A 57,671-nucleotide genomic window follows, 5' to 3' on the forward strand; every position below is an offset into this window, starting at 1 on the left:
TGCATTAGCTGTAATTAAAGTTTAGACAATATCTTATTTACTGCAAGAATGAGTTCATGGATAAAAGTGACTGTCCTTGTAAAATTTAGGTATTAAAAAAGCGCCTTTGGGCGCTTTTTTTGTGGTTAAAGAATTTGATTCTCTTTCCAGACTTGTTCTTTTGCCATGCGCTTTTTACGCTTGTCACATGGGTCGTCGCAGTCGCAGGCTTTGTCGATACCAACAGCGCCTAGGCCACCACAACTACTGGCCATAGATTTCTTTTGCACAATCATTCCGACAGCCATCGCCGCCACAATTAAAATAAGTAGACCAAATGTAAGAAGAAAAAGTGACATTGCTTTGCCCCTATCGTCAGCAATTAAATCGAGCCCAACTAATTAGGCTGCATGTATTATATACCTAAACGACCTCAAGGTGCGAGTTTCAGTTAGAATTAAAAGCGATTTAGGCAAGGCATTGATTGCAAGCAATAGTGGTTCTATTGTTAAAATCAATAACGCGGTATAAATCGCTTTTAAACCAATCCTTTGGGCGCTTCACAGGCGCTTACTCTCATCGTTGTTAGTTCTGGGACTGCCATTGTTGCAAAGTAACGCCTTGATATTAAGCACCTGTGGAACGCTGAGTTCTGCATCTTGAGGCAGCTTGGTTATACACTGCTTCTTGCCCTGCTACAAATATGGTTTAAATGCAGGGCTTGAATAAGTTACTAAACCATTGTCTGACTTACCAATTAAATACACCGGCAAATCGTGCTCTTCGGCGTATTTCTGCGCCTTTTCCATGCCCATCACTGTAATTGCCGTCGCTAAGCCATCTGCAGTCATCGCTGATGGGTGTAAAACAGTAACTGATACCAAATCATGACGGCTCGGCATACCTGTTACAGGGTCAATTAAGTGGCTATAGGTAACACCATCCATTTCGTAAAAAATTCGGTAATCACCGGATGTCGCAATACCATTAGTACCCGGCTCAATTACTTTATGTACTTTACGCACGCCAGGCTCAGCATCAGGCTGCTCAATAGCTATTTTCCAAGTGATGTTGTTTGGCTTAATACCCGACACACGAAGCTCACCACCAATCTCAACCATATAATTAGTGAAACCATGGCTTTCAATCACTTGTGCTACTTTATCAATACCATAGCCTTTTGCTGTAGCAGAAAACGACAGCTCTAAACCATCAATCGTCTTCATAAGACCAGCATCTGTAAGTTCAAGCTTATCAACACCAATTTTGGCAACCATTGCGGCCAAGGCTTCATCGCTTGGGCGTTTAGTCGGCTTTTTATCTGGACCAAAGCCCCACAAGTCAATAAGTGGCCCCATGGTCACATCTAACGTTTTTGTTGATTCGCCAAGGCGAATTGATTCAGCTACCACGTTTCTAAAATCAGCGCTTATTGGCATTACCTGCCCTGCTGGTAACTGGTTGAACTGGTTAATTTCTGAATCAGGAATGTAAGTCGACATAGATTGATTTACATCTTTAAGCACTTGCTTAATTTCCGGGTGTAAATCAACACCTGCAACCTTTGAAGACTCTGCAAACACCTTAATGTGATAAGTGGTGCCCATTGTCTTACCTTCAAAATAAAGCTCTTCAGCCTTATCTGATTGACCGCAGCCAGCCATGAGTAAAGTCATAGTTAATAGGAAAAAGGCCATCAAGCCTTGGCGATAAAACACTCTATTCATAGCATTCACCTTGTAGATACCACGGAGTTCGGTATAGAAATAAAAAAGCCTCGTAACACTAAGTGCTACGAGGCCTGTATTCTAACCAAAACTAATTGTTTTGTGTATGGTGTTAGCCACCGAAGTCATCTAATAAGATGTTTTCGTCTTCTACACCAAGATCTTTAAGCATGTTGATAACAGCCGCGTTCATCATTGGAGGACCACACATGTAGAACTCACAATCTTCAGGCGCTTCATGATCTTTCAAGTAGTTTTCATAAAGTACATTATGGATGAAGCCTGTGTAACCTTCCCAGTTATCTTCTGGTTGTGGATCAGACAGTGCTGTGTGCCATACGAAGTTATCGTTTTCTGCTGCTAAGCCGTCGAAATCTTCTACGTAGAACATTTCACGCTTAGAACGCGCACCATACCAGAAGCTCATCTTACGCTTAGATTGTAAACGCTTAAGTTGGTCAAAGATATGTGAACGCATTGGTGCCATACCTGCACCACCACCTACGAATACCATTTCTGCATCAGTGTCTTTCGCGAAGAACTCACCGAATGGGCCAGAAATAGTCACTTTATCACCTTCTTTTAATGACCAAATGTACGAAGACATTTTACCACATGGAAGGCTTAGGTCTCTTGGCGGCGGCGTAGCGATACGCACGTTAAGCATGATGATGCCTTCTTCTTCTGGGTAGTTAGCCATTGAGTATGCACGAATTGTTTCGTCGTCTACTTTAGACTCCAGATCGAAGAAACCGAAGTGGTTCCAGTCGCCACGATACTCTTCTGGAATATCGAAATCAGCGTATTTAACGTGGTGAGCTGGTGCTTCAATTTGAATATAACCACCGGCACGGAAAGGTACTGACTCGCCATCAGGAATTTGTAACTTAAGTTCCTTGATGAACGTTGCCTTGTTATCGTTAGAGATAACAGTACATTCCCACTTCTTAACACCGAAAATTGACTCTTCAAGTTCAATTTCCATGTCGTTCTTAACATTTACCTGACACGCTAAACGGCAGCCTTCACGCGCTTCACCTTTAGAGATGTGATCAAGTTCTGTTGGTAAGATATCGCCGCCACCTTCTTTGATGTGTACACGACACTGACCACAAGAGCCACCGCCACCACATGCAGATGAAACGAAGATACCTGAATCAGCTAGCGCGCCTAATAGCTTGCTACCTGCAGATGTTTTAATAGCTTTTTCTGGGTCGCCATTAATTCCGATGATGATATCGCCGCTTGCTACTAATTTAGATTTAGCACCAATGATAACTAAAACTAAAATAACAACGATAGCGATGAAAACACCAACGCCTAAGAAAATCTCATTCATGATTTATCCTCGCTACCTATTAAAGTGAAATACCAGAGAATGACATAAAGCCAAGACCCATAAGACCAACAGTGATGAAAGTAATACCTAAACCACGTAAGCCATCAGGAACGTCTGAGTACTTCATTTTTTCACGGATACCAGCAAGTAAAGTAATTGCTAGTGCCCAGCCCACACCTGAACCGATACCATAAACAACAGACTCGCCGAAGTTATAGTTACGCTCAACCATGAAAGATACCGCACCGAAGATCGCACAGTTAACTGTGATCAGTGGTAAGAAGATACCTAACGCGTTGTAAAGTGCAGGGAAGAACTTATCTAATGCCATTTCAAGAATTTGTACAAGTGCTGCAATAACACCGATGAAAGTCAAGAAACGTAAGAAGCTAAGGTCTGCTTCTGGGTAGCCAAGCCACTCTAATGCACCTGGTGCAAGAACAGCGTGATAAACCAAGTTATTTACAGGTACTGAGATACCTAGTACCACGATAACTGCCACACCTAGGCCGATTGACGTTGTTACTTTCTTTGATACAGCAAGGAAAGTACACATACCTAGGAAGAAGGCTAAAGCTAAGTTTTCAATGAAAACCGCTTTTACAAATAAACTAATATAATGTTCCACTGCTCGCCCCTTACGCTTTTGCTTCTACTTGGTCTTTCTTGAAGGTACGAAGTACCCAGATGAATAAACCAATAATGAAGAATGCACTCGGTGGTAAAATCAATAGACCCATTGGTTGATACCAGCCACCATTTTGTACTAATGGGATAATATCAACACCGAATAGTGAACCTTTACCGAATAACTCACGGATGAAACCAACAGTTAGTAGTACTACTGAGTAGCCTAAACCGTTACCGATACCATCTAAGAAAGACATTAACGGTGGTGACTTCATTGCGTATGCTTCAGCACGACCCATTACGATACAGTTTGTAATGATTAGACCAACGAATACTGAAAGCTCTTTAGCAGTTGCATAAGAGAATGCTTGCAGTACTTGGTCAACAACGATTACAAGTGATGCGATGATCGTCATTTGCACGATGATACGTACAGATGATGGGATGTGGTTACGAATTGACGAAATAAACAAGCTAGAAAACGCAGTTACTAGTGTCAATGCGATTGACATGATTAGTGCATTTTTTAAGCTTGATGTTACCGCTAGCGCAGAACAAATACCTAGTACTTGTAATGCGATCGGGTTATTTGCGAATACCGGGCCAAATAGGACCGACTTCATTTCTTTAGTATCAGCCATTATTTCAACGCTCCTTCACGTACTTTCGCAAGGAATGGACCAAAGCCATGCTCGCCAGTCCAGAAGTCAACTGTGTGATCAACACCGTTTGAAGTTAATGTTGCACCAGAAAGACCATCGATTTGATGTTCGTTCTTCGCACCGCTCTTCATGATATTGATTGGTAACTCTTTACCTTGCCATTTAGCAGTCCATTGTGGATTTTGGATTTCACCACCTAGACCTGGCGTTTCGTTGTGCTTGAAGAAGTTGATGTTTTTAACTGTTTCACCATCGCTTTCAAGCGCTAAGAAGCCGTACATTACACCCCAAAGGCCATAACCTTGGATTGGTAGAATGATTGCGTCTGTAGAACCATCAGGTTTCTTCGAAATATATACAGGTGAATTTTTTGTCATACGCTGAATACCAGCGATGTCTTTAATTCCTTCTGCTTTCAACGCAAAGCTACGAGCTTGGTCGAATTTTGTTTTCTCGAAGTCAAATGAGTTAGGATCAGCACCTTCAACAAACTCACCTGTGTTCATGTCTACAACACGTGCTTCAATTTTTGAGTTAAAGGTATCTGACACAGTACCTGATACTTCAATGCCTGCAGCCGCTAAGATATTACGTTGGATATCTTGTGTTTTGTTAGCTTGCTGTAAAGGACGAAGCTGAACTGAAGCAAACGATACGATGATTGCACACACTAAACATAGTGCAACAACAACGGTTAGCGTTTTGCCGATTGATTCGTTATTACTAGACATTACGTGCCAACCTCCGCTTGATATTAGCTTGCACTACAAAGTGATCGAATAATGGTGCAAATAAGTTAGCAAATAAGATTGCTAGCATCATACCTTCTGGGAATGCCGGGTTAACAACACGGATCATTACAACCATAAAGCCGATTAACGCACCGTAAGCGAACTTACCTTTGTCTGTGAATGATGCAGATACAGGGTCTGTTGCCATGAAGAACATACCAAATGCAAAACCACCAAGAACTAAATGCCAGTGCCAAGGCATTGCAAATACAGCATTGGTTTCTGAACCAATTGTATTTAGTAAGAATGCCGTTGCAACCATACCTAGGAATACACCTAGTACGATACGCCATGAAGCGATACGCACGTAAATTAGGAATAAACCACCGATTAATAGTGCTAGTGTTGACGTTTCACCTACAGAACCTTGAATGAAACCGTAGAACGCATTCCACCATAACTCCATGTTGCTGTAATCAAGTGAACCAACAACAGCTTGGCCAAGCATAGTTGCACCAGAGAATGAATCTACTGCTGTCCATACTGTGTCACCTGAAATTTGCGCTGGGTATGCGAAGAATAAGAACGCACGACCGGCAAGAGCAGGGTTAAGGAAGTTACGACCTGTACCACCAAAGATTTCTTTCGCGATTACAACACCAAACGTAATACCTAGTGCAACTTGCCATAAAGGAATCGTTGCTGGCAGGATTAGTGCAAATAATACAGATGTTACGAAGAAACCTTCATTTACTTCGTGCTTACGCACTGAAGCAAATAGCACTTCCCAGAAACCACCCACAGCAAATGTTACTGCGTATATTGGTAGGAAGAAGCAGGCACCGTAAAACATTTTCGCGCCCCAACCAGAATCAGCAGTTAATTCACCACCGAATAATTGGAACAGACCAACTTGCCATGTGTTTGCTAGTTCAAAACCTTGTGCTAAAGCACCAGCGGCCTGATGACCGATGTTGAACATACCAAAGAACATGGCAGGGAACGTCGCCATCCACACTAAAATCATCATACGTTTTAGGTCGATGTTATCGCGAACGTGTGTTTTGCCTTTATTTACATAACCTGGCGTGTAGAAAATAGTCGCTGCAGCTTCGTAAAGCGCATACCATTTTTCGTGTTTACCACCCGGTTCAAAATGCGGCTCAATATCTTCTAGAAATTTCTTTAAACCCATCTCTCTAGCCTTCCTTCTCGATCGTAGTCAAGCAATCGCGTAGGATTGAACCGTACTCGTATTTACCTGGACAAACGAAGGTACATAATGCTAAATCTTCTTCATCAAGCTCTAGCGCACCTAACGAAATAGCACCATCAAGATCACGTGCGATTAAATCACGTAATAATAGTGTAGGTAGGATGTCTAAAGGCATAACACGCTCATAGCTACCAATTGGAACCATAGCACGCTTCGAACCACCTGTTGAAGTCGTCATGTTAAATAGACGGCTAGGAGCAAGGTGAGATAAGAAGGTACGTGTTACTGAGAACTTGTTAGCACCTGGTGCGATCCAACCGAATAGCTCTTTTTCGCGACCTTCAAGTAATACAGATACTTGAACATGGTAACGACCTAAGAACGCATGTGGACCTTGAGAGATAGCGCCTGATAATACAGAACCAGAAATTACACGGTTATCACCGTCTTCTAATTCACCAGCAACTAAATCATCTAAAGATGCACCTAGCTGAGTTTTCATTAAGCGTGGGTTTTTAACACGAGGACCAGCAAGCGAAACAACACGGTCTGTGAAGATTTCACCTGTTAGGAATAATTTACCAAACGCGATTACGTCTTGGTAACCTAAGTGCCAAACCTGCTTGCTTGCAGAAACTGGGTCTAAGTTATGAATGTGTGTACCAACAAGACCTGCCGGATGCTTGCCACCAAACTCATGTACTTCTACTTGAGGGATTGATGAACTAGGCACTTGGCTACCAGCTTGTTTACAAACAAATACTTTGCCGTCAGTTAAACGAGATACCACAGCTAAACCTGCTTCAAATGCTTGAGTGTTTTCAGCAATGATTACTGCAGGATCTGCAGCTAGCGGGTTAGTGTCGATAGCCGTTACAAAGATAGAGCTAGGATTTGCATCCAAAGCAGCTACTCTGCTGAATGGGCGAGCACGTAGTGCTGTCCATTGACCTGACTGAACTAGTACTTCTTTAACTTTTTCACGGTCTAAGCCCGAAAGCTCGTCGGCCTTGAAAGAGTCAAAGGTGATTTGCTCACTGCCATTAACTTCAATAACAACAGATTGCAGCACACGTTTAGCACCACGATTGATTTCTTTAACTACCCCAGAAGCTGGTGCAGTAAATAAGACGCCTGGGTTCTTTTTGTCTTCAAAAAGTACCTGGCCTTTTTTGACTTGGTCATCCACGCGAACATGCATGGTTGGACGCATACCAATATATTCTTCACCTAGCACAGCTACACGTTTGACGGCAGAACCATCGTGAATAACTTGCTGAGGTGCGCCCTCTATCGGTAAATCCAGACCTTTTTTTATGTTGATCATACGCACTTGCATTACATTAACGGAAAGAAACTGAAAAATCGTACCAACCACGTCGCCATTTGATATGCTCAAGTTAAACTCTAAGTATCAAAGAATAGCCTGTTTAACACCCCAAACAAGCAACGCAGTAAACTCCTCACATATATTGCCCGAATTTTAACATCAATCAGGGTGACTATGCGAGAGCAAATATGAAATTTATACGACAGATACGGTTATTTAGACTACAAAAACCTTTTGAATAAAATTCAATATAGACCAAAGTGCTATTGATGATGTTTTATTTTCATCCAGAAACAAAAAAGTCGCTTAAAAAAGCGACTTTACAAAATCAAGTTTGTTCAGCGATTAATCAATCAGCTGTGAAATCGCAACATCAGGATTCACATCTTGCTCGTAATCTACACTGTCGATACCAAAACCGAATAAACGTAAAAACTCATTATGGTAACCCACGTAATCCGTTAATTCGTCAATTGTATTTGTATCTACTGTATCCCAAACATGTTGTACACGAGCTTGAACATCATCTTCTAACTCTTTGTAGTTTTGGAATAAGTGACCACCTTCGTCAAAACGTGGTGTCTCGCCGTAAAGGTTTTCAGTAAATAACGCATGAATTTGCTCAATGGTACCTTCGTATGTACCGTCTGCTTTCATTACTTTGAATAAAGCAGAGATATATAAAGGCATAATTGGAATTGCCGAGCTTGCTTGTGTCACAACCGCATTTAATGAAGAAACATACGCTTCGCCATTTAAGTCTTTTGTAGACTCTTTGATTGCTTGCGTTGCACGGTCAAGGTCTTCTTTCGCTTTACCAATTGTCGCATGACCGTAAATTGGCCACGTTAACTCTTTACCGATATAGGTGTAAGCCGTTGTTTTGAAGTTATCAGCTAGTACATCCGCTTCTTTTAATGCGTCAATCCACATTTCCCAATCTTCACCGCCCATTACTTTAATTGTATTGTCGATGTCTTCTTGGCTTGCTGCTTCAACGGTTACTTCATCAATCACACGCTTTGAAGTGTTTAGGTTCTTCGTTGTGATATCTGAGCCAATAGGCTTAAGCGTAGATGAGTAAGTTTCACCTGTATTTGGATCAGTACGACGAGGTGAAGCAAGGCTGTATATAACTAAATCAATTTTACCTAGATCAGCTTTGATAGTATCAATTGCTTTTTGCTTAATTTCGTTAGAAAACGCGTCGCCATTGATATTTTTAGACCATAAACCAGCTTCTTCAGCGGCTGCTTGGAATGCTGCTGTGTTGTACCAACCTGCAGAACCCGTTTTGCGTTCGCTACCTTCTTTTTCAAAGAAAATACCTAACGTTTTAGCACCGCCACCAAATGCAGCCGTGATACGTGATGCTAGGCCGTAACCTGTAGACGCACCTATCACTAATACATTCTTAGGTGCATTGCTCAGTGGTCCTTGCGCTTTCACATAATTAATTTGTTCTTGTACGTGCTCAGCACACCCTACTGGATGCGCGTTAGTGCAGATAAATCCACGAATTTTCGGCTTAATGACCATTGATCATCCTATATCTATCACAATAAAAATTAGCGCTAGTTTAAAGGCTAATAGTTAAAATACAGGTCTGATCAGTAAAACTTTTCAGACCCACGTAAATTTTTCGAGCTTAAAACACCCAAGTAACCAGCAGTCTAGAGTGACTGTCCTTCTAACTTTGAGTGACTGTCCTGCTAATTTAGTCGAACTTTGAGCCGCCTAAGCACTTTGGTGATTCAGGTGCCTGTCCATGTTGTTCACTGAACTCTTCGGGAGTAAATGTGTGAATCGCTAATGCATGAATGTGATTTGCTAATTCATCTTTTAATAGCTCATTAATTTGACGGTGACGGGCAAGTAAACGTTTACCTGCAAATTCTTCACTCACAACCACCACTTTAAAATGCGACTCAGTTCCACGACTATGCATATGGCTTTCATTGACAACATTCAGGTGTTTACATTCGATACCCGCAGCAAGCTTTTGCTCAATTTGTTGTTGCATTGACATGTGTCATAGACCTTTCATAAGAAAATAATTGCCAGCTACTATATCAAGGGCATGGCTCAATTTGCCAATGATTTTATATGATTGAACGAAAGGTAAGGTTAATTCGAGGGTGTTTGAGTCTTTGCTGCTTCGGCAAACTATGCTGGTAATCGCGCTGGCTAAAACCATTCATGATTAAACAGCTACCACTTTGCAGCACAATGCTATATTGTTCATTTTTATATTTATGCTTTATTTTAAATACACGTTCGGCCCCTAGTGATACAGACGCGATTGTTGGTTGCTCACCAAGTTCTTTCTCATCGTCACTATGCCAGCCCATACAATCATGACCATCTCGATACAAGTTAACTAAAAGCGCATTAAATGGTATCTGCAAAGTTCTTGATAAGCGTACACGCATAGCATCAAGCACCTCTGGCCAAGGCTCAACGATTAATTTTGAACCCGAGTAACCATAATTTACGTTCTGATCAGCAATAAAGCATTGCAAACGCGGGATCACATGGCTTTTTCCGTACACTTTTATAGCCGGTTGCTGCCAATTGAGCTGCTGCTGAAGAAAGTAAAATAATTCGAGGCTTTTTTGCGCACTCAATGTATTGGCTTGGTAAGAAAACCCATCAGGTAGATGATTAGGGTTGGCGTTTGGCTGTTGCATGTTAGAATTTACCTATACATTAATACTTTCGTAAAATCATGATGACCACCCAAGCACAGCTCGGTGATAACACCTATACCCTAGAACGCTTTCCGTTAGATCAAAAAAATCGCAGTCTTCAAGCATGGGACTCTGGCGATGAATATCTTGTCAATTATGTACAAGAGCACTACCCATATGCAAATTCAATCCTGATACTCAATGACAGTTTTGGCGCCTTATCCTGTGCCTTTAATACGTTAACAGTTTATTCAGTTAACGACTCGTATATTGGTCATCAAGCTACCCGCTATAATTTACAAACCAATGAGTTATCAACAGATTCTTTAACGCAACTGGACTCATTAGCAGCATTACCTAATCAGGTTGATTTAGTGATATTAAAAGTGCCACGCAATTTAGGCTATCTTCAGCATCAACTTGCCGCAATCAGTGCAGCTTTACCTGCTGACATTGATGTTATTGCAGCTGGAAAAACGAAAGACATTCATAACTCAACTATAAAGGCTTTTAGTCAGTATATCGGTGAAACATCAACCAGCTTAGCGGTTAAAAAGTCCCGCTTAATTATCAGTAAAACCAGTGGTCTTAATAAAGTAGCCCCCTTTCCTGTTAACTGGCCACTTGAAGGCAGTGAATTTGAAATTCAAAATCATGCCAATGTATTTTCTCGGGACTCATTAGATATCGGCGCGCGCTTTTTCTTTAACTATTTGCCACAAACAAGTAAAGCCCGCAGCATCATTGATTTAGGCTGTGGTAATGGTGTTGTTGGGTTGATGACTCTCAAACGTTGCCCTAAAGCCCATGTAACCTTCGTTGATGAGTCCTATATGGCCGTTGAATCAGCCAAATTGAACATAACTCACAATTTACCTGATCAATTAGACCAGTGTGAGTTTGTTCAAAACGACTGTTTAACCGATTTTCAACCTAACAGTGTTGACCTTGTTTTATGTAACCCACCATTTCACCAAGCGCAAGCGGTCACCGATCATATCGCTTGGCAAATGTTCAAACAGGCAAAACAAACATTAAAGCACGGTGGTGAATTAAGAATTATTGGTAATCGTCATCTAGACTATCATGAAAAGTTAAAACGCATGTTCGGCAATTGTAAGCTATTAGGATCTAATAAAAAGTTTGTCGTACTAAGTGCTACAAAGAATAATTAATGGAGCTAACTAAATGAAAAAAATACTTCCTTTATGCTTGCTAGCCGCCCTATCTGCGTGTAGCAATCAGCCAAATCAGTTAATTTTGAACCCCGTTTATCAAGGCGGGAAAATTTCAACTATTAACAGTAATGTTAGCACCAGCGTAATTGACTTACGTGGTGACAATGTGACCCTTAAAATCATTGGTTCAGACAAAGTAAAAACGCTTGCAAGCCCTGGAATAGCTGATTCTGTGAAAAGTGCCTTAGACAGTGCTCTAAGCCGTAATGGTGCAAACATTTCAAACTTAGCAACTACACGTTTTGAATTAGATATTCATAAGTTGCAAGCAACTGTCACCGAAAAGATGATGACGCACAGTAGTGCTGCAAATGTGGAGTTTGGTTTAAGAGTGATTAAAAGTACGAGTAACTTTACTAAGATATACCGCGGCAACGCAAATCTTGAAGGACCACTCAGTCATGACCGTGCAAAAATAGAAGGTCAACTTAATAAGTTGACTGAACAGGTTATAACACGCATTGTATCTGACCCAGAATTAATCGCCTATTTAGAAGGTTAACCATGAAACGCATTTTATTACTTAGTTTTTTATTGTTTTTTGCTCACAGTTCATTCGCAGCGACTGAAGGTAAGTTTATTCAAAAAGACAATATGTTTCCGCGCGTAGAAATTGTTACTACGCTTGGCAGTATTGTGGTCGAAATGGATCGTTCACGGGCACCAATTACAGTAAATAACTTTCTAACTTACGTTGCCGATGGTAGCTATCAAGGTAGTGTATTTCACCGTGTTGAACGTGATGAAGACAACGAACGTGATTTTGTAATTCAAGGCGGTGGTTACGATAAAGACTACGATGGTCTGTACGAAGGTGACCCTATTTTCAATGAAAGTGGCAACGGGTTAAAAAACGATATGTATAGTATCGCAATGGCATATCAAGACCGAAAACCACACTCAGGTACGCGTCAATTCTTCTTTAATATGGACGACAACGACCATCTTAATCCAGGTCGTGATTGGGGCTTTGCTGTATTTGGTATGGTCATGGATGGCTACGAAACTCTAGACAAAATCATGCGTGTCGAAACTGCTTTCAATGAAAAAATTGGTTACAGCTTTGTACCCAAAGATCCTGTAGTTATCTTAAACGTAAAAGTGCTTGACGCTAATCAATAATAAATAGGGGCGCACGCCCCTTAAACTGGCAACACTATGACAAAAACCCTTTCTTTTTCAGAGTATTTCTCATACTTCAAAGATAAACGTTTAATTAATATTTTTATTTTTGGTATTAGCAGCGGCTTTCCGTGGGTATTGATTGGCTCTGTCATGTCGGCCTGGCTAAAAGATGAAGGCCTAAGCCGCAGCATGATTGGGTTGTTTGGCATCGTGTTTGGTGCATATAGCATTAACTTTTTATGGTCACCGCTCGTTGACCGTGTAAAGTTACCTTTTTTATTTAACTGGCTAGGCCAGCGCCGTAGCTGGATTTTACTCTGTCAGTCAGTCATTTTTATTGGTACCTTTTCGCTTGCAGGGCTCGATATCAAAGCCAACCTTTGGTTTGCTGCCGCACTGTGTTTAGTGATTGCAATAGCATCTGCAACTCAAGACATTGCTATTGATGCATTTCGTATCGACACTTTGGCAGAAAATGAGAGCCATAAAGCCACCGCAGCGGCAGCAATGGCAACCTCAGGTTGGTGGAGCGGCTATGCTCTATTAGGCGCCCTACCGTTTTATATGGCCGACATCCCTTCACTTGATTGGCCACAAGTTTACTTTTTCCTATCTGTCGTGATGCTGCTATTAATGAGCAGCGTATTTTGGGCGAAAGAACCAGAATCAAATCGCGATGCAGTTCAAGCAGAGCTTGAGCAAACCTATCAACAAAAGCTGGCTGGTAGTACGCAAACTCGCTTTGCTAAAGTTATTGCATGGCTTGCTGTAACCGTTTTTGATCCTTTTAGAACCTTCTTCGCCCGTAACGGGGTAAAAACAGCATTGGCTTTATTAGCTTTTATTTTCTTATTTAAAATCGGCGAGGCCTTCTTAGGGCGAATGTCTATCGTGTTTTATAAAGAAGTGGGCTTCTCGAATAGCGATATTGCTACCTTCTCAAAAGTAGGTACGGCAGTACTTACTATCGCTTTCACCTTTCTAGGTAGTTTGTTTAACCAACGATATGGCATTGTTAAAGGCTTATTTATTAGTGGTATTGCGATGGCAGCCTCAAATCTCGCCTTCGCTTGGATTGCTATAGCAGGCCCTAAATTGAGCCTTTACGCGTTTGCAATCATTATTGATGGTTTTACACAGGCTTGGTCTCTCGTTGCCATGGTGGCGTTTATATCTATGCTTTGCGACCGAGCATTTAGTGCCACTCACTATGCGCTACTTGCATCATTAGGTAATTTAGGTAGAACTTTACTTTCAAGTTATAGCGGCGTGCTCATTGATGACTGGTTAGGAGGAAATTGGGCGATGTTCTTTGTAGTGACAGCACTTATGGTTTTACCTTCATTAATTTTCTTATTTTTAATTAGGCATAAGCTTTATGCACTAGAAAACAACTATCATCAAAGGGATTTAACAAGTTAGATACGAAAGTAATTTTAGAGGAGAGATAAATGGTGAAATTTTAATAGCGCCTCCCTGCACTATTTGTATTACTTTAGCAGTGTTATTTCACCACAAAGCACTAAAAAATTATGCGTCTTTTAGTAAATTAAGACCTTCGTACGGGTCAACTTCTAAAGCATCACAATAACGTATGAATTCAATAACATCTAGTCGACGTTCTTGGTTTTCAATTTTACCGATAAAAGAATGCGGCGTACCTAAAACCTGCGCAAGGCTACGCATTGTGTGACCTTTCTCGTGGCGTTTAGTTTTAAGCCATTTCGTTAATTTCGAGTTTTCTTCAGAAGAAACTGTTTTACCCATCATAAAATACATCTCCTACTAGATGATTTAAATTAATAAACTTAAGAGTGAAATTTGCCCGTCTCACTCTTGGATACATTATATACTAATAATTTTCACTTTGAATTATTAATTATACAAATGTCCACCTTTTAGGTATGGACCTTATTAGTATACATGCCTTAGTGTAGCTAAAATTAAAGCATGTGCTCTATAGTTAACTGGTTAACTGTACCAAAAAATTGATCAATTGGAAGTCAAACAAGATGAAAGTATCGCTTTAAATTCTGCATATTTATGCTTAAAGTGTACGTAAATACTGAAAAAGGCTAAGAAATGTTTCGTATATTATTTTTGTTGCCAATTGTACTGTGTGTAGCATGGTACCTATTTTTAAAACACAATCGAGTACCAATTAAGCAAGGTAAAAATGGCTTTGTATACATTTTGGTCGCATCAGCGTTAGTTTTAGGCTTCTTTTTACTGATGATTAAAGTGACCCAACACTAGGGTCACTCATTTTTAATTAATCGGTAACGAATTTACCTATTACTATCTACGGCGATCTCGCAGCATTAACAAACACGGTGTAAGCACAAGTGTCAACACCGTGGCAAATGTTAAACCACCCGCAACGGCTGTTGCCAATTGCACCCACCATTGAGTAGATGGCGCACCAAAATCAATGTGACGGTTAAATAAATCAATATTCACTTGGAGTACCATTGGCATCAATCCCAAAATGGTGGTAACAGTCGTTAGCAATACCGGACGCAAACGCTGTGCACCGGTTCGCAAAATCGCATCTTTGGCAGCCAGACCTTGGCTTCGTAAAACATTATAGGTATCAATCAATACTATATTGTTATTAACCACAATACCTGCAAGCGAAATAACCCCTATACCTGACATCACAATACCAAACGGTTGCTGTAATACGATTAAACCTAAGAACACACCCACAGTTGAAAATAGCACAGCACTTAAAATCAAAAATGCTTGATAAAAGCTATTAAATTGCGTCACCAAAATGATACCCATCACAAATAGAGCAACCACAAAAGCTTGCTCAAGAAAGGCTTCTGATTCATCTTGATCTTCAGTTTCACCACGCACTTTAATTTTCACGCGAGGGTCTAATCCTTGCTCTTCTAATTGCGCTTGTAAGCGCGGCAATGCCTTGGCAAGTTGTTCACCCGGCTTCATGTCTGCATTAACGGTAACAACGCGCTGAGAATCTACACGACGGATAGTATCGACTTTAGGCGCTGCTTGACGCTCAACAAAGTGACTAATTGGCACTTGCCCGTGCATGGTTTTTACACGTAACGTTTCAAGACGTCCTAAATCACGTTTGTCATGGGGGAAACGTACGCGAATATCAATCTCGTCATCCACATCATCTGGACGGTATTCCCCTAATTTCAAGCCATTGGTAATAAGCTGAACATTTGCCCCTAACAGACTGGCATCGGCACCAAAACGAGCCGCATCCGAACGGTTCAATTTAAGTTGCCATTCAATACCTGGTTTTGAAGCACTGTCATCAACATTTCGAAACGCGCCATCATTCTCGATAGCTTGCCTTACTCGTTTAGCTTCACTGTTAAGCACATCAACAAACCGAGAGCTCAGCTCAATGCTTAACGCTTTACCACCACCCGGGCCGTTTTCATCTTTACGAAGTTCAATTTCTACACCGGCATAACTTGCCGTGATTTCGTTAACTTGGCTGATAATATCTTCTGCGGGCGGACGCTCATCCCAATCTTTTAGATTCATTCTAAACGTGCCTACTTGATCTTTACCACCAGTAAGGGCGTACAGAGTTTTTATACCTTCCACTTTTAGGATGCGCGACTCAATATCTTTCATGATCACGTCTTTTTCAAAGATGGATAAGTCACTGTAAGAACGTACTTTGATATTAACGCCATTTGGCTCAACATCAGGAAAGAACTCAACGCCAAGCTTAGAAATAGCAAAGGCAAAAAACACCATAATGGAAAACACAATTGCAGCAGCAAGGCTCCACCAAGGACGCTCTGTTGCATAATCAAGCACTCGAATATAACGCCCTAGCATCCCTTTAATTTGCGTTAAATCGCCAGATTCTGCTAACTCTAAATCATGTTTTTGCTGCTCAGAAAGCGGCCTTGATTTACCTATTAGTCCACCAATAGTTGGTACAAACACCAGTGCCATAAGTAATGACGCAGACAAGGTAGCAATAAGTGTAATCGGCAAGTATTTCATAAACTCGCCCATCATTCCCGGCCAAAATATCAGCGGGGCAAAGGCCGCTAATGTTGTTGCCGTAGAGGCGATAATTGGCCATGCCATTCGTTCTGCAGCCAGTTTATATGCAACCTTGCGCGGTTTGCCTTCACTCATTGCTCTGTCTGCAAACTCACTAACAACAATTGCGCCATCCACCAGCATACCGACAGCCATGATGAGCGCAAAGAGCACCACGATATTCACCGTTAAACCAAACACAGAGATCACTAAAATCCCCGTTAAGAATGAACCGGGAATGGCAATACCCACTAAAAATGCCGTGCGCGCACCAAGTACCGCCACAATAACGATAACCACCAATAATACGGCAGACAGCACATTATTTTGCAGATCAGAAAGCATCATCTTTACGTCTTTTGACATGTCGCCGGTGTAATCAACGCGTATATGATCAGGCCATATTTTCTTGGCCTCATTGACCACTTGCTTCACTTGTTCGACCGTATCAATAATATTTTCACCAGCACGTTTTTTTACTTCCAGCGAAACCGCATGGCGGCCATTAATACGTGCGATTGAGGTTGGGTCTTTATACGCTCGACGAATTTTTGCTACGTCCATAAAACGTACCACCCTATCGCCAACGACTTTCACGGGTTGCTCCATGACATCCTGAATCGTCTCAAACACGGATGGGATTTTTACAGCAAAGCGTCCTTTACCAGTATCAAGTGTACCGGCAGCAACTAAGCGGTTGTTATTTGATAGCAGTTGAATGATGTCACTCGGTTCTAAGCCATAAGAAATCATCGCCAGTGGATCGACCTCAATTTCGACCATGTCCTCGCGATCACCACCTACATCAACTTCTAATACGCTAGAAATGCTTTCTAGTTCATCTTTAAGATTACGAGCAAGGGTTAACAAACCTCGTTCTGGCGCATCACCGGACAAAGTTAATGTAATAGTCGGTTGCTCGTCTTCCATCAAAATTTCATGAACTTCTGGTTCTTCTGATTCAGAAGGCAGTTTCGCCTTAGCTAAGCTGACTTTATCTCGTACATCCGCTAAGGCTTCTTTGGGATCCATACCCGCGATAAATTCAAGGGTCACAGAGGCATGCCCTTCACTTGCCACCGCTGACATTTCTTTTACGCCTTCAATCGAGCGGAGCTCAATCTCCATTGGCCTAACTAATAGCCGCTCAGCATCTTCAGGGGAAATACCGTCATGAATAATCGACACATAAATAAAAGGAATGGTGACATCAGGATTCGCTTCTTTAGGGATGGTTTGATATGTCACCCAGCCCGAGATCAGCAACAAGATGAAAATAGATAAAACTGTACGCGTGTGAGTCAACGACGCTTCGATTAAGTTTTTCATACTTAGTTGCTCGTAGCTTCAGTAAACACGGGCTCAACTTTATCACCGGCACGCACAAAACCTTGACCAAGGGTAATGACATTTGCTTGTTCGCCTAAACCCCAAAGCCAAACCCCCTGCTCGGTACTTTTAGCCAGATTCACCGATTTAAACTCAACAATATTATCGTCATTCACGACTTTTACGCCGATATTACCTTGCTCATCAAGGGCCATAAAAGCCGGGCTTAATAACATTGCAGGCTCAGTTGGCAACTCAATATTTAGCTGAGTCGAAAAACCTGCTTTGTATTTCATTCCTGGGTTTTCAAACGCCGCTTCGATGCGAAATGTATTCGTGCTGTCATCAGCAACAGATGCAATATAACGAATACGACCAGGATAGGTTTTGTCATTTAAAACATGAGCAAAAGTAGCTTGCCCGACTTCTAAGCCTTGCACTTCTTTTTGAGTCGCATCGGCTCTAACAATTAACGGGTCTAAATCAGCGAGCTGTAAAATAGGGTCGCCTATGCCAACATAATCACCAATTTCGACTAAACGTTTGTTAATAACGCCATCAAAAGCAGCGCGTACTTCAGTGCGCTCTAGTTTTAATTCAAGGCTAACTAAGGTTGCTTTAGCCTGTTGCAACATAGCTTGCGCTTGCATGGTTAATACTTTGTTCTGTAAACCTTGCTGATTTAGCTTAAGGGCGCCTTCGTATTCAGTTTGATACTGTGCCACTAAGGCTTCTGCTGATGTAATTTGGGCGGCTAAATCAGACTTATCGAGGCGTAAAATAACCTGTTCTTGTTTTACAAACTGACCTTCTTCAACCAAGATTTCGAGTACTTGTCCTGCTTGCCTAGCGCTAATATTTGCGATTTTGTCAGGCTCTGATTTACCGTAAAAGGTCAGGTTTTTATTTATTTTCTTAGCAACTAATGACATCACCTGCACTTTAGGCAAGCGCTCTTGGGCTTGTTCTTTACTTTGCTGCGCGTTTTGATCTGCTTTGCTATCGCCGGATAGCATCCACAATATAATCACCAAAACAATGGCGATAGCTAAAATATAGGGTTTCTTTTCTATTGTTGTAGTTATATTTGGCAACGCAAAATTCCTTCTAATAATGCGTAAAATTTAGCAGAGGCAGGATATTATGAGAAGTTAAAGCAATAAAAAAGCCACATCAAGTGGCTTTCATAAATAATTAAACGCTGAAGCTGGCTCCGCAACCACAGGTTGTAGTTGCGTTCGGGTTATTCACAAAAAAGCGAGCCCCTTCAAGGCCTTCTGTGTAATCAACGGTACCATCAACTAGGTATTGAATACTCATAGGGTCAACAACTAGCGTTACACCATTTTTAACAATTTCTAAATCGCCAGGGTTAGCTTTTTCATCAAAAGTAAAACCATATTGGAAACCTGAGCAACCACCACCTGTAACGTATACACGTAGCTTTAGATCAGGATTTTCTTCTTCCTCGATTAACTGTTTAACGCGAACAGCTGCTGCATCGCTGAACTTGATTGGCAACTCATCTGACATACCAAAACCCTCAAAACCTATAATGGTCGCAATTATCTAATACCCGAGTATTTTAATCAAGTATCGCCTCCCATTGAAAATATTTTAGTATAGGATTGGCTAACATATTCGCATTGAACTAACATTTAATTGTAGTACTTTTTACCCATGTAAAAGTTATGCGATGAGGGACCATCACAGTGATAGATCATTTAAAGCTGCATTTCATTAGTCCAAGCTTAACTAGCTCGCAAACAATCCCTGCGCAGTACGATAGTTTACTCGTTTGCTTATCCGTACTTACTGCGGTCTTTGCTTCTTACATTTCATTTTTACTATCAGCAAAAATTAAAAGCTCTCAATTAAGAAATGAAAGCCTTGTATGGACTTTGTTAGCATCGTGCTTTTTAGGTATTGGTATCTGGGGTATGCATTTTGTAGGTATGCTCGCCTATAAACTTCCTATCGCTGTTGAATACAACATCACGGTCACTTTGATCTCTATTTTGCCAAGCGTTTTTGCAAGTTATATTGTTCTTTCCCCCACTATTGGGCGTGGCAAAGGGCTAGTTTTTCGAAGTGTACTTATGGGGGCTGGTATTGGTTGTATGCACTTTATTGGCATGATGGCAATGATGATGCCAGCCCACATGGCCTATGAACCTTGGTTATTTTCATTATCGATTTTAGTCGCAATTGTTCTTTCTGGCATTGCACTATGGATTAATGATTTTAGAAATGAGCGTGAGGTAAACCAAACACGTATAAACATTCTCGTTGCAGTCATTATGGGGAGTGCTATTTCAAGCATGCACTACATTGGTATGATTTCAATGACTGTATTTGAGACTGATTATACCATTTATACATCTGGCCATGATAACGCTGCGCTTGCAAAATTAATTATATCCGTCTTATTAGCCCTAAGTCTGTTCGTATTAGGAATTGTCGAACTTAGAGCACGAAGTTTACTATCAGCCAAACTTGAAGCCGTGCTGAATACAGTTCAAGATGTCGTTATTAGCTTTAATAATGTAGGAGTAATTGAATTCGCTAACCCAGCAGTTCTTCCTGTTTTTGGCTATGAACCAACCCACCTAATCGGTAAACATATCCACACTTTAATCCCAAAACAATCATCGCAGTTAGATGAGATATTCTGCGACCCACAGCAAAAAAAAGAAAACGTGAGTACAAATAAGAGCCGCCTATTAAAGGGGTTACGTAAAGATAAATGCTACTTTCCTATCACTCTCACAATTAGCTCCATTGGCAAAAAAGAAGCAGGCTCTTACGTTGCAACTATTAAAGACCTAAGCGACATTCAAAACCAAGAAGCGTTTACACAAACAATTTTCGATAACTTACCTATTATGCTGTTCGTAAAAGAGGCCGAGCATCTAACATTTAGCCATGTCAATAAAGCAGGTGAGCAACTTTTAGGTAAAACTAAAGAGCAACTCATTGGCTTAAATGACTTTGATATTTTTAGCGATGAGGACGCCGTGAATTTTATTCAAACAGATAGGGATGTACTAAAAAGTAACGAAACACTTTTTGTAACTGAGAAGCCTATGACCATAAATGGTCGAACGCATTATCTTCGAACCAGAAAGCTCGCAATTAGAGACGCTCAAGGAAAAGCTCGCTACTTACTGGATGTATCTGAAGATGTTACTGAATTAAAACAAGCAAAAACAGATCTTGAGAACTTACATCAACGGATGTCAATGGCTGCAGATGCAGCACACATTGGAATTTGGGAGTGGAACTTTGAAACCAATGAATTAATCTGGGATGACTGGATGCATACCTTGTTCGAAATTCCAAAAACATCTTTTAAAGGCAATTACTCAACATGGGCGAGCACCTTACACCCAGATGATTATGAGGACGTTACAAATAAGCTCAAGCTTTCGATACTAAACAATGAAGAATTTCATGCTGAGTTTCGTATCGTTTTATCTTCTGGCAGAACTCGCTATATCAATGCCGACGGAAGAATCTACGGAAAACGGATGATCGGCGTCAATTTTGATATTACCAAGCGGGTTTTGGCTGAACAACAGATACGAATGTTGGCACAAACAGATCATCTTACCGGTCTTGCAAATAGAAGCGCTTTAAGTAAGTTTATTAATCATGAGTTTGACCGTGTTGAACGCACAGGTGGTAAGGTTGGTTGTTTATACTTTGACCTTGACAAATTTAAGCCCATCAATGACACCCATGGTCATTTAGTTGGTGATTTCGTGCTTGTTGAAATTGCTAAACGGTTACTTGAAACAGCCCGAAAAACAGATTGTGTTGCACGCATTGGGGGGGATGAATTTGTCATAGTCATTACTGATATAGAAAATCAAAATCAGATTGAGCGAGCTCTAACACGTTTTATTAACTCAATATCAACGCCAATTGCATCTGAGGTGGGTTATTTAAATGTAGGCGCAAGTGTTGGTTATGCTTTATATCCTGATGATGCAAAATCACTTGATGACTTATTAAATAAAGCTGATGAGCGCATGTACAAGCAAAAACATAACTCTCCTATGACAGTGATAAGTATGCAACCATAACCTTGGCTCAGTCATTAAATATTATAATCAGCTCGATTTTCCCAAAAAGAAGATAAAAATATAAAATGCCAACGACTTAGTGAGTTTGATTTGGTAAACTGCGGCTCAAAAGTGCTGTGAGGAAATATGCGTGTGGCTTGAGAGACTAAGACGTCGACTAGCAAAGCCTAAAACATCTGTGCAATTGTGCTTACTTGGTGTGAGTGCAGGGTTAATTGCGGCAGTGCTGATCATATTCTTTCGCCTTACGATCATGTTTTTCCAGAGCTTATTCTTAGAAAAGCCTGATGACTTTTCTACGCTTCCTACTCTTGAACGTGTTTTATTACCAGTCGGCGCAGCCTTATTAATTGCCCTTTTTGCAGCTTCAACTGGATTTAAACATTATCGACTTGGTATTCCATTTGTCATTCATCGAATAAAAAAATACTACGGTCATATGCCACTCTATAACACGGTTAACCAATTTGTTGGTGGTGCTTTAGCCTTGATCAGTGGTTTTTCGGTGGGCCGAGAAGGCCCGTCGGTACATATGGGTGCAACAGGTGCCAGTTTACTGGCCGATAAACTACACCTTCCACACAATGCAATGCGTACCCTCACCGGTTGTGGCGTTGCAGCCGGAATTGCAGCCTCATTTAACACCCCACTTGCAGCCGTTATCTTTGTTATGGAGGTGGTGCTTAGGGAATATAAAGTGCATATTTTTGTGCCCATTATGCTCGCTGCGGTTACTGGTGCTTTAGCCACTCAGTTTGTATTTGGTGATGCTTCAGAGCTTGCGCTTATCACCATGAACCCATTGAGTGGCTGGCATTACCCATTTTTAATCATATTTGGTATGGCACTAGGGGCTGTTGCCTATGCGTTTAACCAAAACTTGATGCTTATAATCCGCACTTTTAAACCGCTTAGCATGTTTCCTCGCCTATTACTGGCAGGGTTAATTGCAGGGTTAATTGCTTATATGGTTCCTCATGCAATGGGTTCAGGTATGAGCGCCATCACTATTGCTATTGAATCACCAGATGATGTGCAGTTTTTAACAACCATCTTGATTGCCAAATTACTCGCCACCTTATTTGCCATTGGTTTAGGTATTCCAGGTGGGATCATCGGCCCTGTTATTGGGCTTGGGGTATTAATGGGCACCTTAATGGCCTTCTTTGCGCAGTTTATTAGCCCAGGAGTAGATATCACAGGTACCTACAGCATGCTTGGCATGGCAGGGTTATTGGCCGCTACATTACACGCACCACTTGCTGCACTCACTACGGTTATGGAGTTAACCTCAAGCCCCGAGATCATTGTGCCAGCCATGTTGGTGATCTCAACGGCTTATGTTACAGCATTACAGTTTTTTGGTAACCGCTCTATTTTTATGCAGCAACTTGACTTCCAAGGGCTTGAGTATCAAATATCACCTGCTACCGAAGCATTACAAAAAGTGGGCGTAATGGATGAAATGGATGAGCAGTTCAAACTGCTTTACAGTGACGACAAACAACAAATTAAAGAATCGCTCGATGCCCTTGATAGCCAAACCCCGCTGATTGTTCATGATGAAGAGAATGGCTATCGTCTTGCTGAATATGATTTAAGTTTGATGTCTGACCAAGAAAGTAACATCAAATATGTCAGCCTTGCCGGCCTTAGTAGCCAAGCAACATTAGCCGATGCTTTTGACTTACTAAAAGATAAACGCAGCGGTGCGGTGTATATTTACAACCTACTTGATAACCAACAGATTATGGGCCTTTTGCGTTGGGACCAAATCAGACATATTCTTACCATACGCAATAGTTTGTTATAACAATTAAAATGGATGCTTAAATGACTGCGCTATTAGTTTATAAAACCTTCCACGTATTTTTTATGATTGCTTGGTTTGCCGGTATTTTTTACCTGCCACGTCTTTTTGTTTACCACGCAATGAGTGAAGAAAAAGCCTGTAACTCAATGCTGAAAGTAATGGAACGCCGCTTACTGTTTTTTGTGACGCCGTTTGCCGTTTTAACATTGGTATTTGGCTTACTGACCATTTTTGAATATGGTCGTGATTGGTTTAGATACAGCATGTGGCTGCACTACAAACTGGTGTTAGTAATTATCCTTTATATTTATCATGGCTATTGCTTTAAATTACTGGCTGACTTTAAGCATGATCGCAATACTCGTAGCGATCGCTTTTACCGTATTTTTAATGAAGTTCCGGTACTCATCCTTTTAGCTATAGTGGCACTGGCAATTATTAAACCTAACTTATAATTTGCTGCTGTGAACGTTAAAAATTTGCTATAGTACTGCGCAAATTTATGCGGCCTCCCATACCGAGTGCCAGCGCCCTATAAATATGATTAGGAACAAACCCCATGCTAAGTTTCCAAGGTGAAAATATCCTGTCGGTCAATCAGCTTGATCGAGATTGTATTGAACGTATTTTTGCAGTTGCTAAGAAAATGGAGCCTTATGCTAAAAAGCAAAAGCGCACCAATGTTTTAGAGGGCGCAATTTTAGCGAACTTGTTCTTTGAACCAAGCACGCGTACTCGCGTAAGTTTTGGTACAGCATTTAACTTACTAGGTGGTTTGGTTCGTGAAACAACAGGTATGCAAAGCTCGGCGCTTGCAAAAGGTGAATCTTTGTATGATACCGCTCGCGTTATCTCAGCGTATGCAGATGCAGTCGCAATGCGCCACCCTGACGCAGGATCTGTTGCTGAGTTTGCCACTGGGTGTGACGTGCCAGTGATTAATGGCGGTGACGGCCCAAATGAGCACCCAACACAAGCCCTACTGGACTTACTAACAATTGAGCGTGAACTAGGTCGCTTCAACCAAAGCATCGACGGTATGCACATTGCCCTAGTAGGTGATTTAAAATACGGCCGTACTGTGCACTCTTTATCTAAATTACTTTGTCATTATAAAGACGTTAAGTTCTCTATGGTGGCACCTGATGGCTTACAAATGCCAGACTACATTTTAGATGCTGTAGATAACGCAGGTCATAAAATTCAAGTAGTCGATAAGATGGAAGGCAACTTGGCGGCCGATATTGTGTATCAAACCCGTATCCAAGAAGAACGCTTCCCTTCACAAGAAGAAGCTAACAAATACCGTGGTGGTTTCCGTATCAGCCAAGCAATTTACAACGCACACTGTAAGCCAAACTCAGTATTGATGCACCCACTCCCTCGTGACAGCCGTTTAGAGGCAAACGAGCTAGATAACGATTTAAATAGCAACGACAACCTAGCAATTTTCCGCCAAGTGCAAAATGGCGTGTTAATTCGCATGGCGTTGTTTGCTCTAACCTTAGATGTTGCCGACAAAGTTGAGCAATATGAAGTCGACGTGCCTTGGTTTAGCCGTAAACGTAATAGCTAACTTGCTTCGTTTTGGGCTCTTTGAGCCCTCGCAAACCAACTCATTTAACGTGACAACCCAATAGGACTATTCATGACAATTAGCCAAGATCTTTTTAATCGCGCGCAAGAATCAATCCCAGGCGGTGTTAACTCACCAGTTCGTGCCTTCAATGGCGTTGGCGGTACTCCTTTATTCATCACTAAAGCTGAAGGCCCTTTTACCTTTGATGCTGATGGTAACCGTTATATCGATTACGTTGGTTCATGGGGACCCATGATCATGGGCCATAACCACCCAGCTATTAAGCAAGCGGTATTAGAAGCCGTTGAAAATGGCCTAAGCTATGGTGCGCCAACCGAAACTGAAATCTTAATGGCCGAAAAAGTAAAAGAGCTAGTACCATCAATCGAAAAAGTACGTATGGTAAGCTCAGGTACTGAAGCTACAATGAGTGCGATTCGCTTAGCACGTGGTTTCACTGGCCGTGACAAAATCTTAAAGTTTGAAGGCTGTTACCACGGTCATGCAGACTCACTACTAGTAAAAGCAGGCTCAGGCGCACTGACTATGGGTGTACCAAACTCACCAGGTATTCCTGAAGACTTTGCTAAGCACACATTAACTGTGTCGTTTAATAACCTTGATGAAGTAAAAGCAATTTTCGCAAAATATGCTGACGACATCGCTTGTATCATCGTTGAGCCAGTTGCTGGCAACATGAACTGTATTCCACCTGTACCAGGCTTCTTAGAAGGTCTGCGTGAGGTGTGTGATGAATACAAATCTGTGCTTATTTTTGATGAAGTAATGACAGGTTTCCGTGTTGCTTTAGGTGGCGCACAAGCTTACTACAACATCAAACCAGACCTAACCTGTTTAGGTAAAGTGATCGGTGGCGGTATGCCTGTGGGTGCATTTGGCGGTAAGAAAGAAATCATGGATTACATCGCACCTGTTGGTCCAGTTTATCAAGCGGGCACATTATCAGGTAACCCAATTGCCATGGCTGCCGGTTTAAAATCTTTAGAACTTTTAAGTGCTGACGGCCTGCACGACGAGCTTGAAGCAAAGAGCAAAGCAATTTGTGAAGGCTTTGAAGCCGCTGCGAAAAAAGCAGGTATTGCACTTACAACAAACTACGCAGGTGGTATGTACGGTTTCTTCTTTACTGATAAAGAAAAAGTAACTAGCTACCAACAAGCGACTGAGTGTGATTTAGAACGCTTCAAAAAGTTCTTCCACTTAATGCTAGAAGAAGGTGTTTATCTCGCTCCTTCGGCGTTTGAAGCAGGCTTTGTGTGCGCTGAACACTCTGAAAAAGAGATCAACGACACCATTGCAGCCGCAGAGCGCGCATTCGCGAAGCTTTAATCTAAAAAATAAAATAGGTCACTTTAATCGGTGGCCTATACTTCGATGCCCCAAAATATAATACAAATACATCCCCACCAGAAAATAAAAACCAATAAAATATTACAATTCAAACATCATTTATACAAAGTAAGTATTTCATTAGTGCATTTTTATTTTCATTGTAACTAAACACACATAAAACCATCCCAACCCACTGTTTTAAAATAATTAAACTTAACATTAAAAAACCTTAACTCAATTACACTTAATTACAATTGTTTTATTTTTGTTTATTAAAATGATTTAAACTTGAATTTAGATCGTTCCAAGGCGTTTTTATGTTGTTTTATCGTATTTATAACATAAATAATTGATTAGTATGTTCCTGCTGTGTTACCAATTTGTTTCACCCTTTATTTAAAGGTAAAAACCTTAGAAAAATAAATGCAAGGTGTGAAGGTTATTAACAAATAACAACAAATCTAAAATTTCACAGGGAAAGCTCAATGAAAAACAACTTTTCAAAAACATTTAAGCGTTCGTTTACAGCTGCAGCTGTTGCTATGACCTTAAGTGCAGCTATGCCAGCCTTGGCTGACAATGTTAATGGGGCAATCAAAGGTAATCTCATTACTCAGTCTGGCGTTTCTTTAGCAGGCGCAACAATCACTATTACTGATAAAACAAAAGGTTATGAAAAAACTCTCATTGCAGATGCAAATGGTCAGTTTAACCTTAATCAAGTGCCTGTTGGTAAATATGACATAACCGTTTCACAAGCCGGTTTTGAAAAAGCACAGATCAACGATGTAATTATCGGTGTCGGTAAAACTGCACTTCTCGAAATTCCACTAGTTGAAGGTAATATTGAACGAATTGCAGTTGTTGGTGGCGCAATTCGTGCTGTTGACGTTTCAGTTACTGAATCATCTTTAAATATTAGTTCAGAAGAGCTTGAATTATTACCAGTTGCTCGCTCATTAACATCGGTTGCTTTACTAGCGCCTGGCGCAACTGAAGGTGATAGTCGATTTGGCGATCAAGCATCTTTTGGTGGCTCATCTGTTGCTGAAAATGCTTATTACGTAAATGGTCTGAATATGACTAACTTCCGTAATGGCTTAGGCGGCGCAACAATCCCATTCTCTGCATATGATAGCTTCCAAGTAAAAACGGGTGGGTACTCATCTGAGTTTGGTCGAACGACTGGTGGCCTTATTTCTGCAGTTACAAAGTCAGGTACTAATGACTTTCACTTTGGTGTTGAATCTATTTACTCGCCTGACTCATTGAGAGAACAGTCTCCAAACTCAGTTTACTTACAAAATGATCGTTGTGAGGCTGAAGATGGTCACTGTATTGGAGATTTATATGTCAATAACCAAGATGACTATGTAAACTCATTTGAGACAAATATTTATGCCTCTGGTGCGTTAATTGAAGATACGCTTTTCTTCTATGGTATTTATACATTCCGTGATAATGAAGAAGAATATGGTAACGCTTCTCAAACCTCTTTAACAAAAGAAAAAGATGACGACCCTTATTATCTAGCACGTATTGACTGGAACATTAATGAGGATCATCAATTGATGCTTTGGGGTTTTAGTGATGAGCGTACATATTCTGAGAGTACAATCGAAGACCTGAATGGCACTGGTAATTACACATTAGATGGTGGTACAGCTTACCACAAACGCGGCGGTGAAAGTTTTGCAGTTCGTTATACAGGTAACCTGACTGATGATTTAAGCATGTCTGCTATGTACGGTGAAGTTAAATTCTCAGAAACAGACTACTCTGACTTTGATGACTGTCCTACCGGCTATGACGCAGACTTAGGTGTTGATACTACTTGTTATGTAAACTTCACTGTAGGCGCTAATGAAGATAAGCGCGAGCAATTGCGCGTTGATTTTGATTGGTACTTAAATGATGAGCATACACTAAGATTTGGTTATGACTCAGAAACCAACACATCAGATGCAACGACAATTAACTCGGGTGGTATTTACTACTACTATAGAACATACGAAGAAGGTGCTCGTCTTCCTAATGGTTATGTCCTTCCTGAAGAAATGAAAACAACTCGTGTTCGTGACTATAAAAATGGCGGTGCATTCGAAGTTGAAAACTGGGCGATTTATATTGAAGACCAATGGGCTGTTACTGATACCCTAACACTAACTTTAGGTCTACGTAATGACAGCTTCACAAACTACAATGCGGATGGCGATGAATTTGTATCTATTGATAATCAAATTGCGCCAAGATTAGGTGCATCTTGGGATATAAATGGTGACGGTGACAGTAAATTATTCGTTACTGCAGGTCGCTATTACTTACCTGTCGCTGCAAATACGAATATTCGTCTTGCAGGTGCCGAAACTTATATCCACACGTGGTATGAGTATGAGGGTCTTAATGCTGACGGTACTCCTGTAGGTTTGAGCAATCAATTAGGTGATATCGCTATTTCAAATGGTGGTGACGGGACAGCAAAACCTTCAAATACTCTTGCAGATAAAGATCTTGAGCCTATGTACAATGATGAAATTATTGTTGGTTATCAAGCAGCGATTAATGATGACTGGTCTTGGAGCATCAAAGGTACATATCGCACACTAGGCAATCAAATTGATGATGGCTCATATATCTTTACTGATGAAGATGGAGAGTACCTTGGTGAAAACTGGTTCTTATTTAACCCAGGTAATGGCGCAACATTTAACTTCGATCTAGATGGTGACGGTGTAACTGAAGAGTATAGCTTCACAGCTGAAGAGCTAGGTTACCCTGAAGCTAAACGTCGTTACGCTGCCATTGACCTTTCAATTGAGAAGAGCTGGGATAAAGTTTGGTCATTAAAAGCCCTATATACTTGGTCTCATAACTACGGTAACACAGAAGGATTTGTTAAATCTGATAACGGTCAAGATGATGCAGGTTTAACACAAGACTGGGATTACCCTTATCTTATGGATGGTGCTAACGGTAACTTACCAGCGGACCGTCGCCACAATATTAAAGTTTACGGTGCATATGCAGTTACTGAAGACTTCTTAATAGGTGCAAACTTAAATGTTGCTTCAGGTCGTCCTTGGACAGCGTTAGGTGCAGGGTATACACCAGACCCAGACAAATATTCTTATGGCGACACCTATTATGTAGGCGATCAACGCTACCCTCGCGGCAGCATGGGAACAACTCCCTGGACAGCTCGATTAGATCTTAACTTTACGTACAACTTGCATTTCAATGATCAAAAAGTACGCTTCGCATTAGATATTTTCAATGTATTTGATGCATCTACAGCAACTCGTTATGACGAAGTTGCTGAAGTGGCGGCTGGTGATGATAGTGCAACATTTGGCTTAGCGCAAAGTTATCAATCTCCTCGTCGAGTCCAACTATCTGCTTCTTACGACTTTTAATTTCGATTAAATTAGTAAGAAAAGCAATGACTCTAAAAGCCTCTTTATGAGGCTTTTATTTAAGTAACAACCACTTCAACAATTACTTTCTAACTTTATTGAATAATATGTGCCCCAAACTCGGTCTATCTAGTTTCGACTGACAATGTTTCGAGGCAACTATGAATAGACTCATAATACCTGCTGTTAATTTAATGGCACAACTTAAGTACAAACATAAAATTACTTTATTGTTTAGTTTATTAGTTTTTCCTCTGTGTCTGAGCTTATTTTTTCTAATCAGTCTGTTAAATGAAAATATCCAAGTTTCAAAACAACAATACAAAGGCATCAGTAGTTACCGCTTGCTGTTATCGTATCTTGTCGATAACAAGCAACAAGCCATGCTGAATTCCGCCCAAACTTTAGGTTATGCTCACAATGCATCGAGTGAAGAAAACATACTTGAAACAGTATCAATTGAGTCGCAATTAGCTGTTAGTCAAAACCTCACCATTAATTACTTAAATCGTACTTTAGTCACCCATTTGCCTAACTTGATTTACCATCTTAATAGCACCTGCCAAAGTGCTGAAAAAGTATTAAATCAAGGTAAGTTTACGCCAGAAAGCTTTATTGCTTTATCAAACCAAATTAAAGCGATGCCCCAGTTATCTGGGCAATTTAAAGATGCGTTATCCATCGCCTTCCAACAAGACAATAAAATAAAAGAGCAACTATCTCCTAGTGCTGAAACATTACTAGAAAACATATCTCAGTTTTCGCAACAAGTTAACCAAAGGCTGTTGGAGCCTGATACGATAGAATTAAGCAAAGCACAATTTTTGAGCCTTAAAGCGAATTTAAACCAAAGTATAGATGAGTACATTGCTGACACTGAGCCTGCCCTTACGAGTATCATTAGTTATAAGCTAAACAATGAACAATTCATTTTGTACCTTGTTATCGCTGCTGCTCTATTATCTTTAATAATAGCCAGTTACTTGATGCTTGGATTTTATCGCTTAGTAGTTGATACCCTAAAACTTTTTTCAGAAACCGCTAACAGTGCCGCGCAAGGTAATATCTCTGCGCGTTTAAAGTTAACAGGTAAAGATGAGTTAACCTCAATAGGAAAAGAGTTTAATCATGTATTGGCATCATTTTCTTTGATGGTAAATGAAGTCAAGCACACTACGAGCAGTGTAATAACAACCACAGATACAGTGACGAGTCACTCTGAAAAAACCAGTCAAGATGTACAAGTTCAGCAACAAAGTGTGTCAACTATTAGCCAAGCTTTATCAGAAATGAGCCAAGCTGCCGAACATGTCGAGGTGTCTGCCTCTCAAGCCGTTGATTTAGCTTCATCTGCAGCCAAAAAAGTACAAAAAGGTGCTGATGAAAGCGCACATTTAGCCACGCACATGAGTCATTTACAACAAGAGTTCAACGAGGGTCTTGCTGCCTTAGAGTTACTTGCTAAAGACAGCCAAGCGATTAGTAGCGTGAGTAATGGTATAAATGAAATTGCCGAGCAAACCAACCTACTAGCTTTGAATGCTGCGATAGAAGCAGCTAGAGCTGGTGAACAAGGCCGAGGCTTTGCGGTTGTTGCAGATGAAGTAAGAACCCTTGCAAAACGCACTCAACAACAAACTCATGAGATCCACCAAATTATTAATTCACTTCAATCCGCAACAAAGCTAACACAAGATAAAATGCAAGCAAGCGTAGAGAAGATGGAACAAGGTTCACAAAGTGCAGAGCACACTAAAAATAATTTATTAGCTGTCGCAGCATCAATGTCTGATATTGGCATGCAAGGAAAGCAAATAGCAGTTCAAGTCAATCAGCAAGGCACTGCAATTCAAAACGCTTTACACCACGCTGAAGATGTCAGTGAACTTGCCAGAGACACAGAGAAAAGCGCACTTATGGCAATGAATAGCGTACAAAATTTAGCTCAACTCTGTGTTGAGCTAAATGATTCAATGGCCAAGTTTAGCGCTGACAATTAGGTCTAGGCTCAAACTCGCTTGCACGTATGGGTAGCTGCACCACTTTGCCGCAACCCGGAGGCGCTTGCAGGCCGGTTTCTTCATTAATGAATGCCCAACGAATAGAAGCCGGACGAGTATCTGCTATAGCTTCAGGGTTGAGTGGTTTAAGGTAACGAATGTAGGCCTCTAGTGCGCCAACACTGCCTGTTAAACCTGTGCTCTTGTTATCGTCGCGGCCAATCCATGCAACGGTCACGGTGTTTTGGTCAAAACCGGCAAACCAGCTATCGCGTAATTCGTTACTGGTGCCTGTTTTACCGGCAAGCTGAATTGATGGGAAATGAGCATTTAGGCGTTTAGCCGTGCCATCTTTAGTCACGCGCTTCATTGCATACTTAGTCATGTAGATTGATGCGTCATCAAAGCGTTTTTGTGAGCTGACATCATGCTTGTAAAGCACTTTACCTACTGAGTCTGTAAGGGCTGAGATAGACGTTAATTCACGGTACTGACCATCAGCAGCAAGCGTTGTATAAAGCTGCGCTACTTCAAAACTTGAAAGCTCAAGTGCACCTAAAAGTAACGACGGATATTGATCAATACGCCCTTCTACACCTAAACGCTTCAAGGTATCAGCGACTTTATCAACTCCAACATCAAGACCCGTGTTAACGGCTGGGATATTAATACTGTTACTAAATGCTTTATAAAGAGGCATAGGGCCGCGGAACTGCTTGTCGAAGTTCTCAGGTTGCCACACTTTACCCTGCTCATTAGTCACTTGCAGCGGTGAGTCATCCACCAACGTGGCAACATTAAACTGACCACTTTCAAATGCCGATAAATAAACTGCTGGCTTAACTAATGAGCCAATATTACGTTTGGTATCAAGCACACGGTTAAAACCAAAATAACGTACGTCACGGCCTGCAACTAGCGCCGACACTCCACCTTTTTCGACATTAACAGAAATCATCGCTGCCTCAAGCTCTTCTGTTTTAGGGCGTCTTTCTAGATAAGGTAGACTTGCCTCAACAGACTCTTCCATGGCCGTTTGCTTTTGTAAGTCAAAATAAGTGAATACACGCACCCCAGCATCTAACACCTGCTGATCAGGTAGCAGGCGCTTTAATTCTCGGTTAACTAATTCTAAGTAACCCGGATACGACTTTTGCAAGCTGTCTTTCATTGGTGCAATATCAATAGGGCGCTTTAATGCTGCGCGGTACTCACGGGTATCAATTAGCTTGTTTTCAACCATTAAGCGCAGCACTAAATCACGGCGCTCCATTGCGCGCTCACTATAACGGCGCGGATTATAGTACGATGGCCCTTTTACCATAGCGACTAATAGCGCGATTTGGTCGTATTCAAGCTCATCCACAGGCTTTGAAAAATAAAACTCAGCGGCAAGGCCCATACCATGCACGCCTTGATTGTAAGACTGACCCAAATACACTTCATTCAGATAGGCTTCTAAAATTTCATCTTTGCTGTAGCGGTAATCTAATATCAAGGCAATAAGCGCTTCATTAAACTTACGCACCAGTGAACGCTCACGGGTAAGGTATATATTCTTTGCTAATTGCTGGGTTAAAGTACTGCCCCCTTGCACTGTACGTCCGGCTTTAATATTGCTGTATAAAGCGCGCATAATTGACCACACAGATACACCATGGTGTTGATAGAAATTGCGATCTTCAACCACCAGCAAGGTATCTTTTAGCATCGGCGGAAATTTATCAAGCGGTACAAACTCGCGGTCTTGTTTTGAATCATTACCAATGCGAGCTATTTGAACCGGCTCTAATCGAGCATTGTTTAAACGGCGGCCAAACTTATCTTTGATAGTTGCTAATTTCTGCCCTGAAAAACGCAGCTCAATAACGTGTGCATCTTCAAGGCCATCATAAAACTCAAACTCGCGACGGTACACTTTAATACTGTTAGCCGATTTAACATACTGACCTGTACGGCTTAGCTTGTTTACAGATGAGTAATTTAAACGGTTTAACTCCCAAATAACCTCTTGCTGAGACAAATACTGCCCGGGATAAAAGCTCATTGCGCGGGCATATACTTGTGCAGGTAACTGCCATTTATTGCCTTCAAATTGGCGAGTGATTTTTGCATCTAAATAAATTAGATACAGCACCATGGCAACTATTACTGCGAGTGAAAGCTTCCAAAAAATTGACCAAAGTTTTCTCAATAAACTTGTTTTAGCAGGCACTTGAGATGTGCGTGAGCGCTTAGTAGTAGTTTTTTTTGATGCCGCTTTAGGTTTGCTAGACGACTTTTTTGCAGGAGTTTTTTTATCAGCCATTGAGTTCGCTATTGGTCAGTTAATTTTACAGGATTAAGCCCTAAACAGCGCAATACTAACACCTGTAAAATTAACAGTCACTTAAACTCGACTAGCGTGTACACAACCAGAGTGAGTGGATCACAGCAGGTATAAAAAAGATAAAGCATAAAATAATGTTAATTACTAAGTCTTTACCAGCACCCGCTTTCAAAAATACCGCTACAGGTGGTAAAAACAGCGAAATAATTATAAGCAAGAGTTTGTTATCCATCGTTTTTCCTTATTAATTCAGAATTAAAAGCATAGTCAAAAAACGACTATTTCGCCTATCAGAAAAGACTTATTTAAACGCAAAAAAGCCCTACCTAAGTAGAGCTTCGATTTGAACACACAATGATATTTTTATGTGCGTGCTATTGCACGCACTAAGATTAGTTACTGCGAACTGAAACAAACTCAGGGTAAGCATCAATACCACAGTCATGTTGATCCATACCGTTTAGTTCTTCTTCTTCGGTAACACGGATACCCATGGTATTTTTCAGGATTGCCCATACGATTGATGACGCGATGAATACAAATCCTAAGATACATACTAAGCCAATTAATTGATTAACAAAGGTTGCATCAGAGTTTGAAAGTGGCACTAGCATAATACCTAATGCACCACACACACCGTGTACAGAGATAGCACCTACAGGGTCATCGATTTTCGCTTTATCAAGTGCAACGATGCTAAATACAACCAGTGAGCCACCTAATAGACCAAGTAAACAAGCAAGTAATGGTGTTGGTGATGCTGGCTCAGCAGTAATCGTTACCAGACCAGCTAATGCACCATTTAGAACCATTGTTAAGTCAGCTTTACCCCATAACACTTTACATACAAATAGTGCTGCGATTGCGCCACACGCTGCTGCTGCGTTAGTGTTTAAAAAGATTTTGCCAACTGCTGTTGCGTTTTCGGCATCAGAAACAAGTAGTTGCGAACCACCGTTGAAGCCGAACCAACCCATCCAAAGAATTAATGTACCCAATGTTGCTAACGGTAAGTTAGAACCAGGAATAGGGTAGATTTCACCATTTTTACCGTATTTACCTTTACGCGCACCTAAGAAAAGCACCCCTGCTAGCGCTGCCGCAGCACCTGCACCGTGAACGATTGCAGAACCAGCGAAGTCAACAAAGCCCATTTCTGATAAAAAGCCCGCGCCCCAAGTCCAGTAACCTTCGATTGGGTAGATGAAACCGGTTAAAATAACAGTAAAAATTAAGAATGCCCATAACTTCATACGCTCAGCAACCGCACCAGATACGATTGACATAGCTGTTGCTACAAACACAACTTGGAAGAAGAAATCAGACTCTAAAGAGTGATCAGCATCAGCAGCTTGCGTGCCGATTAATGCGCCAAATGAAGGGATGAAACCACCTTCTGCGTTATCAACATACATGATGTTGTAACCCACTAATAAAAACATAGTGCAAGCAATAGAAAATAGTGCAACGTTTTTAGTTAGAATTTCTGTAGTATTTTTTGCACGAACTAAACCTGCTTCAAGCATAGCGAAACCAGCCGCCATCCACATTACTAAAACACCCGACATCAAAAAGTAAAAAGTGTCGAGTGAGAACTTCAACTCTACGATAGTGTTTTCCATAATTCCCCCTTAAATTGCTTCTTCATCAAGTTCGCCCGTACGGATACGAACGATTTGGTCTAAGTCGTAAACAAAAATTTTGCCGTCACCAATTTTGCCTGTTGAAGCAATTTTTGTGATGGTTTCAACAACGCGTTGACAATTTTCGCTACGAGTTGCAATTTCAAGTTTGATCTTTGGAATAAAATCGACTTGGTATTCAGCTCCACGATATAGCTCAGTATGACCACGTTGACGGCCAAAGCCTTTAACGTCGACAACTGTCATCCCCTCAATGCCTAAATCAGCCAATGCTTCACGCACATCGTCAAGTTTGAATGGCTTTATTATTGCACTAATCATTTTCATAGTGGCCCCCTTCGGACGCTTATTGTTATCCTGTTGACTTATACAATCCAACCTTTATGCCACTATTTTTTATTTAATCCTTTCAATAAGTTAAAAACAAAACTGCGCTTTTGAACAAAAAAAATGCACCCTAATGGTGCATTTTTTTAACAATTAACCTGCGCTGGTGCAATTAACACAACTATAGTTGAACTAAGCAATTTCGCGATTGCTGCTTGGCTTGATAAAGGGCTTTATCTGCGGTGCGCATTGCAGCTGTGAGGGATACTTTATGGAATTTTGTTATACCAATACTCATCGTTAATGAGTAAGGTTCACCATTAATTGAAAAGGCGTGCTCAGCTAACTGTTCACGAAACGTATTTAGCTTAGGCTGAGCCTTTTCGAGATCCATATTGTTTAATACTACAGCGAACTCTTCACCACCAATACGAGCAACTGTAAAATCATCAAACTTTCTTTTCAAAAATGAAGCTACTTGCTTTAATGCCTGATCACCCGCCTCGTGACCAAACTGATCATTGATATTCTTAAAAAAGTCGATATCAAGCAGGGCAAGCACGTTATCTTGCTCTACATTTTTTAATACTCTTTCAGCATATTGATAAAAATAACGTCGATTATGCAAACCAGTTAGATGATCGCGGTATGCACTTTCTTTTATATCGGCTATTAATGACAACTGCTCCATAGTTTGCATCACACGGCAATGAAACTCTTCGTTCATAAATGGCTTAGTTAAAAAGTCATTAGCTCCATATTTTATGAACCGCGCAGATAAACCATGCTTACCCGCACCTGATAGGCCAATTATTGCTAGGTCATCGCGGCCACGAAAGTTACGTACCGCTTTAACAAGCTCAAAGCCGTCCATTGTTGGCATCGCATAATCCGTTAGCAATAACTTAATTTCTGGGTCGTCTTTAAGCATTTGTAGTGCTTGCTCACCATCTTGCGCATCACTTACTTTGAAAAGCTGCTTTTCAAGCATTTGCTTCATCAAAGTACGACTTAACACCGAATCATCAGCCACTAACGCTTTACAACCATGATTTCTAAGCAATTGCGCAACAAGTTTAATCGCGTAGTGATATGAATCACGGTTGTCTTTAACTACGTAATCAACCACACCTAGTTCTAGCATTTGCTGACGAATGTATTCATCAATTTTAGATGTTAGCACCACGGTAGGAATATCTTTTGAGAGGGTATATCTGGCCACTTCGCCGTTCATCGCATCAGGTAATGTTAAATCAACCAAAGCTAATGTGTAGTCATGCTTAGCGATATAGTTTACGCCCTCTTTTAAGGACCACGCAAAGTCAACAGCTACATCAAGGTAGTGAGCTGCTAAATGCCGTAACACTTGCTGTACTACTTTACTGTCTTCTACAACTAACACTCTTTGCATTGCAACTTCTCTTTCTTAAGCTCGTGTATATACCCAAACCACCTCAAGGTGCGAGTTTCAGTTGGAATTAAAAGCGATTTAGGCAAGGCATTGATTGCAAGTAATAGTGGTTCTATTGTTAAAATCAATAACGCAGTATAAATCGCTTTTAAACCAACCCGTTGGGCGTTTCACAGGCACTTACTCTCATCGTTGTTACTTTTTAAAAGGGACTGCCATTGTTGCAAAGTAACGCCTTGATATTAAGCACCTGTGAAACGCTGAATTCTGCATCTTGAGGTGGTTTGGGTATACCATTTATAAACTTGCTCAATATACGCCATTTTTTAATCTAGCTAAATATTTAACCAAGCTATCTTTACTAAAAAGTGCACTTTTTTGTAACTCACCTTGCATTTCTTCTTTTATTTAACAGCTAATATTGGTGACTAGTCTCATTAGTTTGTCATCGAGTTGGCTTTACTTTTTAATAGCTGCAATTCGAATAATAAGGAATCAACATGAAACTTGTTAGTTTTATTGGCTTGTCAGTGACAGCATTAACACTGGCCTTCAGTACTCCAAGCTTTGCTGATAATGGACGTCGTATTGACGTTGACAGTAAAGTGGTGACAGAACACAAAGCCCGCATTAATGGTGAGCGCTTTTCATATACCGCAACCACAGGGACACAACCAGTTTGGAATGAGCAAGGCGATGCGGTTGCAACGCTACAATATACTTATTATACCCGCGACAAAGTAGACGATAGAACAAAACGCCCTTTAGTCTTTTCGTTCAATGGTGGCCCAGGTTCTGCGTCAGTATGGATGCACCTTGCCTATACTGGACCGCGTGTATTAAAAATTGATGACGAAGGCTACCCTGTTCAACCTTATGGCGTAAAAGATAATCCTTACTCAATTTTAGACGTGGCTGATATTGTTTATATCAACCCTGTTAACACCGGTTATTCACGTGTTCTTGAAAACGAAAAAGGTGAGCTACCAAGTAAATCAGATCAACAAAAAATGTTCTTTGGTGTTAACGCTGACATCAAATACTTAGCAGAGTGGCTAAATACCTTTGTTTCTCGCAACGAGCGCTGGCGCTCTCCTAAATTTTTAATTGGTGAGAGCTATGGTACGACTCGTGTATCTGGCCTTGCTCACGAATTACAAAATCGCCAATGGATGTACATCAACGGTGTTATTTTAGTATCACCAACTGAGATTGGTATTAAGCGCGAAGGCCCTGTAGAAGCTGCTAACCGCCTACCTTACTTTGCTGCAACCGCTTGGTACCACAAAGCACTTAGCGCAGACTTACAAGCAAAAGACTTAGACGAGTTACTCCCTGAAGTTGAACAGTTCACCGTGAATAAGTTCTTACCTGCAATTGCTAAAGGTGGTTTCTTACCTGCTGATGAAAAGCGTGCCATTATCAAGCAAGCGGCAAAATACGCAGGTTTATCTGAAAAGTTTGTTGAGCAAAATAACCTTGATATCCCAAATAACTTCTTCTGGAAAGAGCTATTGCGCGAGCGCGGCCAAACTGTAGGCCGTTTAGATTCTCGCTATTTAGGTATCGACAAACGTGATGCAGGTGAGTCACCTGATTACTGGGCTGAGCTTACTTCATGGTTACACTCATTCACGCCAGCGATTAACTATTACCTACGTGAAGAGCTTAACTACAAAACCGATATCAAATATAACCTATTTGGTAATGTTCACCCTTGGGATCGCTCAGGCAACAACACAGGTGAAAACTTACGTTTAGCAATGGCACAAAACCCATACTTAAACGTGATGATTCAATCTGGCTACTACGACGGTGCAACAAACTACTTTGATGCTAAATACACAATGTGGCAGTTAGATCCTAGTGGCAAAATGAAAGAGCGCTTAAGCTTTAAAGGCTACCGCAGTGGTCACATGATGTATTTACGTCATGCTGATTTAGAGTCATCAAATAACGACTTACGTGATTTCATCCTGAAATCTCTACCAGCCGAAGGCAAAGCAGCAAAATACTAAACAGCGTATTTGCAAATCCATAATAGAAAAAGCCCGTTTTATACGGGCTTTTGTTTTTCCACTAATCTTTTTGGGTATATACTCAAGTCATTGATTTAAGGATTTGGATAATCAGCAAATGGCAGAAAAATTTCGCGTAATGTTTGCAGGGCTCGAAGCCGGTGTCGACCAAGCACAAGCAACAGAGCAACTAGCTGCAAAACTAAAAACAACAACAGACAAAGTTGCAACCCTGTTTGAGCATAAGCCATTATTTGCACCAAGCGAGCAAGATAAAGCACTAAAACAAGCAAAATTACTCGCAAGTGTTGGCATTAAAGCCAAGCTCCAACCGATAAACCAAGCAGCCACCAGCAACCAATCAAGCAATACAGATGCACAGACCAAAGAGCGTGAAGAACGTATTTTTGATGCCCTCGATTACATCACCAGTAGCCTTATTCGTCTAGAAGAAAAACTTGATGACTTAGAGCAACGTTTACCTGAGCTTGAAAATAACAGCGTTGCTGATAGTGACGATAGCTGGCAAGAAGATGACTTGCTACTTGAAGACGAATTAACAGAGCCCGTTAAAAAACGCTCAAACACCCTACTCTATTCGCTTATTGCCATGGTCATAGTGTTATTGATCATTTTGGGTGTAGTGGAGCTTTTTCCTGAACTTTTCTCCTTTTTAGAAAGTTAACACTAATATTGACATGAGCAACACACGAGCAGAAATCAGACAATCTATTCGAAAAAAGCGCAATTCACTGACTGTTGAACAACAAAAAAATGCAGCCATTGCGCTAAAAGTGAATTTTACTCAACACTTAAAATCACTAAAAACACCTAAAAATGTCCATATCGGCATTTATTTTAGCAATGATGGCGAATTAGACACCTCATTGTTAATTAAAGAATTATGGAAGCAAGAGCAGCATTTATATCTGCCTATAATTCACCCCTTTAATGGCACAACTTTATACTTTCAGAGGTATGAAGAAAATTCACCCATGACTGCAAACCGCTATGGTATCTTGGAGCCCAAGTTAAATTGCAGTCAAATATGTCCTTTAGATAAGCTTGATATTTTACTTATGCCATTAGTGGCATTTGATGATCAAGGTAACCGTTTAGGAATGGGCGGTGGGTTTTATGACAAAACGTTGGCTCGGTATTACCAAGAAAACTGGCAAAAACCGATTTTGATAGGCCTTGCCCATCAATGTCAGCATGTTTCAGCATTGCCAATTGAATCGTGGGATGTACCGTTAAAACACATTATAACCCCAGAGAAAATCTACCAATGGTAAGCAAACTGTTTGTATACTATAGGCCCTCTCTGACAGCTAACTGAGCACATAATTATGACGCAAGATGAATTAAAAAAAGCCGCTGCCTGGGCAGCCCTAGAGTTTGTAAATGAAAATACCATTGTTGGCGTAGGTACAGGCTCTACAGTGAATCACTTTATTGATGCACTTGATACAGTAAAAGACACCATTACTGGTGCGGTTTCAAGCTCTGAGGCTTCAACTGAAAAGTTAAAAGCACTGGGTATTGAAGTATTCGAACTAAACGATGTATCAAGCCTTGATGTGTATGTTGATGGCGCAGACGAAATCAACCCACACAATGAGATGATCAAAGGCGGTGGTGCAGCCCTGACACGCGAGAAAATCGTTTCAGCGGTAGCAAAACAATTTGTTTGTATTGTTGATGAATCTAAAGAAGTTACAACATTAGGCGCATTTCCACTACCGGTTGAAGTGATCCCAATGGCACGCAGCTATGTAGCGCGTGAACTAGTAAAACTAGGCGGTGACCCTGTTTACCGTGAAGGTGTTGTAACAGATAACGGTAACGTCATTTTAGATGTGCACAATTTAGATATCAGCAACGCCAAAGAATTAGAACTAACAATCAACCAGATTGTTGGTGTAGTAACAAACGGCTTGTTTGCCCATCGCGGTGCAGATAAAGTCATTATCGGCACCAAAAACGGGCCGCAAATAAAGTAAATAGGAATGAGGATATGAGTAAGGTATCGTTAGCAAAAGACAAAATTAAAATTCTCTTGCTGGAAGGCGTGCACCAAAGTGCTGTAGAAACGCTTAAGCGTAATGGCTACAGTAATATTGATTACGTAAAAACATCCTTACCTGAAGACGAGCTCATTGAGCGCATCAAAGATGTGCACTTTGTAGGCCTTCGTTCTCGCACTCATATTAATGAAGCGGTATTAGAAGCAGCTGAAAAGCTAGTCGCAATCGGCTGCTTCTGTATCGGTACTAACCAAGTAGACCTGCAAGGTGCTCGTGAGCGTGGTATTGCGGTATTTAACGCACCATTCTCAAACACCCGCTCTGTTGCAGAATTAGTGCTTGGTGAAATCTTATTATTACTTCGTGGTATTCCAGAACGTAATGCCCTAGCGCACCGCGGAGGTTGGTTAAAATCAGCCAACGGCTCATTTGAAGCTCGTGGTAAAACCTTAGGTATTATTGGTTACGGCCACATTGGTACACAGCTAGGTATCATGGCTGAAAATATCGGCATGAACGTTGAGTTTTACGATATCGAAGACAAGCTAACACTGGGTAATGCAACGCAAGTTCATAACCTAACTCAGTTACTACAACGTGCTGACGTTATTAGCTTACACGTACCAGAAACACCACAAACGAAGAACCTAATTGGTATGGCTGAGCTTGAAGTAATGAAGCAAGGCGCCATCTTGATCAATGCTTCTCGCGGCACTGTTGTTGATATTGACGCTCTAGCAGAATCACTGCGTGATAAAAAGCTGAGCGGCGCTGCAATCGACGTGTTCCCTGTAGAACCAAAATCAAATGATGAAGAGTTCGTATCACCGCTACGCGAGTTTGATAACGTGATTTTGACTCCGCATATTGGTGGTTCAACACAAGAAGCACAAGAAAATATCGGTATTGAAGTTGCGGGCAAACTTGCTAAGTACTCAGATAATGGTTCAACCATTACAGCAGTTAACTTCCCTGAAGTATCACTGCCTGAGCTTGCAAACCGCAGCCGCTTATTACACGTGCACCACAACCGCCCAGGTGTTCTAACGCAAATTAACCAAGCGTTTGCACAGCACGGCATTAATATCGCAGCCCAGTACTTACAAACTGACGAATCAATTGGTTACGTAGTAATTGATGTAGATACAGACCAATCAGAAGTCGCTCTTAAAGAGCTAAGTGCTGTAGAAGGGACTATCAGAGCACGTATCCTTCACTAATCTTTGATATAACAAATAAATAAAAAGCGCAAACAGTTAAACTGCTTGCGCTTTTTTTTGTAGAACAAAACTTTAAGGTAGGTTGGTTTGAGCGCAGCGAAACCCAACACGGGAACCCAGCTTTAAACCGTAAATTTCAAGCTCTAAGCCATAAATAGCTTACCGTAGACGTGACGTTTATTTCGCGCGATGGCTTATTTCTTATAAGTAACACACTAGAAATTTCAGGTGAACAGCCAAAGTAGCAGCAAGCTTGTGATTATTCTCATTACGCTACTGCAAAACTAATAGGGTGTACCTTGGTTAGGTTAACATTTTGTTTAGCTTGCCAAAGATCGTAATTATCTTGCATCGATAGCCAACTTTCAGGGCTTCTACCCAAAGCCTTAGATAATCTTAATGCCATTTCAGGAGTAATTGAGCTCTGCCCCTTAAGGACTCTGTTAAGAGTTGAAGGTGAGACATCCAATTGTTTCGCGACAAATCTACAGCTGTAACCGAAAGGCTCCATATATACATCGGAAATAAATTCACCCGGATGCGGTGGATTATGCATAGTCATTAGTGATAATCCTCGTAGTTTAATATGTAGGCGTTACCATCTTTAAATTCAAATGTTACTCGCCAATTACCATTTACAGTTATTGACCAAACACCATCACGATTGCCTTTTAATGGATGCAACTTAAACCCAGGTAAATCGATATCTTCAATAATCGAAGCGGTATCTATAGCGGCTAGTTGCATTCTCAAACGGCGCTCGTGTTTGGCTTGAATCCCTACTTTGCTTCCAGTCTCGAAGAACTTTTTCAAGCCTTTATGTTTGAATGTCTTGATCATTGCCAAAGTGTAGCGTGTTGCGCAACAGGTGTCCATTTAAAATGTAACCCCCTTACTTAGGGGGAATAGCCTGTGGGTTAAAATTTGAAGCAAAGCAAAAACCAGCACGTTAATTAAAAGCTTTAAACCGTAAATTTTAAGCGCTAAGTCAGATACGGCTCACCGTAGGCGTAAAATTCATTTCGCGCGAATTTACACTCCCAACCTCCTTTAAATTATTTAACAGATCCAGGTCATTTGTTTTATTTCTTAGATATCGACATAATGCACCACTATGCTCAAATCACCATTGGAAGGTTTATTTTGAAAAAACTGATATTTGCTTTACTACTTATTACACCTATGTTTTGCGTATCAACAGAACTGCCAAGTGAATTTGAAAATAATTTAATCTACTTAACCCCAAAGCTCAGTGATGGCACAACAGTAAAATTTTTCACTGATACTGGTGGTGGTTGGAATGCTATTTCAAAAGAACTCAGTGAAAAATATCAATGGAAGGTTGAAAGCAAAGAAACTGAAGACGGTGCCATTAAAGTTACTGATATGCCGCAATTTGATAAAAGTGCTTGGATACCCATCGCAGGGCTGAACAATTGGTGGGCAGGTCAATTACAAGTAGTGCCAAGAAGAGAAATAAGTTCATCTAATGAGTTGGATGGCACCTTAGGCGGCAGATGGCATGCTGAAAAAATCATCGATTTTAACTACCTAGATAAAAGCATCACTATTTTATCTAAACTACCTGAAACTGATAACTTTTCTGAAGTACCTTTAGGTTTCCAAAAGAATGAATTAGGTAATTATACGTTAGGTTTTCCGAGCATTAATATATCTGTAGATGGTGTAACGATTCTAATGTTATTCGATACTGGCGCTTCTGCTTGGCCTTCAAATGAAGCTCTTGAGCAACTTAATTTATCCGGTGAAAAAGTCGCAACCTCTTTTATCACTGCGTCCATATTTGACAATTGGGTGAGATCTCACCCTGAATGGACGGTTATAGAAAAAGCATGTTTGTTATCTAAACAATCAATGATTAGAGTGCCAGAGCTAAAAATAGCAAATAAAGTGGTGGGCCCTGTTTGGTTTACGCGAAGAGAAGATAATAATTTTCATCAATTTATGTCTTCTATGATGGATAAACAAATTGATGGTGCGCTAGGAGGTTCAGCGCTTAAATATTTGAGAGTTATAGTCGACTACCCTAATGAAAGAGCTTGGGTTAAAAATGATTTGAAATGAAGGTTAAAAGGCCATGCTCGTTCAAAGATTAGCTTGAATGTCTTGCCTACCTAATACTCTCATAATTTCTATATTGCCACCTTGAATGCGATAATAAATGCTATCAACACCACAAACAGCTCGTCGATAACCTTGCCTAATCTCATCGACTGCTGGTGCTAAATAAGGTTGCTTTGCCAATTGCTCAAAACGATCAAAAAACTTATAAAAATAAGCATCAGCCTGATTTTCACCATATTGCTCTAAACCACGAAACCAAATTCGCTTCAAATCAGCTTCGGCTTGAATATTAAGTTTATAACTTCCCATCCTTACTCGCTTCTTCCTTGAAACTAGCTAACATTTGATTTGGTGATTTATCTGAAAGTCCACTTTTCTCTGCTTCAATCAATTTCATACGAATAGCTTCAATTTCAGAAGCTCGCATTTGCTCTTTTCTAATCAAATCTCGAAGTAACTCACTGTCACTCGCATAATTTCCTGAAGCGAGCTGTGCTTGCATCCATTTTTCTTGTTGGGCAGTCACAGTGATACTTTTTTTTACCATCGTCATAATTTACTCATCTTAAACAGATCAAATCCAGATATAATCCTACTTTGTACTACTACAATCAAGCTTAGCTTATTGGTGCTAGTAATCAACTATACCTTTAACTTAATCCCCCACCTCAAACACACTTCCCTGTGTAAATCTCGCCGATGAGTCAGTAAATTTTACTCATCGGTTTGCTGTGCCTCAGCGCCTTTATCTTGCTGTTTTTCGCTTATCATGGCATTTAATTTCTCGCCGCCTTTGATGCCAAAATCTAACGTGCGGATTGGGAATGGGATGGTCATGTCAGCTTCGCTTAGAGCGTTTCTAACAGCCACAACAGCCTTGTGACGAACGGTCATGAAATCCGCTTCGCCGGGGTATTTAATCCAAAACCAAACTAGTAAGTTAACGCTGCTATCACCAAAGCTTTCGGCGTAAACTGCGGTTTCTTCTTGTTTGATCACAAAATCAAACTCATTGATTTTTTTAACAATCACCTCAGCAGCTTGCTCGGGGTCATCTGCATACGAAATTCCCACTGGCACTTCGATACGACGCACACCTAAGGTACTGTAGTTACTGAGTATATTTCTAAATAGAATCTTGTTAGGCACTAAGATAAGTTGCCCATAAAAGTTCTCAATGAGGGTGTTTCTAAGGTTAATCGCCCGTACAGTACCAAACACGCTTTCAGTGCGAATTACATCCCCTGTTTTAAATGGTTTGCGAATACCCATAGCAATACCCGCTATAAGGTTCTCTGTCATGTCCTGAAAGGCAAAACCAATTGCAAGGCCTACGATACCCGCACCAGCTAGTAATGAGGTGACCGTGCCTCTGAGGCCCAAGAAATCAAGGGCTACAAATAAGCCTACGCATAACACGATGACTTTTACTATCGATGACATTAAGTCTGCGATTTGCGAAGACTCTAACGAGCGGCGTAATAGCTTTCTAAGCATTGAGCCAACGATACGCGCCAGCAGTGAAAACACGATAGTAATGATTACTGCAACAATAAAGTTAGGGATATGGCTTATGATAATATCAACCCAGCCACCGAGCTTTTCTTCTATAAGTTTTTCGGCTTCACCGACGGTTGGTATTTTTAACATGCGACTACCTGATACATTAAGAAACATAAAAGGTGTTTTGCAAAATAAGCGCCAGTTTCATACAAGCACAAAAAAGCCGTGCTTAGCACGGCTCTTCTAATTCATTTTACTAAAAGTTTAGTTCTGCTCTTCTCGTAAGAAAACAGGCTCTAATTCTTTTGCTGTTGCATCGCTGCTAAAGTAATAACCAGCAACAGTAAAATCTTTTAAATCACTTAATTGGGTGATTTTATTTTCAATGATGTAACGCGCCATCATGCCGCGGGCTTTTTTCGCATAAAAGCTGATCACTTTATATTGGCCGTTTTTACAGTCTTTAAAATGTGGGGTGATGATTTGTGCATTTAATGCTTTTTTATCAACCGCTTTAAAATACTCATTCGAAGCAAGGTTTACCAAGTATTTGCTATCTTGCTCAGCAAGCACTGTATTTAGCTTTTCGGCGATAACACTGCCCCAAAACTCATATAAGTTTTTACCGCGTGGGTTTTCTAACTTAGTACCCATTTCAAGGCGGTAAGCTTGCATTAAATCTAATGGTTTAAGCACACCATAAAGACCAGACAAAATACGTAAGTGCGACTGTGCGTAATCAAGATCAGCATCGCTTAGCGTTTGCGCATCTAAGCCACCGTATACATCACCATTAAAGGCTAGCACGGCTTGTTTTGCATTGTCTTGCGTAAATGGCTGTGACCACTCGGCGAAACGTGCCGCATTCAAACCAGCTAGTTTATCGCTGATTTTCATTAGGCTACCAATTTGCGCTGGTGTTAAATCACGGCAAACTGACATTAACTCTTCGCTGTGCTCGAGTAATTCAGGTTGAGTGAATTTATCGGTCGTGGCTGGTGTTTCGTAATCTAAATTTTTTGCAGGTGAAATAACAGTGATCATACTTAGCTATTGACTTGTAATTTGTTTGATGTCAATTTCAACATTAATTGAATCAAAATGCACGTTTTGTTTCGTCCTGCCTTTATCCGCTGTTCTTTTCATACATAATGTTCTAGTTTTCTGTATTAAGGACATTTGACCTATTAAACACTGTCATAGTGTTGCAGCATAAAGGCCGCTATAATGGATTTTCTTTTAACTTGCTTGGAATGAGGAAAGCAAATGACTTCAGCACTACAAAGGCTTAAACAGCATTCATCTATTGTTGCAGATACAGGTGATATTGAAGCTATCAAAAAGCACCAACCAGAAGATGCAACAACAAACCCATCTCTACTTTTAAAAGCCAGTGAAATTGAAGCGTATAAGCCTTATTTAGATAAAGCGTGGCAATATGCCAAAGAAACCGAGCAAGATGCAGCTAAACAACTTGAGTTAGCATGTGATTACTTTGCTGTATTAATTGGTAAAGAAATTAGCGAAATCGTACCTGGTTATATCTCTACAGAAGTAGACGCACGTTTATCATTTGATACCCAAGCGACTATCGACAAAGCACATACGTTACTGAGCCTTTACGAAAAAGAAGGCGTTAGCAAAGATAAAATCCTAATCAAAGTTGCATCAACTTGGGAAGGCATCAAAGCTGCAGAACAGCTTGAAAAAGAAGGCACTAAGTGTAACTTAACGCTGTTATTCTCTGAAGCACAAGCTCGCGCATGTGCCGATGCGAACGTATTTTTAATTTCACCATTCGTTGGCCGTATCTTAGACTGGCACGTTGCTAACGGCATGGAAAAACCAACAGATCCGCTAAACGATCCAGGTGTGCAATCTGTACGTAGCATTTACGAATTTTACAAACGCCACGATTACAAAACGGTTGTTATGGGCGCAAGCTTCCGTAACACAGGCGAGATCATCGCACTGACTGGCTGTGATAAGTTAACGATTAGCCCTGCTCTTTTAGAAGAGTTAGGCCAATTAACGGATGCACAAGAGTACCTACTAGAGAGCGACTTTACTGTTGAAGAAAAACCAGCACCACTAACTGAAGGCCAGTTCCGCTGGTTACATAACCAAGATGCTATGGCAACAGAAAAACTTGCTGAGGGTATTCGTTCTTTTGCTCAAGCACAGCTTGAATTAGAAGCACGCTTTAAAGCAATGTAATTTAAATTACAGTATTTTTTAAAAAGCCACCGCTAGGTGGCGTTTTTGTTTCTAAAAAACCACCTTCTTTGATCTATTCATCTATCAATCACAGTTCTGTAACAGTATTGTCACTTTTTTATTCTATTTTTGAGCAGCCTGTGGTATAGGTATTTCCGAGGTTCAAAAAATCAATAGGAGAAGTTCATGGATAGCCTAGACGATATTTTAGAAATATTAGAAGGTCCTAGTACAACAAAAAAGACCTCTACAAAAAATAAAAAGAGAAAATGGCGCGAAATCGAAGCGTTGAAAGACAAGCATAGACTTCGCAAAGAACTACAGGAGTTAGACTATTTCACAGACAGCGTTGAGCTTGATGAATTAGACTTTTAATTAAAGGCCCGTAAGGGCCTTTTGCATTTGCGGCAACGACCAATTTACTGGTGCTTTATTTTGATCAGTAAGCAGCTGGTTTGTCTTTGAAAAATGCTGACAACCAAAAAAGCCACGATGTGCAGAAAGCGGTGATGGATGCGGGCCTTGGATCACATGATGACGCGAGGTATCAATGTGTTTACCTTTTTTCTGAGCATGTGCGCCCCATAACACAAACACCACACCGTCACAGTGCTGATTGATAAGCGCAATTACTGCATCAGTAAACTTTTCCCAGCCAAGATGCTTATGAGAATGAGCTTGCCCTTGCTCAACCGTTAATACTGTGTTGAGTAAGAACACGCCTTGTTCGGCCCAGCTTTGCAAATAGCCATGATGAGGTATCTCAAAACCTTCTATATCAGTAGCCAACTCTTTATACATATTTTTCAAAGACGGGGGCAGCTTTTTAACTTCTGGTAATACCGAAAAGCACAAACCATGGGCTTGCCCTTCTCCGTGGTAAGGATCTTGCCCTAAAATAACCACCTTAACTTCATTCAAAGGGGTAGCATCAAAAGCTGAGAATACCTGTTCGTCTTTGGGATAAACGGTAACGCCTGCTGCGCGTCTATCGGCCACATATTGTAAGGTTTCTTGCATGTAGGGCTTAGCAAGCTCAGTATCTAGAAATGTTTGCCAATCGTTCATTTTGAAGCCTGTATTTGCTGACGAGAAACGTCTATTTTACCACACATGTCGGTCAAACCATCAAGCATACGGATTGTAAAACGGTGCAATAAGTCTGCGTTTACACTAATAAACTGGTTATGTTGCACCGCTGGCAATTCAGGCCATTGTCGCCAATCAATTTTAGGCTGAGGCTTTTTCGATTTTTCATCTGGAATAATCACGACCTCTGGATTGGCAACCAATACATTTTCAATACTAATGCGCGGGTAGTCTGTATCACTATTAGCAAACACATTATCCGCATGACAAATAGTTAATAGCTGATTGATCCAAGTATTTCCGCCAACTGTCATCATTGGCTCAGGCCATAATTGATAAAACACCGACACTTTCGGTTTGCCTTCTTGCGCTCTGCGAATAGCATTGAGTTTAGTTTCAAACTGTTTGGCTACTTTATTTGCCTTGGTTTGCAAATGCGTAAGCGTGCCTAGTTTACGTAGTTCATCTGCCACATTATCAACCTGATTTGGATTGCTGTACGCTACCGGAATACCTAACTTTTCAATGTAAGCGAGATCTTCGGCTTTGTTACCCGTTTTCCAAGCCAGAACTAGGTCTGGTTTTAACGACAACAGTTTTTCCATGTTAATCCCGTAATAGCCACCTACCCGTTCGATATCATTCGCTTGCTGAGGAAAGTCTGCATAGTCAACAGTACCCACAATGCGCTCTCCAGCACCAATCGCAAACAGGTTTTCAACGATATGTGGGGCTAAGGCAACAATACGTTGAGGCTCTTTTATTTCATTAGCCTGAGCCAATGTTGGTAAATAAAATAAAACACTTACGAGTGCAAACTTAATGGTTCTCATGTTAATAATCGAACCCTTTTTGTGCTTTTATTCCTGCATCAAAAGCGTGTTTTACGTTTCTGACTTCACTAACTGTATCAGCTAAGTCGGTTAGTTTTCGGTGCGCACCACGACCTGTAATAATCACCGATTGCATAGCAGGGCGAGAGCTAACTGCCTCCAGAACGTCGTCTAAATCAATATAACCGTAGGTGATCATATAGGTTATTTCATCTAGCATAACGAGGTTAATTGACTCATCCTTCAGCATTCTTTTTGCTTCTTGCCATGTCACTTGCGCAGCAACGGTATCTGACTCTTTGTTTTGTGTTTCCCAAGTAAAACCGGTGTTCATAATAACAAATTCAACCCCCGCTTTTTCGAGTAGGTTACGTTCACCGCACTCCCATGTGCCTTTAATAAACTGACATACAGCTGCTTTCATTCCGTGACCTACCGCACGTGCAACAGTACCAAACCCAGAAGTCGATTTCCCTTTACCGTTGCCAGTTATAACCTGAAAAATACCCTGCTCTTTTTGTGCAGCAGCAATCCGTTCGTCGACTTTTTCTTTTACTTTTTGCTGGCGTTGTTGGTGCTTATCTTGATTCTGTTCGCTCATTGTTGTTCCTTATGTCTCTAAATTGAAGTTCTCATAAATATTGATGATTTGTTCAATATCGAGATTCTCTGCTACTACACTAGCTAAACGGTTTAACTGCTGTTCACGGTTTAAGTTAATATCAATCGGCTTAATTTGGCTATTTGCTGCAAGCCAAGTTATTAGCTCAGATACGCCTTCAGGGGTATCGAACAAGCCATGTAAGTAAGTACCTGCTACTTGGTTATCATCACTAATAAAACCATCTACTTTGAATCCACTTGGGTGATCATTAAAACTCAAAAATGGCTTTTCAAGTGCCGGCCCTTGACTAATCCCGGCGTGAATTTCATAACCAGATATTGCTTTATCGCTATTGTTTAAATGAAGAGTACCAGAGACTTGGCTTAGTACTTTTTGTTGCCCTAATTGCGTTTCAAAGTCAGCAAGCCCAAGCCCTGCTGCGCTGCCTAAATTAGATTCCACAGCATGTGGATCAGTAAGGTAGTTGCCTAGCATCTGCAGCCCACCACATACTCCCAGCACTTTACCGCCATAGCGTAGATGACGTGTTATTTGTTTATGCCAGCCTTCATTTTTTAAAAACGCTAAATCACCGAGTACATTTTTACTGCCCGGAATAATAATCAGATCAACACTTGGAATAGCCTGGGTATGACGTACATACTGTAAATCAATTTCTGGTTGTAATCGCAGTGCATCGAAGTCTGTGTGATTACTAATATGAGGAAGTAGCAACACGGCTATACGTAATTGCGGTTTATCTACCTGATTAGTTATAGCAACGGCATCTTCTGCATCGAGTGCTAAGTCATGTAAATAAGGTAACACCCCAAGCACTGGCTTATTGGTGTATTGCTCTAACCAATCAAGGCCTCCTTGCAATAACGCAATATCACCACGAAAACGGTTAATCACAAAGCCTTTAACGCGCGCTTGCTCCGACTCAGACAACAAGGCTAACGTTCCGACTAAATGAGCAAACACGCCGCCTTTATCGATATCGGCAATGATGATCACCGGGCAATCAACCGCCTCAGCGTAACCCATATTAGCAATGTCGTTTTCGCGCAGGTTAATTTCTGCTGGGCTCCCTGCACCTTCAACAACCAGTAATTCAAAACGTTCACTTAAACGCTGCTGCGAAGTAAGAACTGCATCCATCGCCACTTTTTTGTAGTCGTGATAACTGCCCGCTTCCATATTCGAAAGCGCTTTGCCATGGACGATTACCTGCGCTCCGGTATCGCTATTAGGTTTTAATAAGATAGGGTTAAAATCGACTTCTGCGGGGACTTTTGCCGCTACTGCTTGCAAAGCTTGTGCGCGACCTATTTCGCCACCATCTTCGGTTACGGCGCTATTTAACGCCATATTTTGTGGCTTAAAAGGCGCAACCTTAATGCCTCGATTAGCAAAGATCCGGCAAAGTGCTGCTACAAGAGTACTTTTACCTGCATCTGAGGTCGTGCCTTGCACCATTAATGTTTTCATCATTGTTCTCTTTTTAAGGTTTGTGCAAGACCTGCAATCACAAACTCAACACGTGCAACTTGCTGTGCTAAGGCTTGATGTAACCAACCTGAATGATCAACAAACTGACGGCTTAATTCACCGAGCGGCACAATACCATGACCCACTTCATTGCTGACAAAAATCACCTCACCCGGCAATTGCGATAGCACATCGAGTAAGGCCGCTTTTTGCTCAAGCCAAAATGCTTCACCCTGCTGGCATAAGCAATTACTCAACCATAGGGTTAAACAGTCCACTAAAATACAGTTTTCAGCATGGCTATATTGTTGTAGTGCTTTAGCCAAATACAAAGGCTCTTCGACAAGCTGCCAATGCTTAGCGCGCTCTGCTTGATGCCGATTAATTCGGGCAGTCATTTCTTCATCACCCGCATTTGCTGTGGCAATGTAGATAAGCGGCTTGTGTGAATTTATTGCCTGCTGCTCAGCAAAGCGGCTTTTACCGCTACGAGCACCGCCTAAAATTAAAGTATGTTGCTGGCTCATAATAAACTCACCAAGCAAAGGTAGGTAACAAGCTCAGATACTTGCTGGGCTGCTCCTAAGCAATCTCCGGTGTAGCCTGATAACTGTTTTTCAAACCAGCGCTTTAATAGTAAACGAGTAACAAACAGCACACTGATGAGGATTAATAATTGCCCTAAAGTAAAGCCAAAAAACAACCAGGCAATTGCTAACACTGCACCGCCTGTTGCTAACAGTATTTGATAACTTTGCGTGCTTAAATGCATCGCAATGGGTTTTACTTTAGATGTGGCGTCCTGACTTACATAGTCCATGTCTGCAATTAAACTTGTTGCTACAACCCGACTTAAGCTTTGCCCTAAAACAAGTGCAATAATCACAGTACTGGTTACTTCACTAAGTGCGACGAGTGTTTGGTACTTAATTAATAAGGCCATCACAAGCGCCGCGGCACCATAGGTACCTAAGCGACTATCTTTCATAATGCTCAGCTTATCTGCGACTTGCCAACCACCACCAAAGCCATCCCAGACATCAGCAAGGCCATCTTCATGAAATGCCCCTGTAATTATCAAGCTAAACGCCATAACTAAGGCAACTGCAATGGCTGCAGGGAATAACCAACTTAGCAGCAAAAAGCTCAGCGCTAAAAGTACACCTAATATCACACCGACCAATGCAAAATAACGGCTGGCCTGATTGAGTGCCTGATCAGACACTGCAAAGTTTAATTTAACGGGTATACGCGTTAAAAAACTAAGCGCCAGTAAAAATAGCTGAAGCTGACTTGGGGTAGAATCAGAAGTGTGTTGTTCAGCGCTCATATTAGACAACTTGCTCAACATTGGCATCGGCAAAACTTGCCATGTCATTATAAAACGCCAAAGATGCTTGCAGTAAAGGTAAAGCAAGCGCAGCCCCGGTGCCCTCTCCTAAACGTAAATCAAGCTGCAATAAAGGTGCTGCATGCAAAGCATTGAGCATTGCTTTGTGCCCTTGCTCATCAGAAGCATGAGCAAATAACATATAATCGCGAGCGTTTGCATTAATGCGAGTTGCAACAAGCGCTGCTGCAGTGCAAATAAAACCATCCACGATCACCGCCATACCAAGTTCCGCAGCAGCTAAAATAGCACCGGTGATCTGTACAATTTCAAAACCACCTAATGCCGCAAGCGTCATTAATGGGTCGTCAAAATGAGCTTGGTGTAATTGAAGGGCTTGCTCAACAACTTTAATTTTTTTAGCTATAACCTCGTCGCTCACACCTGTGCCTTTACCAACACATTGGCTGGCAGGTAAAGACAAAATGGCAGCCATTAATGCCGCAGCACTTGTGGTATTGCCAATGCCCATCTCACCAAAGGCGATGGTATTGCAGCCTTGCTCATAGAGTGAATGAACTCGGTGCTTGGCTAATGCAAACCCTTTTTCAACCTGATTAAGAGACATAGCCATTTCAGTATTCAGTGGTGCAGTGATGTCACCTAAACGCTGGTTATGCACACTTTTATCGTGTGAAGTATTGAGAGTTCCTGCATCCACAACTTCCAGCTGCCAGCCCAACTGACGACAAAACACGTTGATAGCTGCGCCTCCTGCTGCAAAGTTTGCCACCATTTGTGATGTAACGCTGCTAGGAGCAATCGACACACCTTGGCTTGCCACACCATGATCACCCGCAAATACAACTAGAGAAGGGTTTGAAATAACCGGTTTAAAGGCAACTAGCGCCTGCTCACTATCAAGCTGCTTTGAAAAAATAAGCGTTAATTGTTTGGCACAACTTTCAAGCTGACCTAAAGCGCCTAGCGGCTTTGTTTTAAGGTCTATTTTTTGTTGAATTACAGCTGAAAATTGCTGATTAATAGGCATGATATTAAACATTAGCTACCTGCTCTGTTTACGAAAATAAAGTAAGAATAAAAAGAACACACTACCGATAGCGGCTGTGATCACACCAACAGGTAATTCTTGGTTATTCAATAGGGTTCGGCATAACACATCGACCCACACCATAAAAATGCCACCTACCAAGGAGGTCATAACTAAGTTATGGCTGCTGCCTTGCGGCGAAAAGTAGCGCACAATATGTGGGATCATCAGGCCGACAAAACCAACGCCCCCACACATAGCAACAAGCACCGCTGTTATTAATGAACTTAGCAGCAGCATCATGATCCGAAAGCGCTGCACATGAATACCCAAGGTTGCAGCACTTTCATCACCAAGCAGCATTGCATTAAGTTGACGACGAAATGCAATCATCAGTGTCATGCAGGCAATAATAACGATAAATGGCAGCCAAAGAGTGTCCCACTGGGCACGAGAAAAACTGCCCATCGTCCAAAACAAAATGGCGGTGATGGCTTGTGGATCGCTAAAATAAAGCAGCAGACTAGTCAGAGCACTAAATAAGAAAGATAGAGCAACACCTGCGAGTAACATGGCTTCAACTTGGCCAACATGACGACGCCCTGCAATAGCAATAAGCAACAGCATAGAAAGTAAGCTTCCGGAAAATGCAGCAACTGACATACTAAAGCCAAAACTCACACCGGTTAGGGCTATAAAGCACACCACACCAAATGAAGCACCAGAAGAAATACCAAACAAGTAAGGGTCCGCAAGCGGATTTCGGGTTACGGTCTGCAAAATTAGTCCTGCAAGGGCAAGCCCAGAGCCTGCTAAAAATGCCAGCACCGTTCTTGGCATACGCAAATGCCAAATAATACGCTGCACAAATTCATCGCTACCTTGGCTAAACAAACCATTAAAAACATCACTCAGTGGCGTATTTGCAGCACCAAAGCTCAATGCTAAAAAACAACTAATAAGCCCTACGACAACACAGATACTTAAACGCATTGCATCAGTCATTTTGATGCTCCTGTGTCTGATAACCATAAAAATAAGTGATGTGCGGAATAAACTTATCAGTGCTTGATTGCGGGTGAGCAGATACCGTTGCGCAGACACCAAATACATCACTCAACAGCTGCTCAGTAAGCACCGCTTTTGGTTGCCCCTGACAAACCAAACGCCCTTCATCAATCACCAATAATTCATCACATAAACTCGCTGCGAGATTTAAATCATGGAAAGAGGCAAGCACTGTCACATCGAGGGACTTTGCTAATTCCATTATTTGAATTTGGTATTTAACATCAAGGTGACTGGTAGGCTCATCCATGATGAGCAACTTAGGTTGTTGTACGATAGAGCGTGCAATAAGCGCTCTTTGCTTTTCGCCACCTGAGAGTGAATCAAATGCTTGCTCACTATGATGAGACAAACCAACCTGCTCTATAGCTTGATATATTCGCTGCTTATCATTGGTAGACGTGGCGCTGAAAAGTCGCTTATGAGGTGTTAAGCCTAAACTCACTACGTCGAACAAAGACAAATTAAACTGCGATGGAGACTCTTGTAAAACCACTGCAACCTGCTTTGCATATTCATCAGCACTGATTTGCCAAATATCTTGACCGCTTAGCAGCACAACCCCTTGCTGAGGTTTCAAGTAACGATAAAGGCAACGCAGCAAGCTTGATTTACCCGCACCATTAGGGCCGAGTAGACCGATAAACTGCCCTGCTTTTAACTCAAGGTTAATTGATTTAAGTATCGTTTTATTCGCAGTACCCCAACTTAAATCAGACACTGATATTAATGGCGCAGCGCTAAGGCTATTTTGTTGCAAGCTTATTCTCTCTTGGCGAGTAATCGCAACGCACAAGAAAGCACTGGTAAGTACCAGAAAATGACGTGAGTTGACCCGCTCGATGATTAATTGTTAGTGCTAAGTATCTGGCTGACCATTAGTTAGATGGATTACAGTTGCGGGAACAGCTGGAGAATTTCACTCCATTCCATAGCATATGAGTATTATGGCGGGCTAAGTAAATAATTCAATGAATATCGCTCTAGATGGCTAAAAAACAATTTTAGGCCAAGCTTGTCCTTGTTCATCTATATATACATCGAGTGTAATAAGCCCCGCATAAGGAAGGTGAAAAACATTTAAATGCGTGGCTGATTGTTTTGGCATCTGACAAACAATAGCAAGGATTTGTTTAATC

Annotated in this window: 56 protein-coding genes and 1 riboswitch (1 of these 57 running past the window's edge); of the genes, 20 read left to right on the plus strand and 36 right to left on the minus strand. The window is 41.1% G+C overall.

Annotation, left to right across the window (positions count from 1 at the left end; all coding sequences use genetic code 11):
- Nucleotides 1–125: 125 nt before the first annotated feature.
- The 11 genes from nqrM to CWC02_RS10470 all read right to left on the minus strand — a co-directional run bounded on the left by nqrM (nucleotide 126) and on the right by CWC02_RS10470 (nucleotide 10,304).
- Nucleotides 126–338: a (Na+)-NQR maturation NqrM gene (nqrM, locus tag CWC02_RS10420; protein WP_055020649.1), complete on the minus strand. Its 213-nt coding sequence runs from the start codon at nucleotides 336–338 to the stop codon at nucleotides 126–128.
- A 336-nt stretch (nucleotides 339–674) separates the two neighbouring features.
- The gene (locus CWC02_RS10425; RefSeq protein WP_138618069.1) at nucleotides 675–1,706 is read right to left on the minus strand and encodes an FAD:protein FMN transferase; all 1,032 of its coding nucleotides are present in this window, start codon (nucleotides 1,704–1,706) and stop codon (nucleotides 675–677) included.
- Nucleotides 1,707–1,818: 112 nt separating this feature from the next.
- The gene (gene nqrF / locus CWC02_RS10430) at nucleotides 1,819–3,045 is read right to left on the minus strand and encodes an NADH:ubiquinone reductase (Na(+)-transporting) subunit F (protein WP_054554282.1); all 1,227 of its coding nucleotides are present in this window, start codon (nucleotides 3,043–3,045) and stop codon (nucleotides 1,819–1,821) included.
- A gap of 19 nt (nucleotides 3,046–3,064) precedes the next feature.
- Nucleotides 3,065–3,673: an NADH:ubiquinone reductase (Na(+)-transporting) subunit E gene (nqrE, locus tag CWC02_RS10435; protein ID WP_016708692.1), complete on the minus strand. Its 609-nt coding sequence runs from the start codon at nucleotides 3,671–3,673 to the stop codon at nucleotides 3,065–3,067.
- Nucleotides 3,674–3,683: 10 nt separating this feature from the next.
- On the minus strand, nucleotides 3,684–4,316 hold the full coding sequence (locus tag CWC02_RS10440; protein WP_054554281.1) for an NADH:ubiquinone reductase (Na(+)-transporting) subunit D: 633 nt from the start codon (nucleotides 4,314–4,316) through the stop codon (nucleotides 3,684–3,686).
- Entirely contained in the window at nucleotides 4,316–5,068 is a 753-nt protein-coding gene (locus CWC02_RS10445; RefSeq protein WP_054562304.1) for a Na(+)-translocating NADH-quinone reductase subunit C, read from the minus strand. The genes CWC02_RS10440 and CWC02_RS10445 overlap by 1 nt, the downstream gene beginning before the upstream one ends.
- Nucleotides 5,061–6,263: an NADH:ubiquinone reductase (Na(+)-transporting) subunit B gene (locus CWC02_RS10450; protein ID WP_062566711.1), complete on the minus strand. Its 1,203-nt coding sequence runs from the start codon at nucleotides 6,261–6,263 to the stop codon at nucleotides 5,061–5,063. The genes CWC02_RS10445 and CWC02_RS10450 overlap by 8 nt, the downstream gene beginning before the upstream one ends.
- Before the next feature lie 4 nt (nucleotides 6,264–6,267).
- Entirely contained in the window at nucleotides 6,268–7,611 is a 1,344-nt protein-coding gene (locus CWC02_RS10455) for a Na(+)-translocating NADH-quinone reductase subunit A (protein WP_138618111.1), read from the minus strand.
- Between the two features lie 348 nt (nucleotides 7,612–7,959).
- The gene (gene fabV, locus CWC02_RS10460) at nucleotides 7,960–9,153 is read right to left on the minus strand and encodes an enoyl-ACP reductase FabV (RefSeq protein ID WP_138618071.1); all 1,194 of its coding nucleotides are present in this window, start codon (nucleotides 9,151–9,153) and stop codon (nucleotides 7,960–7,962) included.
- A gap of 178 nt (nucleotides 9,154–9,331) precedes the next feature.
- Nucleotides 9,332–9,643, minus strand: a complete 312-nt coding sequence (locus tag CWC02_RS10465) for a BolA family protein (RefSeq protein ID WP_054554277.1) — start codon at nucleotides 9,641–9,643, stop codon at nucleotides 9,332–9,334.
- 73 nt (nucleotides 9,644–9,716) lie between these two features.
- Nucleotides 9,717–10,304 (minus strand): alpha-ketoglutarate-dependent dioxygenase AlkB family protein, encoded by a 588-nt coding sequence (locus tag CWC02_RS10470; protein WP_138601767.1) that lies wholly within the window; start codon nucleotides 10,302–10,304, stop codon nucleotides 9,717–9,719.
- Nucleotides 10,305–10,345: 41 nt separating this feature from the next.
- On the opposite strand from CWC02_RS10470, the gene CWC02_RS10475 reads away from it, so the two are divergent.
- The 4 genes from CWC02_RS10475 to CWC02_RS10490 are packed head-to-tail and all read left to right on the plus strand — an operon-like array spanning nucleotide 10,346 to nucleotide 14,089.
- Nucleotides 10,346–11,479: a methyltransferase gene (locus CWC02_RS10475; protein ID WP_138618113.1), complete on the plus strand. Its 1,134-nt coding sequence runs from the start codon at nucleotides 10,346–10,348 to the stop codon at nucleotides 11,477–11,479.
- A 13-nt stretch (nucleotides 11,480–11,492) separates the two neighbouring features.
- On the plus strand, nucleotides 11,493–12,044 hold the full coding sequence (locus CWC02_RS10480; protein ID WP_138618073.1) for a YajG family lipoprotein: 552 nt from the start codon (nucleotides 11,493–11,495) through the stop codon (nucleotides 12,042–12,044).
- Between the two features lie 2 nt (nucleotides 12,045–12,046).
- Nucleotides 12,047–12,664, plus strand: coding sequence for a peptidylprolyl isomerase (locus CWC02_RS10485; protein WP_054554273.1), 618 nt, complete (start codon nucleotides 12,047–12,049; stop codon nucleotides 12,662–12,664).
- Nucleotides 12,665–12,700: 36 nt separating this feature from the next.
- A complete protein-coding gene (locus CWC02_RS10490; protein ID WP_138618075.1) occupies nucleotides 12,701–14,089 on the plus strand; it encodes an AmpG family muropeptide MFS transporter in 1,389 nt (462 codons plus the stop codon).
- A 108-nt stretch (nucleotides 14,090–14,197) separates the two neighbouring features.
- On the opposite strand, the gene CWC02_RS10495 is transcribed toward CWC02_RS10490, so the two are convergent.
- Nucleotides 14,198–14,437 carry a helix-turn-helix domain-containing protein gene (locus tag CWC02_RS10495; RefSeq protein WP_054554271.1) on the minus strand — a complete coding sequence of 80 codons (240 nt, stop codon included), beginning with the start codon at nucleotides 14,435–14,437 and terminating at the stop codon, nucleotides 14,198–14,200.
- A gap of 312 nt (nucleotides 14,438–14,749) precedes the next feature.
- Here CWC02_RS10495 and CWC02_RS20755 point away from each other — a divergent pair, with 312 nt between their 5' ends.
- On the plus strand, nucleotides 14,750–14,923 hold the full coding sequence (locus tag CWC02_RS20755; protein ID WP_171043836.1) for a hypothetical protein: 174 nt from the start codon (nucleotides 14,750–14,752) through the stop codon (nucleotides 14,921–14,923).
- A 42-nt stretch (nucleotides 14,924–14,965) separates the two neighbouring features.
- Here the strand turns inward: CWC02_RS20755 and CWC02_RS10500 are convergent, their stop codons facing one another.
- From CWC02_RS10500 to erpA, 3 genes are all read right to left on the minus strand, one after another.
- The gene (locus CWC02_RS10500; RefSeq protein ID WP_138618077.1) at nucleotides 14,966–18,040 is read right to left on the minus strand and encodes an efflux RND transporter permease subunit; all 3,075 of its coding nucleotides are present in this window, start codon (nucleotides 18,038–18,040) and stop codon (nucleotides 14,966–14,968) included.
- 2 nt (nucleotides 18,041–18,042) lie between these two features.
- Nucleotides 18,043–19,134: an efflux RND transporter periplasmic adaptor subunit gene (locus CWC02_RS10505; RefSeq protein WP_054554269.1), complete on the minus strand. Its 1,092-nt coding sequence runs from the start codon at nucleotides 19,132–19,134 to the stop codon at nucleotides 18,043–18,045.
- A 100-nt stretch (nucleotides 19,135–19,234) separates the two neighbouring features.
- Nucleotides 19,235–19,573 carry an iron-sulfur cluster insertion protein ErpA gene (gene erpA, locus CWC02_RS10510; RefSeq protein ID WP_036966451.1) on the minus strand — a complete coding sequence of 113 codons (339 nt, stop codon included), beginning with the start codon at nucleotides 19,571–19,573 and terminating at the stop codon, nucleotides 19,235–19,237.
- Nucleotides 19,574–19,752: 179 nt separating this feature from the next.
- Between erpA and CWC02_RS10515 the strand changes: the two genes are divergently transcribed.
- The 7 genes from CWC02_RS10515 to CWC02_RS10545 all read left to right on the plus strand — a co-directional run bounded on the left by CWC02_RS10515 (nucleotide 19,753) and on the right by CWC02_RS10545 (nucleotide 32,286).
- Nucleotides 19,753–22,128 carry a diguanylate cyclase domain-containing protein gene (locus tag CWC02_RS10515; RefSeq protein WP_138618079.1) on the plus strand — a complete coding sequence of 792 codons (2,376 nt, stop codon included), beginning with the start codon at nucleotides 19,753–19,755 and terminating at the stop codon, nucleotides 22,126–22,128.
- A 130-nt stretch (nucleotides 22,129–22,258) separates the two neighbouring features.
- Nucleotides 22,259–23,941, plus strand: coding sequence for a chloride channel protein (locus CWC02_RS10520; RefSeq protein WP_138601775.1), 1,683 nt, complete (start codon nucleotides 22,259–22,261; stop codon nucleotides 23,939–23,941).
- Nucleotides 23,942–23,961: 20 nt separating this feature from the next.
- Nucleotides 23,962–24,396, plus strand: a complete 435-nt coding sequence (locus CWC02_RS10525; RefSeq protein WP_054554266.1) for a CopD family protein — start codon at nucleotides 23,962–23,964, stop codon at nucleotides 24,394–24,396.
- A gap of 104 nt (nucleotides 24,397–24,500) precedes the next feature.
- Nucleotides 24,501–25,517 carry an aspartate carbamoyltransferase gene (locus tag CWC02_RS10530; RefSeq protein WP_054554265.1) on the plus strand — a complete coding sequence of 339 codons (1,017 nt, stop codon included), beginning with the start codon at nucleotides 24,501–24,503 and terminating at the stop codon, nucleotides 25,515–25,517.
- Between the two features lie 72 nt (nucleotides 25,518–25,589).
- On the plus strand, nucleotides 25,590–26,870 hold the full coding sequence (gene hemL, locus CWC02_RS10535; protein ID WP_138601779.1) for a glutamate-1-semialdehyde 2,1-aminomutase: 1,281 nt from the start codon (nucleotides 25,590–25,592) through the stop codon (nucleotides 26,868–26,870).
- A gap of 488 nt (nucleotides 26,871–27,358) precedes the next feature.
- A complete protein-coding gene (locus tag CWC02_RS10540; RefSeq protein ID WP_138618081.1) occupies nucleotides 27,359–30,286 on the plus strand; it encodes a TonB-dependent receptor in 2,928 nt (975 codons plus the stop codon).
- 161 nt (nucleotides 30,287–30,447) lie between these two features.
- On the plus strand, nucleotides 30,448–32,286 hold the full coding sequence (locus CWC02_RS10545; RefSeq protein ID WP_138618083.1) for a methyl-accepting chemotaxis protein: 1,839 nt from the start codon (nucleotides 30,448–30,450) through the stop codon (nucleotides 32,284–32,286).
- Here CWC02_RS10545 and mrcB read toward each other — a convergent pair.
- The 5 genes from mrcB to CWC02_RS10570 form a co-directional block, all read right to left on the minus strand.
- Nucleotides 32,270–34,594, minus strand: a complete 2,325-nt coding sequence (gene mrcB, locus CWC02_RS10550) for a penicillin-binding protein 1B (RefSeq protein ID WP_138618085.1) — start codon at nucleotides 34,592–34,594, stop codon at nucleotides 32,270–32,272. The genes CWC02_RS10545 and mrcB overlap by 17 nt on opposite strands.
- Nucleotides 34,595–34,685: 91 nt before the next feature.
- Nucleotides 34,686–34,847 carry a YqaE/Pmp3 family membrane protein gene (locus tag CWC02_RS10555; protein WP_082401591.1) on the minus strand — a complete coding sequence of 54 codons (162 nt, stop codon included), beginning with the start codon at nucleotides 34,845–34,847 and terminating at the stop codon, nucleotides 34,686–34,688.
- A gap of 160 nt (nucleotides 34,848–35,007) precedes the next feature.
- On the minus strand, nucleotides 35,008–36,237 hold the full coding sequence (locus tag CWC02_RS10560) for an ammonium transporter AmtB (RefSeq protein WP_054554261.1): 1,230 nt from the start codon (nucleotides 36,235–36,237) through the stop codon (nucleotides 35,008–35,010).
- A 9-nt stretch (nucleotides 36,238–36,246) separates the two neighbouring features.
- Entirely contained in the window at nucleotides 36,247–36,585 is a 339-nt protein-coding gene (locus CWC02_RS10565; RefSeq protein ID WP_054554260.1) for a P-II family nitrogen regulator, read from the minus strand.
- 181 nt (nucleotides 36,586–36,766) lie between these two features.
- A complete protein-coding gene (locus CWC02_RS10570) occupies nucleotides 36,767–37,996 on the minus strand; it encodes a diguanylate cyclase domain-containing protein (RefSeq protein WP_054554259.1) in 1,230 nt (409 codons plus the stop codon).
- Between the two features lie 500 nt (nucleotides 37,997–38,496).
- On the opposite strand from CWC02_RS10570, the gene CWC02_RS10575 reads away from it, so the two are divergent.
- From CWC02_RS10575 to serA, 5 genes are all read left to right on the plus strand, one after another.
- The gene (locus CWC02_RS10575) at nucleotides 38,497–40,014 is read left to right on the plus strand and encodes a S10 family peptidase (RefSeq protein WP_054554258.1); all 1,518 of its coding nucleotides are present in this window, start codon (nucleotides 38,497–38,499) and stop codon (nucleotides 40,012–40,014) included.
- A 118-nt stretch (nucleotides 40,015–40,132) separates the two neighbouring features.
- On the plus strand, nucleotides 40,133–40,699 hold the full coding sequence (locus CWC02_RS10580; protein ID WP_054554257.1) for a hypothetical protein: 567 nt from the start codon (nucleotides 40,133–40,135) through the stop codon (nucleotides 40,697–40,699).
- Between the two features lie 13 nt (nucleotides 40,700–40,712).
- Nucleotides 40,713–41,309 (plus strand): 5-formyltetrahydrofolate cyclo-ligase, encoded by a 597-nt coding sequence (locus CWC02_RS10585; protein ID WP_054554256.1) that lies wholly within the window; start codon nucleotides 40,713–40,715, stop codon nucleotides 41,307–41,309.
- Between the two features lie 54 nt (nucleotides 41,310–41,363).
- Nucleotides 41,364–42,017, plus strand: a complete 654-nt coding sequence (gene rpiA, locus CWC02_RS10590) for a ribose-5-phosphate isomerase RpiA (RefSeq protein ID WP_054554255.1) — start codon at nucleotides 41,364–41,366, stop codon at nucleotides 42,015–42,017.
- A 14-nt stretch (nucleotides 42,018–42,031) separates the two neighbouring features.
- Nucleotides 42,032–43,261 carry a phosphoglycerate dehydrogenase gene (serA, locus tag CWC02_RS10595; RefSeq protein WP_054554254.1) on the plus strand — a complete coding sequence of 410 codons (1,230 nt, stop codon included), beginning with the start codon at nucleotides 42,032–42,034 and terminating at the stop codon, nucleotides 43,259–43,261.
- 268 nt (nucleotides 43,262–43,529) lie between these two features.
- Here the strand turns inward: serA and CWC02_RS10600 are convergent, their stop codons facing one another.
- Nucleotides 43,530–43,823 carry a HigA family addiction module antitoxin gene (locus CWC02_RS10600; protein WP_138618087.1) on the minus strand — a complete coding sequence of 98 codons (294 nt, stop codon included), beginning with the start codon at nucleotides 43,821–43,823 and terminating at the stop codon, nucleotides 43,530–43,532.
- Nucleotides 43,823–44,101, minus strand: coding sequence for a type II toxin-antitoxin system RelE/ParE family toxin (locus tag CWC02_RS10605; protein ID WP_138618115.1), 279 nt, complete (start codon nucleotides 44,099–44,101; stop codon nucleotides 43,823–43,825). Before CWC02_RS10605 ends, CWC02_RS10600 begins: the two co-directional genes overlap by 1 nt.
- 303 nt (nucleotides 44,102–44,404) lie before the next feature.
- Between CWC02_RS10605 and CWC02_RS10610 the strand changes: the two genes are divergently transcribed.
- Complete coding sequence (locus CWC02_RS10610; RefSeq protein WP_171043837.1) at nucleotides 44,405–45,346, plus strand: hypothetical protein; 942 nt, start codon at nucleotides 44,405–44,407, stop codon at nucleotides 45,344–45,346.
- Between the two features lie 21 nt (nucleotides 45,347–45,367).
- On the opposite strand, the gene CWC02_RS10615 is transcribed toward CWC02_RS10610, so the two are convergent.
- From CWC02_RS10615 to yaaA, 4 genes are all read right to left on the minus strand, one after another.
- The gene (locus CWC02_RS10615; protein WP_138618089.1) at nucleotides 45,368–45,655 is read right to left on the minus strand and encodes a type II toxin-antitoxin system RelE/ParE family toxin; all 288 of its coding nucleotides are present in this window, start codon (nucleotides 45,653–45,655) and stop codon (nucleotides 45,368–45,370) included.
- Nucleotides 45,642–45,899 (minus strand): ribbon-helix-helix domain-containing protein, encoded by a 258-nt coding sequence (locus CWC02_RS10620; RefSeq protein WP_138601793.1) that lies wholly within the window; start codon nucleotides 45,897–45,899, stop codon nucleotides 45,642–45,644. The genes CWC02_RS10615 and CWC02_RS10620 overlap by 14 nt, the downstream gene beginning before the upstream one ends.
- Nucleotides 45,900–46,060: 161 nt before the next feature.
- Nucleotides 46,061–46,996 (minus strand): mechanosensitive ion channel family protein, encoded by a 936-nt coding sequence (locus tag CWC02_RS10625; protein WP_138618091.1) that lies wholly within the window; start codon nucleotides 46,994–46,996, stop codon nucleotides 46,061–46,063.
- A 117-nt stretch (nucleotides 46,997–47,113) separates the two neighbouring features.
- Nucleotides 47,114–47,893 (minus strand): peroxide stress protein YaaA, encoded by a 780-nt coding sequence (gene yaaA, locus CWC02_RS10630; RefSeq protein WP_062566697.1) that lies wholly within the window; start codon nucleotides 47,891–47,893, stop codon nucleotides 47,114–47,116.
- 222 nt (nucleotides 47,894–48,115) lie between these two features.
- Here yaaA and tal point away from each other — a divergent pair, with 222 nt between their 5' ends.
- Both tal and CWC02_RS10640 read left to right on the plus strand, forming a co-directional pair.
- Nucleotides 48,116–49,066, plus strand: a complete 951-nt coding sequence (tal, locus tag CWC02_RS10635; protein WP_054554248.1) for a transaldolase — start codon at nucleotides 48,116–48,118, stop codon at nucleotides 49,064–49,066.
- 186 nt (nucleotides 49,067–49,252) lie between these two features.
- On the plus strand, nucleotides 49,253–49,441 hold the full coding sequence (locus CWC02_RS10640; RefSeq protein ID WP_054554247.1) for a DUF3545 family protein: 189 nt from the start codon (nucleotides 49,253–49,255) through the stop codon (nucleotides 49,439–49,441).
- Here the strand turns inward: CWC02_RS10640 and ung are convergent, their stop codons facing one another.
- From ung to CWC02_RS10690, 10 genes are all read right to left on the minus strand, one after another.
- Nucleotides 49,442–50,134, minus strand: a complete 693-nt coding sequence (gene ung / locus CWC02_RS10645; protein ID WP_138618093.1) for a uracil-DNA glycosylase — start codon at nucleotides 50,132–50,134, stop codon at nucleotides 49,442–49,444.
- A complete protein-coding gene (locus CWC02_RS10650) occupies nucleotides 50,131–50,988 on the minus strand; it encodes a cobalamin-binding protein (protein ID WP_054554245.1) in 858 nt (285 codons plus the stop codon). The genes ung and CWC02_RS10650 overlap by 4 nt, the downstream gene beginning before the upstream one ends.
- 1 nt (nucleotide 50,989) lies before the next feature.
- Nucleotides 50,990–51,589: a cob(I)yrinic acid a,c-diamide adenosyltransferase gene (gene cobO / locus CWC02_RS10655; RefSeq protein WP_138618095.1), complete on the minus strand. Its 600-nt coding sequence runs from the start codon at nucleotides 51,587–51,589 to the stop codon at nucleotides 50,990–50,992.
- A gap of 9 nt (nucleotides 51,590–51,598) precedes the next feature.
- Nucleotides 51,599–53,083, minus strand: coding sequence for a cobyric acid synthase (locus tag CWC02_RS10660; protein ID WP_138618119.1), 1,485 nt, complete (start codon nucleotides 53,081–53,083; stop codon nucleotides 51,599–51,601).
- A complete protein-coding gene (cobU, locus tag CWC02_RS10665; protein WP_138618097.1) occupies nucleotides 53,083–53,610 on the minus strand; it encodes a bifunctional adenosylcobinamide kinase/adenosylcobinamide-phosphate guanylyltransferase in 528 nt (175 codons plus the stop codon). The genes CWC02_RS10660 and cobU overlap by 1 nt, the downstream gene beginning before the upstream one ends.
- Nucleotides 53,607–54,413: an adenosylcobinamide-GDP ribazoletransferase gene (locus tag CWC02_RS10670; RefSeq protein ID WP_138618099.1), complete on the minus strand. Its 807-nt coding sequence runs from the start codon at nucleotides 54,411–54,413 to the stop codon at nucleotides 53,607–53,609. Before CWC02_RS10670 ends, cobU begins: the two co-directional genes overlap by 4 nt.
- A 1-nt stretch (nucleotide 54,414) precedes the next feature.
- The gene (cobT, locus tag CWC02_RS20835; protein ID WP_138618101.1) at nucleotides 54,415–55,476 is read right to left on the minus strand and encodes a nicotinate-nucleotide--dimethylbenzimidazole phosphoribosyltransferase; all 1,062 of its coding nucleotides are present in this window, start codon (nucleotides 55,474–55,476) and stop codon (nucleotides 54,415–54,417) included.
- 3 nt (nucleotides 55,477–55,479) lie between these two features.
- Nucleotides 55,480–56,469, minus strand: a complete 990-nt coding sequence (locus tag CWC02_RS20840; RefSeq protein WP_249364095.1) for a FecCD family ABC transporter permease — start codon at nucleotides 56,467–56,469, stop codon at nucleotides 55,480–55,482.
- A complete protein-coding gene (locus CWC02_RS10685) occupies nucleotides 56,462–57,292 on the minus strand; it encodes an ABC transporter ATP-binding protein (RefSeq protein ID WP_138618105.1) in 831 nt (276 codons plus the stop codon). The genes CWC02_RS20840 and CWC02_RS10685 overlap by 8 nt, the downstream gene beginning before the upstream one ends.
- A gap of 103 nt (nucleotides 57,293–57,395) precedes the next feature.
- Nucleotides 57,396–57,463: riboswitch (cobalamin riboswitch) on the minus strand.
- Nucleotides 57,464–57,523: 60 nt separating this feature from the next.
- Nucleotides 57,524–57,671: the 3' portion of a histidine phosphatase family protein gene (locus tag CWC02_RS10690; RefSeq protein ID WP_138618107.1), read on the minus strand. Its footprint extends 470 nt past the window's final position; the window shows 148 of its 618 coding nt (coding positions 471–618); its start codon lies beyond the right edge, outside the window — the gene reads right to left on this strand; the stop codon is at nucleotides 57,524–57,526.

Origin of the sequence: Pseudoalteromonas sp. S2721 (assembly GCF_005887425.1) — a bacterium.
GTDB lineage: Bacteria > Pseudomonadota > Gammaproteobacteria > Enterobacterales > Alteromonadaceae > Pseudoalteromonas > Pseudoalteromonas simplex.

Excerpts from the sequence above, each read along its gene's own strand:
- CWC02_RS10495 (WP_054554271.1), bottom strand. The coding sequence starts at position 14,437 with ATGATGGGTAAAACAGTTTCTTCTGAAGAAAACTCGAAATTAACGAAA.
- CWC02_RS10580 (WP_054554257.1), top strand. The coding sequence starts at position 40,133 with ATGGCAGAAAAATTTCGCGTAATGTTTGCAGGGCTCGAAGCCGGTGTC.
- CWC02_RS10485 (WP_054554273.1), top strand. The coding sequence starts at position 12,047 with ATGAAACGCATTTTATTACTTAGTTTTTTATTGTTTTTTGCTCACAGT.
- CWC02_RS10445 (WP_054562304.1), bottom strand. The coding sequence starts at position 5,068 with ATGTCTAGTAATAACGAATCAATCGGCAAAACGCTAACCGTTGTTGTT.
- CWC02_RS10525 (WP_054554266.1), top strand. The coding sequence starts at position 23,962 with ATGACTGCGCTATTAGTTTATAAAACCTTCCACGTATTTTTTATGATT.
- nqrM (WP_055020649.1), bottom strand. The coding sequence starts at position 338 with ATGTCACTTTTTCTTCTTACATTTGGTCTACTTATTTTAATTGTGGCG.
- CWC02_RS10615 (WP_138618089.1), bottom strand. The coding sequence starts at position 45,655 with ATGGGAAGTTATAAACTTAATATTCAAGCCGAAGCTGATTTGAAGCGA.
- tal (WP_054554248.1), top strand. The coding sequence starts at position 48,116 with ATGACTTCAGCACTACAAAGGCTTAAACAGCATTCATCTATTGTTGCA.
- CWC02_RS10670 (WP_138618099.1), bottom strand. The coding sequence starts at position 54,413 with ATGAGCGCTGAACAACACACTTCTGATTCTACCCCAAGTCAGCTTCAG.
- CWC02_RS10585 (WP_054554256.1), top strand. The coding sequence starts at position 40,713 with ATGAGCAACACACGAGCAGAAATCAGACAATCTATTCGAAAAAAGCGC.
- CWC02_RS20755 (WP_171043836.1), top strand. The coding sequence starts at position 14,750 with ATGTTTCGTATATTATTTTTGTTGCCAATTGTACTGTGTGTAGCATGG.
- CWC02_RS10570 (WP_054554259.1), bottom strand. The coding sequence starts at position 37,996 with ATGCAAAGAGTGTTAGTTGTAGAAGACAGTAAAGTAGTACAGCAAGTG.
- CWC02_RS20840 (WP_249364095.1), bottom strand. The coding sequence starts at position 56,469 with ATGACTGATGCAATGCGTTTAAGTATCTGTGTTGTCGTAGGGCTTATT.
- nqrF (WP_054554282.1), bottom strand. The coding sequence starts at position 3,045 with ATGAATGAGATTTTCTTAGGCGTTGGTGTTTTCATCGCTATCGTTGTT.
- CWC02_RS10660 (WP_138618119.1), bottom strand. The coding sequence starts at position 53,083 with ATGAAAACATTAATGGTGCAAGGCACGACCTCAGATGCAGGTAAAAGT.
- cobO (WP_138618095.1), bottom strand. The coding sequence starts at position 51,589 with ATGAGCGAACAGAATCAAGATAAGCACCAACAACGCCAGCAAAAAGTA.
- CWC02_RS10455 (WP_138618111.1), bottom strand. The coding sequence starts at position 7,611 with ATGATCAACATAAAAAAAGGTCTGGATTTACCGATAGAGGGCGCACCT.
- CWC02_RS10480 (WP_138618073.1), top strand. The coding sequence starts at position 11,493 with ATGAAAAAAATACTTCCTTTATGCTTGCTAGCCGCCCTATCTGCGTGT.
- CWC02_RS10475 (WP_138618113.1), top strand. The coding sequence starts at position 10,346 with ATGACCACCCAAGCACAGCTCGGTGATAACACCTATACCCTAGAACGC.
- CWC02_RS10450 (WP_062566711.1), bottom strand. The coding sequence starts at position 6,263 with ATGGGTTTAAAGAAATTTCTAGAAGATATTGAGCCGCATTTTGAACCG.
- ung (WP_138618093.1), bottom strand. The coding sequence starts at position 50,134 with ATGAACGATTGGCAAACATTTCTAGATACTGAGCTTGCTAAGCCCTAC.
- CWC02_RS10530 (WP_054554265.1), top strand. The coding sequence starts at position 24,501 with ATGCTAAGTTTCCAAGGTGAAAATATCCTGTCGGTCAATCAGCTTGAT.
- CWC02_RS10625 (WP_138618091.1), bottom strand. The coding sequence starts at position 46,996 with ATGTTAAAAATACCAACCGTCGGTGAAGCCGAAAAACTTATAGAAGAA.
- fabV (WP_138618071.1), bottom strand. The coding sequence starts at position 9,153 with ATGGTCATTAAGCCGAAAATTCGTGGATTTATCTGCACTAACGCGCAT.
- rpiA (WP_054554255.1), top strand. The coding sequence starts at position 41,364 with ATGACGCAAGATGAATTAAAAAAAGCCGCTGCCTGGGCAGCCCTAGAG.
- CWC02_RS10500 (WP_138618077.1), bottom strand. The coding sequence starts at position 18,040 with ATGAAAAACTTAATCGAAGCGTCGTTGACTCACACGCGTACAGTTTTA.
- CWC02_RS10650 (WP_054554245.1), bottom strand. The coding sequence starts at position 50,988 with ATGAGAACCATTAAGTTTGCACTCGTAAGTGTTTTATTTTATTTACCA.
- CWC02_RS10470 (WP_138601767.1), bottom strand. The coding sequence starts at position 10,304 with ATGCAACAGCCAAACGCCAACCCTAATCATCTACCTGATGGGTTTTCT.
- CWC02_RS10565 (WP_054554260.1), bottom strand. The coding sequence starts at position 36,585 with ATGAAAATGATTAGTGCAATAATAAAGCCATTCAAACTTGACGATGTG.
- CWC02_RS10600 (WP_138618087.1), bottom strand. The coding sequence starts at position 43,823 with ATGACTATGCATAATCCACCGCATCCGGGTGAATTTATTTCCGATGTA.
- CWC02_RS10425 (WP_138618069.1), bottom strand. The coding sequence starts at position 1,706 with ATGAATAGAGTGTTTTATCGCCAAGGCTTGATGGCCTTTTTCCTATTA.
- CWC02_RS10465 (WP_054554277.1), bottom strand. The coding sequence starts at position 9,643 with ATGTCAATGCAACAACAAATTGAGCAAAAGCTTGCTGCGGGTATCGAA.
- CWC02_RS10490 (WP_138618075.1), top strand. The coding sequence starts at position 12,701 with ATGACAAAAACCCTTTCTTTTTCAGAGTATTTCTCATACTTCAAAGAT.
- yaaA (WP_062566697.1), bottom strand. The coding sequence starts at position 47,893 with ATGATCACTGTTATTTCACCTGCAAAAAATTTAGATTACGAAACACCA.
- hemL (WP_138601779.1), top strand. The coding sequence starts at position 25,590 with ATGACAATTAGCCAAGATCTTTTTAATCGCGCGCAAGAATCAATCCCA.
- CWC02_RS10440 (WP_054554281.1), bottom strand. The coding sequence starts at position 4,316 with ATGGCTGATACTAAAGAAATGAAGTCGGTCCTATTTGGCCCGGTATTC.
- CWC02_RS10560 (WP_054554261.1), bottom strand. The coding sequence starts at position 36,237 with ATGGAAAACACTATCGTAGAGTTGAAGTTCTCACTCGACACTTTTTAC.
- CWC02_RS10540 (WP_138618081.1), top strand. The coding sequence starts at position 27,359 with ATGAAAAACAACTTTTCAAAAACATTTAAGCGTTCGTTTACAGCTGCA.
- CWC02_RS10575 (WP_054554258.1), top strand. The coding sequence starts at position 38,497 with ATGAAACTTGTTAGTTTTATTGGCTTGTCAGTGACAGCATTAACACTG.
- serA (WP_054554254.1), top strand. The coding sequence starts at position 42,032 with ATGAGTAAGGTATCGTTAGCAAAAGACAAAATTAAAATTCTCTTGCTG.
- erpA (WP_036966451.1), bottom strand. The coding sequence starts at position 19,573 with ATGTCAGATGAGTTGCCAATCAAGTTCAGCGATGCAGCAGCTGTTCGC.
- cobU (WP_138618097.1), bottom strand. The coding sequence starts at position 53,610 with ATGAGCCAGCAACATACTTTAATTTTAGGCGGTGCTCGTAGCGGTAAA.
- cobT (WP_138618101.1), bottom strand. The coding sequence starts at position 55,476 with ATGTTTAATATCATGCCTATTAATCAGCAATTTTCAGCTGTAATTCAA.
- CWC02_RS10545 (WP_138618083.1), top strand. The coding sequence starts at position 30,448 with ATGAATAGACTCATAATACCTGCTGTTAATTTAATGGCACAACTTAAG.
- CWC02_RS10640 (WP_054554247.1), top strand. The coding sequence starts at position 49,253 with ATGGATAGCCTAGACGATATTTTAGAAATATTAGAAGGTCCTAGTACA.
- CWC02_RS10620 (WP_138601793.1), bottom strand. The coding sequence starts at position 45,899 with ATGACGATGGTAAAAAAAAGTATCACTGTGACTGCCCAACAAGAAAAA.
- CWC02_RS10605 (WP_138618115.1), bottom strand. The coding sequence starts at position 44,101 with ATGATCAAGACATTCAAACATAAAGGCTTGAAAAAGTTCTTCGAGACT.
- mrcB (WP_138618085.1), bottom strand. The coding sequence starts at position 34,594 with ATGGCTGATAAAAAAACTCCTGCAAAAAAGTCGTCTAGCAAACCTAAA.
- CWC02_RS10555 (WP_082401591.1), bottom strand. The coding sequence starts at position 34,847 with ATGGATAACAAACTCTTGCTTATAATTATTTCGCTGTTTTTACCACCT.